At 58.0% G+C, this 55,867-nt stretch carries 56 protein-coding genes and 6 tRNA genes (2 of these 62 running past the window's edge); 21 read left to right on the plus strand and 41 right to left on the minus strand.

Translation table 11 applies throughout. The features are described from left to right. Together alr and C4S72_RS10345 are read right to left on the minus strand one after the other, a co-directional pair. Positions 1-108, minus strand: partial view of an alanine racemase gene (gene alr / locus C4S72_RS10340; RefSeq protein ID WP_104002921.1) — the beginning only. It extends 972 nt beyond the left edge of the window; only the first 108 of its 1,080 coding nucleotides appear in the window; the start codon lies at positions 106-108; its stop codon lies beyond the left edge, outside the window. Positions 109-131: 23 nt separating this feature from the next. Beyond that, positions 132-521 (minus strand): RidA family protein, encoded by a 390-nt coding sequence (locus C4S72_RS10345; RefSeq protein ID WP_104002922.1) that lies wholly within the window; start codon positions 519-521, stop codon positions 132-134. Between the two features lie 309 nt (positions 522-830). Between C4S72_RS10345 and C4S72_RS10350 the strand changes: the two genes are divergently transcribed. From C4S72_RS10350 to C4S72_RS10365, 4 genes are all read left to right on the plus strand, one after another. Further along, positions 831-1,331, plus strand: a complete 501-nt coding sequence (locus tag C4S72_RS10350; RefSeq protein ID WP_104002923.1) for an Lrp/AsnC ligand binding domain-containing protein — start codon at positions 831-833, stop codon at positions 1,329-1,331. Between the two features lie 148 nt (positions 1,332-1,479). Then, complete coding sequence (locus C4S72_RS10355; protein WP_104002924.1) at positions 1,480-2,829, plus strand: alanine/glycine:cation symporter family protein; 1,350 nt, start codon at positions 1,480-1,482, stop codon at positions 2,827-2,829. Positions 2,830-2,964: 135 nt separating this feature from the next. Continuing rightward, a complete protein-coding gene (locus C4S72_RS10360) occupies positions 2,965-3,726 on the plus strand; it encodes a TlyA family RNA methyltransferase (protein WP_104002925.1) in 762 nt (253 codons plus the stop codon). Further along, complete coding sequence (locus tag C4S72_RS10365; protein ID WP_104002926.1) at positions 3,723-4,640, plus strand: RluA family pseudouridine synthase; 918 nt, start codon at positions 3,723-3,725, stop codon at positions 4,638-4,640. Before C4S72_RS10360 ends, C4S72_RS10365 begins: the two co-directional genes overlap by 4 nt. A 68-nt stretch (positions 4,641-4,708) precedes the next feature. Here the strand turns inward: C4S72_RS10365 and ftsZ are convergent, their stop codons facing one another. Together ftsZ and ftsA are read right to left on the minus strand one after the other, a co-directional pair. Beyond that, positions 4,709-5,908, minus strand: coding sequence for a cell division protein FtsZ (ftsZ, locus tag C4S72_RS10370; RefSeq protein ID WP_104002927.1), 1,200 nt, complete (start codon positions 5,906-5,908; stop codon positions 4,709-4,711). Positions 5,909-6,038: 130 nt separating this feature from the next. Next, positions 6,039-7,301 carry a cell division protein FtsA gene (gene ftsA, locus C4S72_RS10375; protein WP_104002928.1) on the minus strand — a complete coding sequence of 421 codons (1,263 nt, stop codon included), beginning with the start codon at positions 7,299-7,301 and terminating at the stop codon, positions 6,039-6,041. A gap of 510 nt (positions 7,302-7,811) precedes the next feature. Here ftsA and C4S72_RS10380 point away from each other — a divergent pair. Continuing rightward, entirely contained in the window at positions 7,812-9,506 is a 1,695-nt protein-coding gene (locus C4S72_RS10380) for a phosphoethanolamine transferase (RefSeq protein WP_104002929.1), read from the plus strand. Positions 9,507-9,518: 12 nt separating this feature from the next. Here C4S72_RS10380 and C4S72_RS10385 read toward each other — a convergent pair whose 3' ends face one another. Genes C4S72_RS10385 through C4S72_RS10405 form a run of 5 tightly spaced genes read right to left on the minus strand, consistent with a single transcriptional unit; the run spans position 9,519 to position 13,220 of the window. Continuing rightward, positions 9,519-10,727 (minus strand): sensor histidine kinase, encoded by a 1,209-nt coding sequence (locus C4S72_RS10385; RefSeq protein ID WP_104002930.1) that lies wholly within the window; start codon positions 10,725-10,727, stop codon positions 9,519-9,521. Then, positions 10,724-11,416, minus strand: a complete 693-nt coding sequence (locus C4S72_RS10390) for a response regulator transcription factor (RefSeq protein ID WP_235009086.1) — start codon at positions 11,414-11,416, stop codon at positions 10,724-10,726. Before C4S72_RS10390 ends, C4S72_RS10385 begins: the two co-directional genes overlap by 4 nt. Continuing rightward, positions 11,379-12,164, minus strand: a complete 786-nt coding sequence (locus tag C4S72_RS10395; protein ID WP_104002931.1) for a phosphatase PAP2 family protein — start codon at positions 12,162-12,164, stop codon at positions 11,379-11,381. Before C4S72_RS10395 ends, C4S72_RS10390 begins: the two co-directional genes overlap by 38 nt. A 33-nt stretch (positions 12,165-12,197) precedes the next feature. After that, positions 12,198-12,851, minus strand: coding sequence for a gamma-glutamylcyclotransferase (locus C4S72_RS10400; RefSeq protein WP_104002932.1), 654 nt, complete (start codon positions 12,849-12,851; stop codon positions 12,198-12,200). 15 nt (positions 12,852-12,866) lie between these two features. Continuing rightward, on the minus strand, positions 12,867-13,220 hold the full coding sequence (locus C4S72_RS10405) for a hypothetical protein (protein ID WP_104002933.1): 354 nt from the start codon (positions 13,218-13,220) through the stop codon (positions 12,867-12,869). A 143-nt stretch (positions 13,221-13,363) separates the two neighbouring features. On the opposite strand from C4S72_RS10405, the gene C4S72_RS10410 reads away from it, so the two are divergent. The 5 genes from C4S72_RS10410 to C4S72_RS10430 all read left to right on the plus strand — a co-directional run bounded on the left by C4S72_RS10410 (position 13,364) and on the right by C4S72_RS10430 (position 18,196). After that, positions 13,364-14,005: an O-methyltransferase gene (locus C4S72_RS10410; protein WP_104002934.1), complete on the plus strand. Its 642-nt coding sequence runs from the start codon at positions 13,364-13,366 to the stop codon at positions 14,003-14,005. 48 nt (positions 14,006-14,053) lie between these two features. Then, entirely contained in the window at positions 14,054-16,414 is a 2,361-nt protein-coding gene (locus C4S72_RS10415; protein WP_104002935.1) for an intermembrane phospholipid transport protein YdbH family protein, read from the plus strand. Positions 16,415-16,504: 90 nt separating this feature from the next. Further along, complete coding sequence (locus tag C4S72_RS10420; protein ID WP_104002936.1) at positions 16,505-16,714, plus strand: YnbE family lipoprotein; 210 nt, start codon at positions 16,505-16,507, stop codon at positions 16,712-16,714. Between the two features lie 13 nt (positions 16,715-16,727). Next, complete coding sequence (locus C4S72_RS10425) at positions 16,728-17,099, plus strand: YdbL family protein (RefSeq protein WP_235009087.1); 372 nt, start codon at positions 16,728-16,730, stop codon at positions 17,097-17,099. 2 nt (positions 17,100-17,101) lie between these two features. Further along, a complete protein-coding gene (locus C4S72_RS10430; RefSeq protein ID WP_104002937.1) occupies positions 17,102-18,196 on the plus strand; it encodes a lipid A deacylase LpxR family protein in 1,095 nt (364 codons plus the stop codon). A 469-nt stretch (positions 18,197-18,665) separates the two neighbouring features. On the opposite strand, the gene C4S72_RS10435 is transcribed toward C4S72_RS10430, so the two are convergent. Together C4S72_RS10435 and C4S72_RS10440 are read right to left on the minus strand one after the other, a co-directional pair. Beyond that, entirely contained in the window at positions 18,666-19,013 is a 348-nt protein-coding gene (locus C4S72_RS10435; protein WP_104002938.1) for a hypothetical protein, read from the minus strand. Positions 19,014-19,251: 238 nt separating this feature from the next. Continuing rightward, positions 19,252-20,436, minus strand: coding sequence for a DUF5610 domain-containing protein (locus C4S72_RS10440; protein WP_104002939.1), 1,185 nt, complete (start codon positions 20,434-20,436; stop codon positions 19,252-19,254). A 197-nt stretch (positions 20,437-20,633) separates the two neighbouring features. Here C4S72_RS10440 and C4S72_RS10445 point away from each other — a divergent pair, with 197 nt between their 5' ends. Continuing rightward, positions 20,634-21,137, plus strand: coding sequence for a GNAT family N-acetyltransferase (locus C4S72_RS10445; protein ID WP_104002940.1), 504 nt, complete (start codon positions 20,634-20,636; stop codon positions 21,135-21,137). A 5-nt stretch (positions 21,138-21,142) separates the two neighbouring features. On the opposite strand, the gene C4S72_RS10450 is transcribed toward C4S72_RS10445, so the two are convergent. Continuing rightward, positions 21,143-21,688, minus strand: coding sequence for a YaeQ family protein (locus C4S72_RS10450; RefSeq protein WP_104002941.1), 546 nt, complete (start codon positions 21,686-21,688; stop codon positions 21,143-21,145). Positions 21,689-21,762: 74 nt separating this feature from the next. Between C4S72_RS10450 and C4S72_RS10455 the strand changes: the two genes are divergently transcribed. Both C4S72_RS10455 and C4S72_RS10460 read left to right on the plus strand, forming a co-directional pair. After that, positions 21,763-22,380: a DUF2238 domain-containing protein gene (locus tag C4S72_RS10455; RefSeq protein WP_104002942.1), complete on the plus strand. Its 618-nt coding sequence runs from the start codon at positions 21,763-21,765 to the stop codon at positions 22,378-22,380. Further along, a complete protein-coding gene (locus C4S72_RS10460; RefSeq protein WP_104002943.1) occupies positions 22,380-23,717 on the plus strand; it encodes a magnesium transporter in 1,338 nt (445 codons plus the stop codon). Before C4S72_RS10455 ends, C4S72_RS10460 begins: the two co-directional genes overlap by 1 nt. Here the strand turns inward: C4S72_RS10460 and C4S72_RS10465 are convergent. Next, positions 23,703-24,845, minus strand: a complete 1,143-nt coding sequence (locus C4S72_RS10465) for a GGDEF domain-containing protein (RefSeq protein ID WP_104002944.1) — start codon at positions 24,843-24,845, stop codon at positions 23,703-23,705. The genes C4S72_RS10460 and C4S72_RS10465 overlap by 15 nt on opposite strands. A 354-nt stretch (positions 24,846-25,199) precedes the next feature. Here C4S72_RS10465 and C4S72_RS10470 point away from each other — a divergent pair, with 354 nt between their 5' ends. Further along, a complete protein-coding gene (locus C4S72_RS10470) occupies positions 25,200-26,156 on the plus strand; it encodes a methylenetetrahydrofolate reductase (RefSeq protein WP_104002945.1) in 957 nt (318 codons plus the stop codon). On the opposite strand, the gene C4S72_RS10475 is transcribed toward C4S72_RS10470, so the two are convergent. From C4S72_RS10475 to C4S72_RS10510, 8 genes are read right to left on the minus strand one after another with little or no spacing between them, the layout of a single operon-like run. Next, the gene (locus C4S72_RS10475; RefSeq protein ID WP_104002946.1) at positions 26,153-26,896 is read right to left on the minus strand and encodes a retropepsin-like aspartic protease family protein; all 744 of its coding nucleotides are present in this window, start codon (positions 26,894-26,896) and stop codon (positions 26,153-26,155) included. The genes C4S72_RS10470 and C4S72_RS10475 overlap by 4 nt on opposite strands. 60 nt (positions 26,897-26,956) lie before the next feature. After that, positions 26,957-27,331, minus strand: a complete 375-nt coding sequence (locus C4S72_RS10480) for a translation initiation factor Sui1 (RefSeq protein ID WP_104002947.1) — start codon at positions 27,329-27,331, stop codon at positions 26,957-26,959. A 27-nt stretch (positions 27,332-27,358) separates the two neighbouring features. Continuing rightward, a complete protein-coding gene (locus C4S72_RS10485; RefSeq protein ID WP_104002948.1) occupies positions 27,359-28,684 on the minus strand; it encodes a deoxyguanosinetriphosphate triphosphohydrolase in 1,326 nt (441 codons plus the stop codon). Between the two features lie 37 nt (positions 28,685-28,721). Then, positions 28,722-29,339 (minus strand): YigZ family protein, encoded by a 618-nt coding sequence (locus C4S72_RS10490; RefSeq protein ID WP_104002949.1) that lies wholly within the window; start codon positions 29,337-29,339, stop codon positions 28,722-28,724. 48 nt (positions 29,340-29,387) lie between these two features. Continuing rightward, the gene (locus tag C4S72_RS10495) at positions 29,388-30,785 is read right to left on the minus strand and encodes a cryptochrome/photolyase family protein (RefSeq protein WP_160115495.1); all 1,398 of its coding nucleotides are present in this window, start codon (positions 30,783-30,785) and stop codon (positions 29,388-29,390) included. A 44-nt stretch (positions 30,786-30,829) separates the two neighbouring features. Continuing rightward, on the minus strand, positions 30,830-31,801 hold the full coding sequence (locus C4S72_RS10500; RefSeq protein ID WP_104002951.1) for a YbgA family protein: 972 nt from the start codon (positions 31,799-31,801) through the stop codon (positions 30,830-30,832). Positions 31,802-31,837: 36 nt separating this feature from the next. After that, complete coding sequence (locus tag C4S72_RS10505; protein WP_235009089.1) at positions 31,838-32,497, minus strand: ChrR family anti-sigma-E factor; 660 nt, start codon at positions 32,495-32,497, stop codon at positions 31,838-31,840. Next, entirely contained in the window at positions 32,494-33,096 is a 603-nt protein-coding gene (locus C4S72_RS10510) for a sigma-70 family RNA polymerase sigma factor (RefSeq protein ID WP_104002952.1), read from the minus strand. The genes C4S72_RS10505 and C4S72_RS10510 overlap by 4 nt, the downstream gene beginning before the upstream one ends. A 156-nt stretch (positions 33,097-33,252) precedes the next feature. On the opposite strand from C4S72_RS10510, the gene C4S72_RS10515 reads away from it, so the two are divergent. The 3 genes from C4S72_RS10515 to C4S72_RS10525 all read left to right on the plus strand — a co-directional run bounded on the left by C4S72_RS10515 (position 33,253) and on the right by C4S72_RS10525 (position 36,633). Next, a complete protein-coding gene (locus C4S72_RS10515; protein WP_104002953.1) occupies positions 33,253-34,614 on the plus strand; it encodes an NAD(P)/FAD-dependent oxidoreductase in 1,362 nt (453 codons plus the stop codon). Positions 34,615-34,712: 98 nt separating this feature from the next. Then, positions 34,713-35,411 carry a DUF1365 domain-containing protein gene (locus C4S72_RS10520; RefSeq protein ID WP_268807697.1) on the plus strand — a complete coding sequence of 233 codons (699 nt, stop codon included), beginning with the start codon at positions 34,713-34,715 and terminating at the stop codon, positions 35,409-35,411. After that, complete coding sequence (locus tag C4S72_RS10525; RefSeq protein WP_104002954.1) at positions 35,398-36,633, plus strand: SAM-dependent methyltransferase; 1,236 nt, start codon at positions 35,398-35,400, stop codon at positions 36,631-36,633. Before C4S72_RS10520 ends, C4S72_RS10525 begins: the two co-directional genes overlap by 14 nt. 53 nt (positions 36,634-36,686) lie before the next feature. Here the strand turns inward: C4S72_RS10525 and C4S72_RS10530 are convergent, their stop codons facing one another. From C4S72_RS10530 to C4S72_RS10540, 3 genes are read right to left on the minus strand one after another with little or no spacing between them, the layout of a single operon-like run. Continuing rightward, positions 36,687-37,118 carry a nuclear transport factor 2 family protein gene (locus tag C4S72_RS10530; RefSeq protein ID WP_104002955.1) on the minus strand — a complete coding sequence of 144 codons (432 nt, stop codon included), beginning with the start codon at positions 37,116-37,118 and terminating at the stop codon, positions 36,687-36,689. After that, positions 37,115-37,888: an SDR family NAD(P)-dependent oxidoreductase gene (locus C4S72_RS10535; protein WP_104002956.1), complete on the minus strand. Its 774-nt coding sequence runs from the start codon at positions 37,886-37,888 to the stop codon at positions 37,115-37,117. Before C4S72_RS10535 ends, C4S72_RS10530 begins: the two co-directional genes overlap by 4 nt. Before the next feature lie 45 nt (positions 37,889-37,933). Next, complete coding sequence (locus C4S72_RS10540) at positions 37,934-39,604, minus strand: methyl-accepting chemotaxis protein (RefSeq protein WP_235009091.1); 1,671 nt, start codon at positions 39,602-39,604, stop codon at positions 37,934-37,936. A 238-nt stretch (positions 39,605-39,842) separates the two neighbouring features. On the opposite strand from C4S72_RS10540, the gene C4S72_RS10545 reads away from it, so the two are divergent. Beyond that, positions 39,843-40,403 carry a peptidylprolyl isomerase gene (locus C4S72_RS10545; RefSeq protein WP_104002957.1) on the plus strand — a complete coding sequence of 187 codons (561 nt, stop codon included), beginning with the start codon at positions 39,843-39,845 and terminating at the stop codon, positions 40,401-40,403. 139 nt (positions 40,404-40,542) lie between these two features. Here C4S72_RS10545 and C4S72_RS10550 read toward each other — a convergent pair whose 3' ends face one another. The 5 genes from C4S72_RS10550 to C4S72_RS10570 are packed head-to-tail and all read right to left on the minus strand — an operon-like array spanning position 40,543 to position 44,131. Further along, positions 40,543-41,013, minus strand: coding sequence for a YiiD C-terminal domain-containing protein (locus C4S72_RS10550; protein ID WP_235009092.1), 471 nt, complete (start codon positions 41,011-41,013; stop codon positions 40,543-40,545). Then, on the minus strand, positions 41,006-41,569 hold the full coding sequence (locus tag C4S72_RS10555; RefSeq protein WP_104002958.1) for a nitroreductase family protein: 564 nt from the start codon (positions 41,567-41,569) through the stop codon (positions 41,006-41,008). Before C4S72_RS10555 ends, C4S72_RS10550 begins: the two co-directional genes overlap by 8 nt. 37 nt (positions 41,570-41,606) lie before the next feature. Continuing rightward, the gene (queF, locus tag C4S72_RS10560; RefSeq protein WP_104002959.1) at positions 41,607-42,431 is read right to left on the minus strand and encodes an NADPH-dependent 7-cyano-7-deazaguanine reductase QueF; all 825 of its coding nucleotides are present in this window, start codon (positions 42,429-42,431) and stop codon (positions 41,607-41,609) included. Then, positions 42,431-43,204, minus strand: a complete 774-nt coding sequence (locus C4S72_RS10565; RefSeq protein ID WP_104002960.1) for an ABC transporter permease — start codon at positions 43,202-43,204, stop codon at positions 42,431-42,433. The genes queF and C4S72_RS10565 overlap by 1 nt, the downstream gene beginning before the upstream one ends. Positions 43,205-43,213: 9 nt before the next feature. Next, complete coding sequence (locus C4S72_RS10570) at positions 43,214-44,131, minus strand: ABC transporter ATP-binding protein (protein ID WP_104002961.1); 918 nt, start codon at positions 44,129-44,131, stop codon at positions 43,214-43,216. Positions 44,132-44,280: 149 nt separating this feature from the next. Between C4S72_RS10570 and C4S72_RS10575 the strand changes: the two genes are divergently transcribed. After that, the gene (locus C4S72_RS10575; protein ID WP_104002962.1) at positions 44,281-44,670 is read left to right on the plus strand and encodes a PA2817 family protein; all 390 of its coding nucleotides are present in this window, start codon (positions 44,281-44,283) and stop codon (positions 44,668-44,670) included. A 115-nt stretch (positions 44,671-44,785) separates the two neighbouring features. On the opposite strand, the gene C4S72_RS10580 is transcribed toward C4S72_RS10575, so the two are convergent. Continuing rightward, on the minus strand, positions 44,786-46,237 hold the full coding sequence (locus C4S72_RS10580) for a peptidoglycan DD-metalloendopeptidase family protein (protein WP_160115496.1): 1,452 nt from the start codon (positions 46,235-46,237) through the stop codon (positions 44,786-44,788). A gap of 579 nt (positions 46,238-46,816) precedes the next feature. On the opposite strand from C4S72_RS10580, the gene C4S72_RS10585 reads away from it, so the two are divergent. Beyond that, positions 46,817-47,998 (plus strand): MFS transporter, encoded by a 1,182-nt coding sequence (locus C4S72_RS10585; RefSeq protein ID WP_104002964.1) that lies wholly within the window; start codon positions 46,817-46,819, stop codon positions 47,996-47,998. Positions 47,999-48,072: 74 nt separating this feature from the next. Here the strand turns inward: C4S72_RS10585 and C4S72_RS10590 are convergent, their stop codons facing one another. From C4S72_RS10590 to C4S72_RS10620, 7 genes are all read right to left on the minus strand, one after another. Continuing rightward, positions 48,073-49,266 (minus strand): MFS transporter, encoded by a 1,194-nt coding sequence (locus C4S72_RS10590; RefSeq protein ID WP_104002965.1) that lies wholly within the window; start codon positions 49,264-49,266, stop codon positions 48,073-48,075. A gap of 583 nt (positions 49,267-49,849) precedes the next feature. Continuing rightward, positions 49,850-49,925 (minus strand) — tRNA-Gly (locus tag C4S72_RS10595). Positions 49,926-49,953: 28 nt separating this feature from the next. Beyond that, positions 49,954-50,029: transfer RNA gene (locus tag C4S72_RS10600), tRNA-Glu, on the minus strand. Between the two features lie 43 nt (positions 50,030-50,072). Beyond that, positions 50,073-50,148: transfer RNA gene (locus C4S72_RS10605), tRNA-Gly, on the minus strand. Between the two features lie 29 nt (positions 50,149-50,177). After that, positions 50,178-50,253 (minus strand) — tRNA-Glu (locus C4S72_RS10610). A gap of 815 nt (positions 50,254-51,068) precedes the next feature. Continuing rightward, positions 51,069-51,144 (minus strand) — tRNA-Gly (locus tag C4S72_RS10615). 31 nt (positions 51,145-51,175) lie between these two features. Further along, positions 51,176-51,251 (minus strand) — tRNA-Glu (locus tag C4S72_RS10620). A gap of 135 nt (positions 51,252-51,386) precedes the next feature. Here C4S72_RS10620 and C4S72_RS10625 point away from each other — a divergent pair. Then, positions 51,387-52,142 carry a hypothetical protein gene (locus C4S72_RS10625; RefSeq protein WP_104002966.1) on the plus strand — a complete coding sequence of 252 codons (756 nt, stop codon included), beginning with the start codon at positions 51,387-51,389 and terminating at the stop codon, positions 52,140-52,142. An 8-nt stretch (positions 52,143-52,150) separates the two neighbouring features. Here the strand turns inward: C4S72_RS10625 and C4S72_RS10630 are convergent, their stop codons facing one another. The 4 genes from C4S72_RS10630 to C4S72_RS10645 all read right to left on the minus strand — a co-directional run. Beyond that, the gene (locus C4S72_RS10630) at positions 52,151-53,212 is read right to left on the minus strand and encodes a PilT/PilU family type 4a pilus ATPase (RefSeq protein WP_104002967.1); all 1,062 of its coding nucleotides are present in this window, start codon (positions 53,210-53,212) and stop codon (positions 52,151-52,153) included. Positions 53,213-53,495: 283 nt separating this feature from the next. After that, entirely contained in the window at positions 53,496-54,359 is an 864-nt protein-coding gene (locus C4S72_RS10635; RefSeq protein ID WP_104002968.1) for a pirin family protein, read from the minus strand. Continuing rightward, positions 54,352-55,341, minus strand: coding sequence for a glutathione S-transferase family protein (locus tag C4S72_RS10640; protein WP_104002969.1), 990 nt, complete (start codon positions 55,339-55,341; stop codon positions 54,352-54,354). Before C4S72_RS10640 ends, C4S72_RS10635 begins: the two co-directional genes overlap by 8 nt. A 26-nt stretch (positions 55,342-55,367) precedes the next feature. Beyond that, positions 55,368-55,867: the 3' portion of an FMN-dependent NADH-azoreductase gene (locus C4S72_RS10645; RefSeq protein ID WP_104002970.1), read on the minus strand. Its footprint extends 103 nt past the window's final position; the window shows 500 of its 603 coding nt (coding positions 104-603); its start codon lies off the right edge, out of view — the gene reads right to left on this strand; the stop codon is at positions 55,368-55,370.

Consider the following 55,867-nt stretch of genomic DNA (forward strand, 5'->3'; position numbering starts at 1 on the left):
GGCCTTGACGATCGCTGCTGCCTGGGCCTTGGGCGCTTGCGCGCAGGCCAGGCTGTAGTTATGCCGGATCGCACTCAGATCCACATCGGCACGTACTTTACGACTCATTGATCCTCCTCCGTCGGCACCTGTTACTCGCCAGTAACCAGGATGCCCTCGATTTCTACATCTACGCCTTTCGGCAGCTGCTTAACGGCATAGGCCGCGCGTGCCGGGTACGGCTCAGTGAAATGACGGGTCATCACTTCGTTAACCGCGGCAAAATGATCCATATCGGAAAGAAGAATGGTCAGTTTGACGATATCGCCCAGGTTACCACCGGCAGCTTCAGCCACGGCGGACAGGTTCTGAAACACCTGCTCGGCCTGGGCTTCGAAAGATTCGGTAACCACTTCCATGGTCTCCGGCACCAGCGGAATCTGGCCGGAAAGATAAACGGTGTTACCAACCTTAATGGCCTGGGAGTAAGGGCCGATCGCAGCCGGGGCCTTATCGGTGGAAATAACGCTCTTGTTGGACATACTCTATCCTTTTATAAAGCTCTGATAGGGATCAAAAACGGAGGAGGATCCGAGGCGTTTATCTTCGCTCAATCGCCCTCTTCCTGTCAGCCCATATCCGTAACAGCAGAGTCAAATCACGTCACAACCGGGGCAGATGCAAGGGACCTGGTGATCTTGTAGCATTCAACTCAGGGTACTCATGCCATGAACGGCGCGGCGCAGAGCATTCATTCTAAGGGAAGAGTAAGAACATTTTTTTGTGAATTTACTAAGTACGCGCTAATATAAACTGGAATTAACCCAGGTTTCAGAGAATAAATCCAAAAAATGGCGCAAAATCAAAAAGCACGCAAGCTCGACAGGATCGATCGCAACATCCTCACCATCCTGCAACAGGAAGGACGCATCTCCTATACCGAGCTGGCTGACCGCGTGGGGCTGTCCACCACTCCCTGCATGGAAAGGGTCAAACGCCTGGAACGCGACGGCGTAATCACCGGCTATCATGCCCGCCTGAACCCGGACATGCTCGACTACAACCTGCTGGTGTTTGTTGAGATCGCCCTCTCCTACCAGTCACCTGATGCCTTCGAGAAATTCAACAGAGCGGTCGAAACCCTGCCCTATATTCTCGAGTGCCACCTGGTTTCCGGTGATGCAGACTACCTGCTGAAAGCCCGTCTGCATGATATGTCACAGTATCGTGAGCTGCTCGGCCAGATGCTGCTGACCCTGCCCGGCGTCAAGAACTCCAAGAGCTACATCGTGATGGAAGAGGTTAAAGAACACTCGACCCTTCCCACCTCCGCGGGTCTGCGGGAGGACTAATCCTCCCGCTCCACGTCAAATCCCTGCCCTGCCCATCTTGCCTTCCAGCCTTTAGACCACGAAAATGCCCGCCTTTCGAATGGCGCTCGCCTGAGCCCGCCATTTTCGTGCTATATAAAATAAACACCCACCCGCATGGAGAATATTCATGGAAGCTCTGGTATCGCTGATATCCAGCATTAACGGCGTTGTCTGGGGGCCGCTGATGCTGATCCTTATCCTGGGCGTTGGCTTTTTCCTCTCTCTCGGTCTGAAACTGATGCCTATTCTGAAAATAGGCACCGGTTTCCGACTGCTCTGGAGCGGCCGCAAGGCGTCCGCTGGTGATGAATCCCAGGGGGAGATTCCCCCGTTCCAGGCGCTGATGACCGCCCTGTCGGCTACCGTCGGCACCGGTAACATCGCTGGTGTTGCCACCGCCATCTTCCTCGGTGGCCCCGGTGCGCTGTTCTGGATGTGGATCACCGCCCTGATCGGTCTGGCCACCAAGTACTCCGAAGCGGTTCTGGCGGTTAAATACCGTGAAACAGATGAGCGCGGAAACCATGTCGGTGGCCCGATGTACTACATCCGCAACGGCCTGGGTAAAAACTGGGCCTGGATGGGTGTGGCCTTCGCCGTCTTCGGCGCCTGCGCCGGTTTCGGTATCGGTAACACCGTGCAGTCCAACTCGGTGGCTGACGTGCTGGAAGCCAACTTCAGCATCCCGACCTGGGTCAGCGGCCTGGTGATCATGGTACTCGTGGGTGCGGTTCTGCTCGGCGGTATCAAGCGTATCGGTCATGTCGCCGGTGCACTGGTGCCGTTCATGGCGATCTCCTACATCGTCGCCGGCCTGATCGTTCTGGCGATCAACGCTGCTGAACTGCCGCATGCTTTTGCACTGATCTTCAAACACGCTTTCTCTCCGGCTGCAGCCGAAGGTGGTTTCGCCGGTGCTGCTGTCTGGGCGGCTATCCGCTTTGGTGTGGCGCGTGGTGTATTCTCCAACGAGGCGGGCCTGGGTTCTGCGCCTATCGCCCACGCTGCAGCACAGACCAAAAACCCGGTGCGTCAGGGTCTGGTTGCGATGCTCGGCACCTTCATCGACACCCTGATTGTCTGCACCATCACCGGCCTGGTTATCGTCAGCTCCGGCGAGTGGACCAGCGGCGCCCAGGGCGCTTCGCTGACCAGCAACGCCTTTGCTCATGCCCTGCCGGCCTTTGGTAACTACCTGGTGGCGATCGCCCTGGCGATCTTCGCCTTTACCACCATTATCGGCTGGTCTTTCTACGGTGAGCGTTGCGTTGAGTTCCTGTTCGGCGTCAAGGCGATCGTGCCCTACCGTATCCTCTGGATCCTTGCGATCCCGGTGGGCGCCACCCTGAGCCTGGACTTCGTCTGGCTGGTAGCCGATACCCTCAACGCCATGATGGCGATCCCCAACCTGATCGCGCTGGCGCTGCTGAGCCCGGTGGTATTCAAGCTGACCCGCGAATACTTCGAAAAACACTGATCGGTTAAGCGATCCTCGCCGGGCGCCCCAACGGGGCCGCCCGGCCCATCCCGCCTTTTTCTCACCCTTGCCTCCTATTCCTCCCGCCTCGCCAAAACCGCTATACTTGCCCGCTTTCCAAGATTCGGATCGAGCATGCAACGCCTGGATATTCTGCTGGTTGAACGTGGCCTGGTGAACAGCCGCGCCCGCGCCCAACGCCTGATCAAAGAAGGCCGGGTCAAAGTAAACCTTAATCACTGGCAGGTGGCGCAAAAGCCCGGCCTGAAGCTGCCCCTAGATACCGAGATCGAGGTCGAAGAGGATGAGAGCGACCGCTACGTTTCCCGCGGTGCACTCAAGCTGATCCCCTCGCTGCAAAGCTTCGCGCCCAACCTTGACGGCCTGAGCGCCCTGGATGTGGGCCAATCCACCGGTGGCTTTACCGACTGCCTGCTGCAGCACGGTATCGGCCGTGTTGTCGGCATAGAGGTGGGGCACGATCAGTTGGCGCCAAACCTGCGGGAAGACTCCAGAGTCACCTGTATAGAGGGTTACAACGCCCGCAATCTGGATAGCGATCTGCTCAAATACAACGAGGGTAACCCCTTCGACCTGGCGGTCATGGATGTGTCATTTATCTCCCAGACACTGATTCTCGAAGGGCTAGCCAGCCTGATCAAACCCGAAGGCCTGCTGTTCAGCCTGGTCAAGCCGCAGTTTGAATTGGGACGCGAACATATAGGCAAGAACGGCCTGGTGCGTGATGAAAGCCTCTACCCCACCTTGAAAATCAGGATGGAAAAGCTGCTGAACGAACTCGGCTTTACCCTGCTCAACTATACCGACAGCCCCATCCGCGGCGGTGACGGTAACCGTGAATTCATGCTCGTAGCGCGCAAAAAGGACACCCGATGACCGGAAAACTGCACCTGGAGCTGAACATCGATCAGCAGCACAACGGCCGCAAAGCCTCCGATTATCTCGCCGAGGCCTCGGGACTGCCGAAACAGCGCATCAAAGACGCCATGACCAAGGGCGCCGTCTGGTTGCGCCGCGGGCGCAACCGCAAACGTCTGAGGAAGGCCACCGAAGCGCTCAAAAGCGGCGACAGCCTGATGCTCTTCTACGATGCCGACCTGCTCTCGCGCACTGCAGAACCGCCCGTCTGCCTGCACGATGCCAGAGGCTACTCGGTCTGGTTCAAACCGGCCGGTATTCTCTCCCAGGGCAACGATTACGGCGACCACCTGTCACTGCTGCGGCTGGCGGAACAGATCCTGGAACCCAAGCGCGCCGCATTTCCGGTCCACCGCCTGGATCGTGAAACTGCGGGCCTGGTGCTGGTGGCCCATAAAGCCGGCGTTGCAGCCCAGCTGTCGGCCCTGTTCCGTGATAACCAGGTTGATAAGACATACCTGGTGCGGGTACTCGGTAACACGCCGGAAAGCGGTACGATTGAAGCTCGACTGGATGGCAAGAATGCGCGTACGCATTACCTGCGCATGGATTACGATCCAGAGAGCGATATCGCTGAGTTGGAAGTGAAGATAGATACCGGGCGAACCCATCAGATTCGACGCCATCTGGCCGGTATAGGCCATCCAGTCATCGGGGATCCCCGTTACGGTCAGGGCAATAAGAACAAAGCAGGCCTGCAGCTCTGGGCCAAGGCGCTGGCCTTTACCTGCCCGCTGCGCCGACAGAGCGCCAGCTTTGAGCTGTCAACGGAGTTTCTTGCGAAAAACGCCCAGTATAAACCGCTAACCAGCCTGAACAGCTGCAGCGATGACGAGGCGAGCGCCCCCGGCCCAACGAAAAAACCCGCCTGATAAATGCAGAAATCAGGCGGGAAACCTGGACGGCCCTTGGGCCGCTTCAGTTAGGCTAAGGGTCGAACTCAGTCAGCCTGGCGTCGCAGGAACGCCGGGATATCCAGAAAATCCATATCATCAGTACCGGTGCGCTTCATCTCGCCCTGGTGTTCCGGTTCTGGCGCCGCCTTGGGCTTGGCTCGCTCTTCGCTCTGGCGGTTGCGCATCACGGTGGGCAGCTCCATCTGGGAGAAGTCCGTGGTGATGCTCTTGGTGGAACGGGCGTGCGTGCGGGTATCGCCATTCACGACCCGGGCCTCAGCGCCCTGAGCCTTGGCAAGGCCGGTGGCGACAACGGTCACCTTCAGCTCTTCGGTCATATCTGGATCGATGACGGTACCGACCACAATGGTGGCGTTTTCAGAGGCGTACTCTTCGACCAGATCACCGATCTCGGAGAACTCGCCCAGCCCCAGATCCATGCCGGCGGTGATGTTAACCAGGATGCCGCTGGCACCTTTGAGATCCACATCTTCCAGCAGCGGGCTGTTGATGGCGGCCAGGGTTGCTTCCTCGGCACGGCCGTCGCCACGTGCCTTACCTGTACCCATCATCGCCATGCCCATCTCGGACATCACGGTACGCACGTCGGCAAAGTCGACGTTGATCATACCCGGACGGATGATCAGGTCGGCGATCCCCTGCACAGCGCCCTTGAGAACGTCGTTGGCGGTGCTGAACGCCTGCAGCAGGCTGCAGTTTTTGCCCAGTACCGGCAGCAGTTTTTCGTTCGGGATAATAATCAGGGAGTCGACGCTCTCCTGCAGTTCGCGGATCCCCTGGTCGGCAATCTTCATCCGCTTACGGCCTTCGAACGGGAACGGACGGGTGACCACAGCGACGGTAAGAATCCCCATTTCACGTGCCACTTCGGCCACGATTGGCGCGGCACCGGTACCGGTACCACCGCCCATGCCGGCCGTGATGAACACCATATCGGCGCCGGAGAGAGCCTCGGCGATACGGTCACGATCTTCCATGGCGGCGGAGCGGCCTACCTCCGGATTGGCACCCGCTCCGAGACCCTTGGTCAGCTCTCCACCAATATGCAACACGGTGCGCGCCGCCATCTTGCTCAGCGCCTGGGCGTCGGTGTTCGCACAGATGAACTCCACCCCTTCAACTTCTGAAGTCACCATATGATCAACGGCATTACCGCCGCCACCACCGACGCCCACTACCTTGATAACCGCACTCTGCGGTACGCTATCAACCAGTTCAAACATATCTGCATCTCCTTCCAGGTTTTTCCATTCCCGATTCTGCGTCGGGTTACTGCACTATTTAAAAGGTCGCGACCAGTCGGTCTTTAACAGTCGCTGTCGATCAGCATCCACCGCTCTTATGGCGGTTTACTCAGAAGTTACCCTGCAGCCAGGCTTTCATGCGCCCGAACATACCGGGAAACTCAAATCGGCTGGAGGAATCCAGCTCTTCCGGTGTACGCGCCGCCAGCGGCGTCGTCTCCACCGAACCCACCGAACCGCGGGCATAATGTAGTAGCCCTATGGCGGTGGCATAAATCGGGTTGCGCAGCAGCTCTTCCATGCCACGCACGCCCTGCGGACGCGCCAGGCGTACCGGCATATGGAAAATCTCTTCCGCCAGTTCAACTGCGCCTTCCATTTTCGATGTGCCGCCAGTCAGCACGATGCCGCCCGCGATCAGGTCTTCAAAACCCGAGCGCCGCAGCTCTGCCTGCACCAGCTTGAACAGCTCCTCGTAACGCGGCTCCACCACCTCGGCAAGGGCCTGACGCGACAGGTCTCGCGCCGGACGGTCGCCAACGCTGGGCACCTTGATCACCTCATCGGCGCGGGTCAGCTGCGCCAGCGCACAGGCGTACTTGATCTTCAACTGCTCGGCATTGATCGTCGGCGTACGCAGGGCCATGGCGATATCGTTGGTCACCTGGTCGCCGGCAATGGGAATCACCGCCGTATGCCGAATCGCGCCGTGGGTGTAAACGGCGATATCGGTGGTACCGCCGCCGATATCCACCATGCATACGCCCAGATCCATCTCGTCATCGGTGAGCACCGCCTGGCTCGAAGCCAGCTGTTCCAGCACCACTGCGTCCACTTCCAGACCGCAGCGACGAATAGATTTTTCAATATTCTGAATCGAGTTGATCGATCCGCTGACCAGATGAACCTTGGCTTCCAGGCGCACGCCGGACATACCCAGAGGTTCACGAATCCCCTCCTGGTTATCGATCAAGTATTCCTGCGGCAGGATATGCAGGATCTTCTGATCTGCCGGAATAGCAACAGCCCGGGCCGCGTCGATCACCCGCTCCAGGTCATAATCGTTCACTTCACGGTCGCGCACAGCGACGATGCCGTGGGAGTTCATACTGCTGATATGGCTGCCGGCGATCCCCACGGTCACCGAGTGAATCTTGCAGCCGGCCATCAGCTCGGCCTCTTCCACCGCGCGCTGAATAGAAGCAACGGTGGACTCAATATTGACGACGACGCCACGCTTCAGCCCCTGAGATGGCTGGGAGCTGAAACCAACGATTTCGATATCGCCGCCCGGTGTGATCTCACCCACCAGACACACCACTTTGGATGTGCCGATATCGAGCGCCACTATCATGTTATTTGCGATCGTCATTTTTGTCCGTGTCCGGATATCTGATATTACGTTGGGAATCCGACCTTATGGATTTTCTAGCAATTTACAGGCCAGCCCGAAAAACCGGTTCCCCGATAGACTTCGAGAGCAAGTATTGCGCACCGGTGGTCAAAAAATCAACAGAGGCATATTCCACCATATCGGCAGCTTTTTGCCGTTCTAAAGGGCAAAACCGTTGTATTTCAAAAAAATAGAATTGCCGCAGGTGAAAACTTTTGCCGCTTATCAATTGGCCGGTCAAAAAACTTTCATGTCGCTTTCTAAATATAAAATCAATATTTAATTTTGAATAATAAACGAATAATCAAAACTAAATCTTGATGTTTTTCTAAATATTCAATATTTAATTTTGATTATTCAGGCTAATTTCAAAATTCATTCTTGATTTTAACCTCGGATTTAAGCGGCCTGTATGGCGCTTTCACGTTCCGCTCACACAGCTATCTCTACTCTAGGTATCACCATCGTTATCAATCTCAGGTTTCGAAGATGACCCGATTCAGGCTTTCCGCCCTGCCTGCACTAAGCCCGCTGACCTACTCAGCGCTACTGACCCTGACCCTGGCCCTGCTGTACAACGGGCCCTTGTGGCAACTTATACTCGACCAGAGCTACCCCAGCGACCTGAAACGCTGGGGTTTTACGCTCGCCTTTTTCAGCTTTATCTATGCCGTATTGCAGCTGTTTATGGGCACGCTGAGCTGGCGCCAGATAATCAAGCCGCTGGCGATCTTTCTTATTCTCAGCTCCAGCTCCATCAGCTATTTAATGCAGAGTTACGGCATCGTCATCGACAAGGGGATGGTGCAGAACCTGTTTCAGACCGATGTGGCCGAGGCAGGTGAACTGCTCAGCTCCGGGCTGATACTTCACTTTCTGCTGACCGGCCTGGCGCCCGCGCTGGTGTTCACGCTGATTCCTATTAAAAAGGTCACGCCGGTGCGGATGCTGGCGCTGCAGTCCGCCAACCTGTTCGCCTGCCTGGCACTGATCGGCCTTAATGCCGGGCTGTTGTACAAGGACTATTCATCGCTGTTCCGTAATCACCGCGAAGTGCGCAACCTGGCCGTGCCTTCCAACTTTCTCTATTACGGCGGCCGCTATCTTGCTGGCGCCTATGATCCGGAAGATCGCACGTTCGAGGTACTGGGCTCGGATGCCCGCCATATTTCCAGTCCATTGCTTCAGGTTGGTACTACACCCAAATCCGATCTGATGGTGGTGGTGGTGGGCGAAACCGCCCGCGCGGACCATTTCTCGCTCAACGGCTACAGCCGCGATACCAACCCAGAGCTGGAACAGCGCAACGTCATCAGCTTCACTCAGGTCGAGTCCTGCGGGACCGCCACGGCCGTATCCCTGCCCTGCATGTTCTCTTTCCTGGGCCGGGACAGGTTCGACGACAGCAAGGCGCTGTTCCAAAGCAATGTGCTCGACGTGATGAGCAGCGCGAAAATCGATGCGCTATGGCGCGATAACAACTCAGGTTGCAAGGGCGTTTGTGAGCGTATCCCCAGCGAAGAGCCGAAGCAGTTCGTGACCGCTGCCGACTGTAAGGGTGATGAGTGCTTCGATCAGGCGATGCTGAACAATCTGGACCAGTTCCTGGCCAGCGGTAACGGCCCGAAAATACTGCTGCTACACCAGAAAGGCAGCCACGGCCCTGCCTATTACAAGCGTGTGCCGGACAGTTTCCAGCGCTATACACCGGTGTGCGAAAGCAGCGAGCTGCAGACCTGCAGCGCAGACGACATAGTCAACGCCTATGACAACACCATTCTCTACACCGACCACTTTCTTGCCAGCGTGATCGACTACCTGAAGACCAAGCAGGCGAACTACAACACCGCCATGCTCTATATGTCTGATCACGGCGAATCCCTGGGCGAAAATAACGTCTATCTGCACGGCATGCCCTGGCTGCTGGCGCCGGACGCCCAGAAGCATGTACCGATGGTGTTCTGGTCATCCGAGGGTTTCCGCAGCAGCCGCGGTATCGACCAGACTTGTCTGCAGAACCTGAAAGACAAGGCGGTGAGCCAGGATAACCTGCCCCACTCGCTGCTGGGCCTGATGCAGGTATCCACCAGCGTCTACCAGCCGGAACTGGATCTGTTTGCCAGCTGCCGCCAGAGCGAGAGCCAGCTGGCACTGCAGCCGGTGAGCGCCGATCAGGCGGGTTAAGCGACGATCCTGCTACTGATCCAGAGACAGGCGGGCCCGGTAAATACCGGCGTCCGCCTGACGCTCACAGCGACAACCCGCCTTTTCACACAGCAGATCCACTATCTGTAAACCGTAACCGAAATGGCTCTGCTCTTTCTGCTCCTGCGCAGCGATGCGGTTGAAGATCTCGATGCCAGCTTCGCTCAACGCCAGCTCTATGTTGCCCTCACCGTGGTCCAGCGCATTGCGCAGCAGGTTATCGAGGATCACCGACAGTACAAAAGGATCGACCGGCCATTGGGGTGTCACACTGCCACTGACCTCTAGCCTTTCATCAAGCCCCGGGGTCAGATTACGCAGCTGGCCGATCAGCTCATTAAATTCGGCTGCATTCAGATTTTGCTGCTCATCGCGTTTCTCACGGCTGAGCCAGAGAAACGCATCCACAAGCTTTAACATCCGCTGCAACGCCACATCGATACGCGCCACCGCCCGCTGTTGCAGGCGATTGCCTGCCGTGGTTTCGCGTAGCAGATCGGCAGAGCTGCGGATCGCCATCAGCGGCGACCTCAACTCATGGCTGGCAAAACGGGTGAAATTACGTTCGCGGTCGATAAAACCGGAGATGCGCTTCAGTAGATCGGCGATTTTCTGTGACATCCGCCCCAGATCATCGTCACGCTGCAGGGGTTCAAGCTCCGGCCGGGCCGGGTCGACGGCGGCCACAGCGCGGGTCAGCTGACGCACAGGCCGGGTCTGATACCAGATCAGGCTCAGCGTCAGTCCCATGGTGCCCAGGGTAAACAGCAGGATTCCACCCAGCACCAGCGCCGCCTCGGCAAACTCCGAATCCTCCGGCGCCAGCAGCCCCTGCACATCATGCAGGTAAACGAAATAGGTCTGCCCGCTGGATGCCGCCTGGCGCACCAGCAGAATTTCACTGTCGGACAGGTCGAAGTTGCCCGTTTGCGCCGGATCCGCGTACGGCTTTAATTCAGCCGGCAGTTCATCGGCACTTTTGTACAGCGTCGCCAGGTCCGAAAAGCCCGCTGATTCATGGGAAGCACTGCCATCCGTTACCGGCGCAAAGTGATCGGCGAGATAATCCAACACACGGGCTTCATGATTTCCCTCCAGCCCCTCGACATAATGCCAGCCGATCAAAAAGTAGAGGCTGGTGAGCACCAGCGTCGAGGTACCGATGGTCCAGATAAGGCGGGCGGTGAAATTGAGCTTCAAGACTGTGGCTCCGGTTCGAGCAGGCACACGCCCTGCCCCCTGCGGGTCTGCAACATGGGGTGTGCAAACGGCTTGTCGAGCTTCTGTCGCAGCTGATAGAGAAGTGAGCGCAGCGCATCGCTTTCCGGCGGCTCTTCGCCCCAGAGCGCCTGTTCCAGTTCGGTACGGGAAATGACTCGCGGCGATTGCGCCACCAGGTAATGCAACAGCTGGAACATCTGCGGTGTCAGCGGCAGCTCCTGCCCCTCGCGGCTGGCCTGCTGGCTGTCCAGGTGCAGCTCCAGAGAGCCCACCGACAGGCGTCGCACCTGCTGCCGGGATACACGCTGACTCAGGGCACGGATGCGATAAAGCAGCTCCGCCATGGCGAAAGGTTTGACCAGGTAATCATCGGCGCCGGCCTCAAACCCGAGAATTTTATCCTCCAGGGTATCGAGAGCGGTCAAAAAGAGTACCGGCGTGGCGCTGCCTTCCTGACGCAACGCCTGGCAAAGACTGCGCCCATCCATGCGCGGCATCATCACATCCAGTACCAGCACATCGTAGCGATTGCTGTGGCAGAGGTTCAGCGCCTGCTCGCCGGTGCGGGCGCAATCCACGAGAATCTCGTGAAATTCGAGGTAATCTACCAATCCTTCCAGAATCTGGGGGTCATCGTCGGCCACCAGGATTTTTATCTGCTTCGACAAAGCTGAGTCCGCTTAGGTTGTTCATCCGGGGGGTTACCGGGCTACGCTGCTTCACCAGCATCAACCGGGCAATCACTGCCGCGGTGCACCAGCACAGCGTCAGGCTCCAGAGATCATGCGACAGGAAGTGCGCTCCACGCAATTGCTGACACACCCCGAACATCAGCCCCAGCCCCAGTGCCATGGTGAGCAGACGCCACTTTAACCGGGGACAGGCCACCGCGGCGGCGAAATAGACCGCCACCCAGGCATAGCCGGCACTGGCATGACCGGCCGGAAAGCAGACGCCCTCACCGGAACCATTCACCAGCGCTGACAGCAGCGGCACATAGGGAAGATCACCGCCATAGGGCGCCAGATCCCAGGGGCAATCGATGCCGGTGGCCTGCTTGAGGCTCGATACCAGCAGCGTCGCACAGAGCGGCGCCAGCGTAAGGTAGCCCAGCACACGCTTGTAGGGCTTGAGCCAGGAAACGAAAAAGCTGGTGATCAGCGTCGCGAACACCAGCAGTAACAGCAGGATACTGAACTGACGCCCACCGCTGTGCAGCAGGTCGGAGAAAAACCAGTGATCCTTGAACAACCACTGGTTACCTTCAAGCGAATACAGCAGATCGGCCAGGGCAGGGTCGAGCTGGAAAGCACTGATCAGCAGCTGCACACAAAGTGCCGCCAGCAACGGCAGAAGAATCGGCGTGCGCAGAGGCTTCTGGCGCGCTTCGTACAGGGGAACATCAACGATCAACATGGGCTAAACACCTGGACTGGTTCAGCCCGGAGTTTAGTTGCCGCTCTGTGAGCCCTGCGTGAATGCCGGCCGCTCCCGCAGCGATGAGGGTATCAGGTCGCTGCGCTCTACCAGGTATTTGCGAATCGAAGTCTCGCCATCGGCCAGGAAGCTGGTATCGACAAAGTTCTCCAGCACCGCATCGCCATGGAACGCTGCAGAGACCAGGCAAAACTTCAGGTAACGCGGAAACGGCAGAATATCGTCGCGCCAGATCCGGCCTGAGTAGTGACGACCAACCCGGTCGTGATACTCCTCGTCGGTAACGCACTTGTTGAGACGGTATTCCAGATCGGTGTAGCCGGTGCACATACGCGCAGGCTCTTGAATCACACCATCAAGACCCCGGGCTTCAACCTGAATCCAGCGATAACGGTGTTCGCGCTCATAGAGTTCGCCGAACTGATCCACCGGGCAGTCAAACTGGGCAACGATGATCGACACCCCTTCGGAGGGTTCGGTGGAGCAGGAGGAAACCTCCAGGCTCTCCGGCGCCTGACCATGACCGGCGATAAACAGAATGCCGACCTTGTTGAAGATACGGCGATAACCATCGACGCGCACCAGGCGGTAATTTTGCAGTCCGGGCACCGTATCCCGCGCGGAGCGCTCGGACAGCAGCGAACCGAACCCGACAACAGAAATCATTTCGTTCCCCGTCGGTTACCAGTAGTAGTAAAGCGATACTGCCGCAATCACCACCAGCGGCATCATCAGCACCAGGGTTTTGAAGTCTCCCAGCAGGCGCTGGAACAGCAGAATATGCACCACCGGAAAACTGATGAACATGCAGGAGAGCGGAATCGACCAGTGCAGTTTCAAAAAGCCAAACGCCATGGCGCCCAGCAGGGTAATCGCACCCAGGTTACCGGCCATTACCACGGCGATCTGGCCATTGGGCTTCTGCATAAACGCAGGCTTCTGCTCCGGCGCCAGCTTGTTCAGCGCACCGGCGCTCAGTGCCAGTGACATGGACACTGCGCCTGCGAAAAGAAAGATATACAGTGGTTCTACCATAACGCCTCCAGCTTCGATGAGGGGCAATTGTAGCGACAAAGGAAAGCTATTTCCTCATACCATCGGGCACCGGCCTGAAAAGTGTTAAACTCCGCCTTTCTCGCTGAACAGCTCCATCCAAACCAATTTTATCGACACCTCCTATGCCTGAATTTCTCGTTGACGAAGCGATCGAAGATTACGCCTTTGTACAGACCAGTGCCGAACCGCCCCTGCTGCAGGAGCTGATCGACCAGACCAACATCAACATGGGCTGGCCGCAGAAGCTTTCCGGCCGTTTGGTAGGCCGCACACTGAAGCTGCTTGCCGCCATGGTTCAGCCCAAGCAGGCGCTGGAGATCGGCATGTTCACCGGTTACTCCGCGCTGTCTATCGCCGAAGGGATGCCGAAAGACGGCCGCCTGGTCTGCTGTGAGACCAACCCACGCGCCATCGAGTTTGCACAGGGATTTTTCGATCGCAGCGAACATGGCCACAAGATCGAAGTCATTTTCGGTCGCGCCCTGGACACCCTCGAGAAACTGGACATGCAGCTCGATTTCACCTTTATCGATGCCGACAAGCGCAACTACCTGAACTACTACGAACGCGTGAAAGAGATGACCCGCCCCGGTGGCCTGATCGTGCTCGACAACGTACTCTGGTCAGGCAAGGTGCTGCAGCCGGAGTCCGAGATCGACGATATTCTCGTCGAAACCAACCGTCGTATCGCCACCGACCCGGACATGGAAAACGTGTTTCTTACCGTTCGTGACGGCCTCAACGTGGTGCGCAAAAAGGACTAAGCGCCGCGGCCTGCGCGAATAGAGGGATAAGGAGTAAAGGAGAGAGGCATGCGCAAACTGCTCTGGGTACTGATCCCTCTCATCCTGCTCTCCTCCATTGGCTATGCCGCCCTGCCCTACCTGGCGCGCAATCTGATCGAGGAGTGGCTGGCCGAACAGGGTTTTACCGATCCCAAGGTGCAGCTTTCCCATCCCGGCTGGGATCGGCTGGAGATCCCCAGCCTGTCCCTGACCCAACAGGGCGATGAGCGCCGCATCGATCTGCACAGCGCCAATATCAGTATCTACTTCGATCCCATCGAACTGGCGTTCGAGCGCCAGATCAAAGAGATTCGCATCCCCGAGCTCAATATCGATATCCGCGCCGAGCGCAGCCTGGAAAAGCGTATCGAAAGCAGCGGCGAAGCGAGCTTCGACCTCAACCGCTACCCGCCCTCGCTGCTGTTCCATTTCGCACCGTCCAATCGCCTGGTCATCGGCCAGGTCAATGTGGACTACCGCGCGCCAGAGCAGCCACGACTGCAGGCCACCGGCAACCTGGATCTTACCCCCGAACAGTTTCTCAGCTGGGCCCGCATCCTGGTAGCAGACGAATCCGGTACCGCCCTGGTCGCGCCCGTCTATATGGATCTGCGCTTTAACCAGGAGCAGGAGATAGAACTGAACCTGTTCAGCGAGCGTCGCCGTCTGCTGGCAAACCGCGGAACACTCGCTACAGGCACAACCGACTGGGGCCTCAAGCTCGATAGCGAGCTGAACCTTGAACATCTTTACAACTGGAGCTGTGCGCTACTGCCGGAACTGCCGCTACAGCCAGAGACAGGACGGCTTAACAGCCAACTTGAGCTGCGCTGGCCGGCCCGGATTCCGCTGGATACTGCGGCGCTGCTTACAGCCATCGACGCGTCTTCAACCTTTGACCTGGAAGCTCAGGCACGACACTTTAAAGTCCGCCCTGATATTGCCGCCGACCAAATTTCCCTCAACGCCCAGGGCCGTGTGAGGCTGAAGCAGGCAGTGGCTGGCCTGCAACTCGATAAGGGCAGCAGCCTGAGCGCAACACAGCTGCTCGCTCCGCAGCTGAAAGCGGGGGCTGTGAAGATCGCGCTGCAGCAGACATTCAATGCCAGCCATAGCCTGCTGGACGACGCTGCCGCCCCCAGAACCCAACTGGATAGTCTTCAGGTATCGATCACGCCTGAGACTCTCGACAGCGAGCTGCTGGACAGCCTGGAGCTCGCGCCTATCGCACTGAAACTGGGCTACGAGCCCGACTCGGCAGCGATCGACTACACAGTGCAGACCGACCGCATCGCGACAACCCTTGACGGCAAGGCGCTGCCAGCCTTCAGCGCCAGCCTCAATGGCGGCACCGCCAGCGATGGCCAGCGTGGGAGGCTCTCTATCGTCAGCGATAGTCCGTCTCTTCGAGTGAATGCGTTCTGGCTGCTGGGTCCGCAGCAGTTTCGCGCCGACTGGACCAGCCAGCCGCTTGATATCCCCTCCGCCCAACCGGTGCTGAGACGATGGATTCCCGGCTGGCCTATCGACCTGGCCTTTACCCATGGCAACCTGACATCAAAAGGCTATATCCAGGGCCCCACTCCCGGTGACAGTGCCGTTAACGCAGAGCTCAAGATCAATAACCTGGCGTTCGCCTGGGATACTCACGTGGAGACCGACAACCTGAACGCCAGCCTGAATCTGGGGCTCGATCGCAGCGGCCGGCTCTCCTCCAGCGGAACACTCAGCAGCGACCTGATCCGAACCGGTGTCGACCTGCACGATACCACTCTCAGCTACCGCTACACCCAGCCTGGCGTTGATAAAGCGCCGACACTGACCCTGGCCCCATTCAGCCAGCCGCTGTTCGGCGGCCTGGTCAGCCTGCCGGAGTTCTCCTTCAACCCGCTGGCACCGGACTTCACCGTTAACGCCCAGCTAGAGGGAATCGAACTGAGCGAGCTGCTAGCGCTTTACCAGCAACCCGGCCTGAGCGGTGATACGCCTCTTAGCGGCACACTGCCCATCCGCGTTCAGGGCAGCGAGATCAGCGTCAGCGGCGGCGAGATACACAGCGCTTCCGAAGGCTGGCTGCGCTACGAACCGAGCAGCGCACTCAGCTCAACCGCACAGGGCAACCCGGCGCTGCAGCTCGCTCTGTCTGCGCTGACCGATCTGCAGATTAAGGCGCTGGACCTGAAGGTCAGCTACGCGCCGGACGGCAGCCTGGAACTCAACAGCCGGCTTCAGGGTCATAACCCCGACTGGCAGCAGGGGCGCCCTATAGACCTGTCACTGAATGTGGAAGAGAATCTGCTGGCGCTGCTCAACTCCCTGCAGCTTTCAGAAAAGATCGGCGACTCTCTACGCAAGAATCTGGAAAACAAGGCAGCGCCCCCTCAATAAGCGCATAGTAAGACCCGGTTCAGCTGAGCGGTTTTATCGTTGCAGTGAGAGGCTGGGAATCAAGGACAACCAACCGGAGGTGTTCCGACAATGCTGAAACCTAATGTGCGCTGGCTCGGCCTGCCATTTGCGCTGCCGTTTGCGCTACTTTCTCTTGCGGCCTGCACCCCCACGGTTCAGCTGGCTGCGCCATCGGATCCGATCACCATCAACCTGAATGTCAAGGTTGAACATGAAGTATTGGTCAAGGTAGACCGCCAGATCGACACCCTGCTGGAAGAGAACAGTGACCTATTCTGACGGAGAAACCGGGATGAAGACCCTCATGAAGCCCTTTGTGAAGGCTCTGATGAAGAGCAGTAAACCACGTACCCTGGTCGCCGCACTGATGCTGTCACTGTCGCTGCCCGCCTTTGCCCTCAGCCTGGATGAGGCCAAGCAGCAGGGCCTGATCGGTGAGCAGAGCAGCGGTTACCTCGGTATTGTCAGCAACAACGCCAGCGCAGAGGTCAAATCGCTGGTGCAGGATATCAACAGCCAGCGCAAGGCGCTCTATGGCGAAAAAGCCAAGAAAGCAGGTGTAGAGATACAGATTATGGAGCTGCGCACCGGCGAGCGTCTGCTCGACCGCGCGGCACCTGGCGAATATGTACGTACACCTGATGGCCGCTGGGTGCGCAAATAACGATGAAAAACGCGATCTGTACGCCGGCCCGGAAAACCGCCCTCTCGCTGCTGCTCTATCTGTCGGCCAGCCCACTGCTTGCCGCAGAACGGCTGACCGATGAGCTGCTGACGCCGGCGGAAAAGCCCAGCGACGCCTGGACGCTGAATCTGTACCTGGAAAATGACCTGTTCACCGACACCGACGAACAGTACACCAACGGCGTGCGCGCCTCCTGGGTCTCACCGGAAGTGGGTAACTTCATCGATGATCCGCAGATTCCACAATGGGTGCGCGATGCCAACCGCTGGCTGACCCGGCTGGACCCGGAGCCGGCACCGTTCGAAAACGATCCGCGCCATCACCTAATCGTGACCCTCGGGCAGGAGATGTACACGCCTAAGGACAAGGAGCGCACCAGCGTTGACCCGGACGACCGTCCCTATGCTGGCTGGCTCTACCTGGGCTTTGGCTACCATACCCAGACCCGCCATAAGCTGAAGTCCTTCCAGGTCAACCTGGGCATGATCGGCCCCTGGTCACTGGCGGAAGAGAGCCAGAACTTTATCCATGACCTGCGTGGCTTTGATCGTTTTGAGGGCTGGGACAACCAACTCCATAACGAGCCCGGCATCCAACTGCTTTACGAGCGCAAGCAGCGCCTGTTCCAGGGCGGCATCATCGACAACATCCAGCATGACTTTATCGGCCATATCGGAGGTAGCCTGGGTAACGTGGCCACCTATGTGAACACCGGTGCCGAATACCGTATCGGCTACCAGTTGCCGCAGGATTTCGGCACCTCCGCCCTGCGTCCCGGCGGCGATAACAGCACTCCGGGCAGCGGTGACCCCCGCTTCCACGATCAGTGGGGTGTGCATGCGTTTGTCTCTATCGATGGCCGCTGGGTGCTGCGCGACATCTTCCTCGACGGCAACACCTTCAGGGACAGCCACTCGGTGGATAAGCGCCCCTTCGTGGCAGATGCAGCCTGGGGTGTCGCAGCCACCTACGACCGCTGGAAACTGTCACTGGCGCGCTACTACCGTACCCAGCAGTTCGACAAACAGGACGGCGGCCACAAGTTCGGCTCCATCGCCCTGTCCTACTCGTTCTAACGGCAGACTCTCTTCGCGCATACTCTCTACACGCATAGCCTCAAACCTCTCACACAGAACCGGGCCTGTATCCGCACCTCAGCGCCAGACCCGGTTCAGACCTGCGCATCAGCGCATCCGGCATCCCGTGAACCGACAACCGTCAGCGCTCCTGCCTTTGACACATACCCGCCACGCGCTGGCAGCGCGCGATGCCCGATGAACAACGCATCTTGAAAACATCTCTGGGAAATAACTCTGGAAATTAGCTCTTGAAAGTAGCTCTTGAAAGTAGCTCTGAATTGATGATGTTGGAGCTGCGTGGGAAAGCTGACTGGATGCCGCCTGTGAAGGCAGAGTTGGGCCGAGGGGGATGCTATTGATTGATCGGAAGATTGAATAAGCCAAAGTTGCCAGTCCTTTGGCAACAATAGCGATAAATTTTTAACAGCGAGCGCCGCGAAGGGGACGACGTGCCGTTCACTTCGGCTTAACAGCGGCCTTTTTTCGCCTGCCCCGGCGGACAGAAGCTGGAGCGATTGCGGCGACCATCATCGTAGTAATGATGTACTTCACGATACTCGCGGCGGTCACGATACTTTCTGTCATCGTATCGCCGACCGTCATCGTGATCCCGGGTATTAACCGCTGTGCCGACAGCGGCACCTATACCTGAGCCGGCGATAGCGCCATCACGGCCACCGAACTCAGCACCCAGAACACCACCCAGAGCACCACCTATGGCACCGCCCACGGCGGAATCCACACGCAGGTCATCGGCCATGGCGAAGGTCGGCAAGAAAGCCAGAACTGCTGTTGCGATCGTTGTTTTTTTCACATTTCCTCCTTTCCTTTCGCACCGGTTAGATGCGTTCAGCATCGGCTAATCCACCCTCGCTGATAAGCGATTGCAGTTTTTAACCGAGTCCCTTTTCAAGACCGGAGGCTAAATCTAAAGTTCCCGAAAAATATCAGGAAAAGCACCAGCAGAGCTGGCTAGAAAACGGGGAAAAGCGAGCAGGAATGGGCCTCTCAGGAGGATATTACTTCCATCCCGAGAGGCTAATAAAAGCAGATTAGCTTTCGCTTGAAGTGTCTGTCTGGGGCTGGTTATCGGCGACTTCAACCTCTTCAGCCGGAAGCACGGCATCAAGCAGCGCCAGCAGGTTGTTGTCGTAGATATCCTGCTGCGCTTCCGGTGCTTCAGAATAGCGAGCGTCCTGGTTGACCAGGCCCTCCATCAGGCTGCGGCCAAGCTGCCCAGGCGACGTCAGGAAGCCCAGCGACGGCGCATTGAAGCTTTCGGCCATTCCCTTCATCAGATGACCCAAACGACGTCCCGGCTTATCTCCGGCCTGGTCAATCTGACCCACCTGTTCATAGCTGGAAGCCGCCGCATACTGCCGGCTGTAGCTCATATCCAGGCTCATGGAGGCGAGCTCGCTGGTATCGAAACTCAGCGACTTGCTCTGCTCGAACGCCTTCTGCACATCGCCATCGAAGAACTCGTCCGCCAGGCTGGAGACATCCTTGATCAGGCTTTGCAGCGCTTCGGCTTCATCCACATCCAGGTCACCGGAGACCGAGAAGCTATATTCGCTGTACTCGGAACGGCTCAGGCTGAACACCGATGCAGAGTTGCCCTTACCATCGCTGGCAGAGGCGTAGGCACTCTCGTAACTCTGGTTTCGGGAGAAGGTGATACGCACCTCATCGCCATCACGTGTGGTGACGTTCAGCTCCATATCCTCGGCGTTCTGGAACCGCTCGATGATGCTTTTGCGCGTCGCCATGGCGCCGCTGACCTCATCGGTCCCCGGCGCAAGCGCATCCAGGGCTTCAAAAGTCAGAGTTTCGGTCTGCTTCACCTGCTCTGCCAGCTCGCCATCAAGCAGCTGCAGGTTGTCGAGAATTTCCCGCGCGTCCTCGAAGCCTTTCTTAACGCCGCTGACCGCCGCCTCGTACATCGACTGCAGGCGCTCTTCGCTGGCGCCGCGGGCTCGCGCAGCTTCCAGCCCTGAAGCAACAAAACCGCTGATTCTGTCAGCGACCTTTTCAGGGGTGAAATCTTCGGCTTTCAATGAACGCAGGCCATCCGCGTCCATACCGGGAATATTTTCCGCCAGCTTGTTTAGCAGCGTATCGGTCGGCGCTGCCGCCGCTGAGTTTGAGCCCTGCGGGTTGCTGGTCAGCGTCGTTGCCGACGAACGGCCAAAACCGGACGTGGAGTAAGAGTCTGATGAGGGATAGATATTGATCACGATCCGCTCCGGGGTTTCTGTATTAGTAGACTCCGCAAATGCTAAAAACGGAGGGAATAGGCTGTATATCGACTGAAATGACCATAACTTTAACCCTGTGCCGATTCAAATCGACCAGGAGTTGATTTCGTCCCTTGTAAGCGACTGATCGCCCCGGTAAGTTAACCCACCGGTCAGTTTATTGGAGCAGTCAGTTCATGCCAGCGCCCAGCAATATCGAAATTATAGAAGCGGATCTCGGCCTTGCCGAGCAGGCGGACGCCTTTCGCCAGATGATGCAGGCCTATGCCTGCGATCCAATGGGAGGCGGCTCGACTCTGGATGCTGAAATCCTGGAAAGACTGCCGCTGGCACTGGCACTGCGCCAGGACGCTTACACCCTGCTGGCGTTCTGTAATGGCAAGCCTGCGGGGCTGCTCAACGCGTTCGAGGGGTTCTCCACCTTCAAGTGCGCGCCCCTGCTGAATATTCATGATGTGATCGTCGGCAGTGAATACCGCGGACTCGGGCTTGCCGACCAGTTACTGGAAGCGGCAGAGGGGATCGCCCGGCGCAATGGCTGCTGCAAGCTGACCCTGGAAGTGCTTGAAGGCAACAGCCGCGCCCAGGCGGTTTATCGCCGCAACGGCTACGCCGGTTACGAGCTGGACCCAGAAACCGGCAAGGCGATGTTCTGGCAGAAGCCGCTCAGCGATCTCTGAACCGATCAGACGATCTCTACCGGCCGGGGAACCACCGACGCACTGGCGCTCTCCCCGGTCAGCCAGATCTCTCCATCCTGAATCGTGCACTGCAGACGCATCTGACGCTCGGCCAGCGCTGTCAGCCCCTCGCAATCATTCTCATTGATCCGGAGAATTTTCAGATTATCCAGCCGCATCAGCGCCTTGCGGGCGCCCTGAAACCAGGGATCAAACTGCTGATCGGTACCGTACGCCAGCAATACCACCTCTTTCGCCCGCCCAGATGCCTTACGCAGACGCTTGTCACTGGGCAGCCCCACCTCGATCCAGCGCTCAATTTCACCGCTGGGAGCGTGCTGCCAGAGATCCGGTTCATCATCGACACACAGGCCACGGGTAAAACTCAGCGCTTCGTCTGCATAGATCGCGAACGCCAGCAGGCGGATCATCATCCGGGTTTCCGTTTCGGACGGGTGCAGTGCCAGCGTCAGCGGATACTCGGCGTAGTGCTGGCGGTCCAGATCGGAGATATTCAGGGTTGCTTTATAAATCGTTGATTTGAGGGCCATTCGGTATTGATCCACGCAGCCGTCGCGACGACTATATTGATAAGGGTACTGTTAAGCCGCTGAAGGATAGCGCCGTGTTCCGCCTCTGGATACTGATATTTGTGCTTGTGTTGATCTGGTCGGGCATCTCCCCTACGGATCGTCTGACCTGGTGGCTGGAAGTAGCGCCGGCGTTGGCGGCCCTGGCCATCCTCGGTGCAACCCGGCAGCATTTCCCGCTGACGCCGCTCTGTCTCTGGCTGATACTGGTTCACTGCATCATCCTGATGGTTGGTGGTCACTACACCTACGCCCAGGTGCCATTGTTCGACTGGCTGGCCGAATGGCTGGGCCAGAGCCGCAACAACTACGACAAACTCGGCCACCTGGCGCAGGGGTTCGTACCGGCAATCATCGCCCGTGAACTGCTGCTTAGGCTGAAGGTGGTCAACGGTAAGCACTGGTGTGCGTTTCTGGTGGTCTGTTTCTGCCTGGCGCTGAGCGCCTTCTACGAACTGATCGAATGGTGGGTGGCGCTGATCAGCGGCACCGACGCCGAGGCGTTTCTGGGTACCCAGGGTTATGTCTGGGATACCCAGTCCGATATGTTGATGGCGCTGGTTGGGGCGGTCCTCGCACTTGCCAGCCTGCACCGCTATCATGACGCACAAATGGCCCGGCTTAACTTTTTCCGACAGAACGGCGACGAGTAATGAGCGAAGATATCAGCCAGCGTATAGAACAACTGATCCGTAGCGACGAGGAACTGGACGCCGCACGCTACGCCGAGGTTGCCGAGGATCTGGAGCCGGACCAGGTCGCCCTCCTGCTTGAATCCCTGCCTCGCGACGAACGTCAGGAATGCTGGGAACAGGTTCCCGAAGAGCAGCGGGTCGACGTGCTGGTGGAGATGCGTGCCGAAGCGCGTGCCCCGCTGGTCAAGGAGTTGGATAGCAGGACACTGGACCAGCTGATCTCCGGTCTGGATGCGGAAACCCTGATCGAACTTGGCGAGTCGCTGCCGGACGATGTGGTCGATATCGCTTTGGCGCGCATGGACGAGCGCCAGCGGGCCCACTACGAGCGTTCTGCCCAGTACGACGAAGATGCCATCGGCCGTTACGTGGACCATGATCTGCTGATCCTGCCGCAGAACAGCCGGGTCCGCGATGCCGAGCGTCTGCTGCGCCGTGAGGTACCGGAATACACCACCCACCTCTGGCTCGTGGATCGCACCGGCCGCTATACCGGCGCTGTTCCCACACTCTCACTGTTCGGCAAACCGGACCATCTTCCCCTGGTCGACCTGATCGACGATGAGATAGAGCCACTCTCAGCCTTGCGTTCTTTGAAGGAAGCCACCGAAGCGTTCGAGCATGCCGAGATATCGGCACTCCCCGTGGTGGATGAGAACGGTCTGCTGCTGGGAAGAATGTCGATGCGGCTGGCGCTGGAACTGCTGCACGAGCAGTACGAATCACAGATGATGGCCAGCGCCGGTCTCGATGAAGAGGAGGACCTGTTCGCACCGGTGATGCGCTCCTCCCGCCGCCGCGCCACCTGGCTGGGGATCAACCTGCTTACCGCATTCCTCGCGTCCTGGGCGATCGGCCTGTTTGAAGGCACCCTGCAGCAGGTGGTGGCATTGGCCGTATTAATGCCGGTGGTTGCCTCAATGGGCGGCATCGCCGGCAGTCAGACGCTCACCCTGATGATCCGTGGCCTGGCACTGGGCCAGATCACGGCGGCCAACATGATGCCACTGCTGCGCAAGGAGCTCAGCGTCGGCGGCCTCAACGGCGTGCTCTGGGCGGTGGTGATCGGGATAGTCGCGTCCTGGTGGTTTTCCAGCTTTGCCATCGGCGTGGTCATCGCCCTGGCGATCGTGGTCAATATCGCCGTGGCGGCGCTCTCCGGCGTGCTGATTCCTATATTGCTGGACAAGCTGAAGATCGACCCGGCGCTTTCCGGCTCGGTCATTCTGACCACGGTCACTGACGTGGTCGGCTTTGTGGTCTTCCTCGGCCTGGGCTCGCTATTTCTGCTTTAACAGCGGCTTGGCAGCGGCTAAATCCGCTTCCAGCTCCGGCAGCGCCTCTCCCCCCTCAAGTGACGGGCAGGACTTGAACTCAGCCTTGCTCTGATACATGGCGCTATCGGCCTGGGCGATCAGCGCCGTGGCCGAAGCGTAGCTGTCGGGCCCGGTCTGGGCGATTCCGATACTGAGCACCACATCCTTTTCCACCTTATCCAGCTCTTCCACCAGGCGGTCACAATAAGTTGTCTTGGCCTGCTGGCGGTCGCAGTTGGGCAGGATAATGCAGAACTCGTCGCCTCCGTAGCGGAAGCAGCCATCCTCCGCCCGGCTCACCTGGCGGATCACGCTGCCCACTGCACGCAGGATTTCGTCACCACGCTGGTGTCCCTGGTTGTCGTTGAACTCCTTGAAGTCGTTCACATCGATATAGACCAGGCTGACCGGCTCCAGGCGCCTCTCGGCGGAGCGCAGATAGCGGGTCAGGCTTTCATCCAGGTAACGCACACTGAACAGGCCTGTGAGCGGATCGGTACGCGCCATCTGCTCCAGCTGCCGGGTACGGTCCTTGACCTTCTCCTCCAGCGAACTGGCATACTGCTCGGACTTCTTGCGCGAGGTCTCTATCTCGGAAAGCAGGCTGCGGATGTAGGTCTCAAAGACCAGGGTGATATCAAACAGGAAAACCTTTTCCAGCGCCGCCAGGGTCTTGGCGCGCCGGTTAAGATCGGCGATCTGCGCGGAGAGTAGATCGCTCAGCAACGCCTTGAGGATATACACCGCCGACAGGTAGAGCGTGGTATCCACCCCTATGCGCTTGTGCACCAGGCCGATGCGCAGACGGTTGTTCACATAATCGATATCGTAAACGCCACTGAACAGATCGGAGATATAACGCTTCTGTGCGTTGCGCAGGCGCCCCAGGGTTTCTGCATCGCCAATCAGCAGAGCGATTTCCGGCACACTGGTCTGCAGATCGTAAAAACGATCAACCAGTGCATCCAGCCCAGCCTCGATAATGGAACGCGCCTCAACGATCAGGCGTACATCCTCATCACTGATCATGAACAGGCGTTGACGGTTTTCGATTTCAAACTCGGTAATTCGAAGCTGCTCCAGCAGCGTGAGATCTGTCTGCTTCATACCTGTGCCATCCAGGTTTTTTATCCTTGTTAGCAGAAAGGCTGAAATCCTGTAGCTACAACAGATCCGTTGCCTCTCTCGAATATCCCTATACTAGTTTAGCGATGTTGCGACGGATAGCAGGTAACTGTACAGAGCGAACCAGAGGCTCTGTATTCAACAGGCTAAGCCAGGGATTAAACCAACGTGGAAACCCGCCGACAGGTTGATCACCTATGAGATGGCGGTAAAGACAGGTCTTTATGAGGCCGGCTCACATCAACCACAAAACATTTCATCATATAACCAAAAGATCTGAATCTCTTTCACGTTTATAATGCACGCCAGCTTTTAATGAACGAGTGGACCTACACCATGAACCAGACCCTGCGCGACAAGTTTGCTGACCCGACTCGAGGCGTGTACTTCATCGGCACCACCCCGCCCCGCGAGAGCACCAGCGACGAGCAGATGCAGGAGATCGCCGAAAAACTCCTCGGACGTCTGGCGGCTCTGGAGTATGACGGTCTGATCGTTTACGACATTCAGGATGAAAGTTCACGTATCGATACGCCGCGCCCCTTCCCGTTCAAGCGCACCCGTGATCCACGCGAATACTCCCGCCTGATCTCCGGCTTGTCTGACCGCGAAACGATCACCTACAAGAGTGTGGCGCAGCGTGACCGTGCCGACTTTGAAAACTGGCTTGAAGAAACCTGGAACGAATACAAGCTGCAGAACGTGGTACTGGTGGGCAGCCCCTCGTCAGAGGGCGATATCCGCCTGCCGCTGCCGGAAGCCTACAAAGCGATTGGAGCCAACGCCCACCCCTTCCACCTGGGCGGCGTCACCATCGCCGAGCGCCATGCGATCAAGGGCAACGAGCACGAGCGTATTCTGGGCAAGCAGGAAAACGGCGTGGAGTTCTTCGTCTCCCAGGCGGTTTACAACCCCCAGGCGACCATCGACCTGCTGGCCAGCTATGCACGTACCTGCCGCGAACGCGGCATTGAGCCGAAACGCATCGTGCTGACCTTCTCACCCTGCGGTAGCGCAAAAACTCTGGAGTTCATGGAGTGGCTGGGCATTTCCATCCCGCATGCCACACGCTGGCGTATTCTGGATGCAGAGAACCCGCTGCTGGAGTCGATCCGTATCTGCCAGAACAGCCTGGACCAGATTATCGAAGCCTGCCTACCGCTGGGACTGCCGCTGGGTCTGAATATTGAGAGTTTGACCAACCGCAAGGAAGAGATCGACGCGGCGGTCCAGCTGTACCGCCTGCTCAAGGCTACGCTGGACCTGCAACTGGCGGAACAGCAGCTGGGCTAATCGGCGGATTCTTTAGAGTCTGAAAGCGATGCACGCAGCTCATCGGCGTCCATCGCTTTTTTCTTTTCCAGATCGGCGCGCTGCTCCTCAAGCTCACGCAGCCGATCCGGCATCCACAAGATACGCTGGTTATCGAAGTCGATGCGATAATCCACCTGGCGCAGAAAATCCATACCGAGCAGACCATCATGGCTGGCCCCGCTGACCGGGTCGATCACCATGGCCCTCGTGGTGCCGATCTTGAACGGGCCGATCTCCACCCGGTCCAGGTTGATCCCCTGCACCTCGATCATTTCCCCGCTGGCCACCCGCGCCTGACCGGCGCTGTAGGTGGCGCCGTTAAGGTCTTTCAGTGCCGAGCGGTGGAACACTGTGCCGGAAGCCCCGGTATCCAGCAGCATGCGGGTGTTTACCGAACGGTTACCGTAGACGGCACGCACCGGCACGATCACCTGGTTACCCAGCACCTTGACCGGTGTCACCAGATCGTCGATCGCCTCGTCCAGCTTGTTCAGGCTGGTATTGAGCTCATGTCGGAACGCGGACAACTGCGGATCCACCGGTGCGGGCTGTCCACCGTTCTTCTCAGCCCGGGTTTCCACCCGTTCACGATACTGGTGCGGAATCTGGCTTTCGCGGTTAACGTAAACCTTGCGCCCCTTGTCATCGATATAATGGAAGATCTCCGCCGAGGCAGAGCCAGAAAGGCCGACCAGTATCGCCAGTATTAACGCTCGCATACCTTATCTCCCGGAAGGTCCGGCATCCTGCCTGCCTCCCTCACCGACGCTGAAACCGGTTCAGCCGCCGGCCAGTTTGACCTTGAAGCCCTCGGCCTCAAGTACCTGCTTGATCGTATCCCGGTGGTCACCCTGAATCTCCAGGATGCCGTCCTTAAGCGCGCCACCGGTGCCACAACGCTGTTTGAGTTTTTTCAGCAGCGCTTTCAACTCTTTCTCCGCCAGCGGCACACCGCTGATGGTGATCACCCCTTTGCCCTTGCGGCCCGAGGTTTCACGGCGGATACGCACGATGCCATCCAGCCCCGCGATCCGCTCTTTGTCCGCCAGCTCATCACAGATGCAAGCGCTGAGCTCCTCGCCGCATCCGGGGCAGAGACGCCCCTTCTCTGTAGAATAAACCAGCTTGCCGAGCTGATCCTGCAGTGAAGCCATAAATCTTTTTCCTGTATCTAATTCAAATCAGAGCCCGATGCCGCCGCCGATCTGGCGCGCCAGGTAGGTGGCATAGGTATCGGTCATACCGCCGATAAAATCCAGCGCCCGCATATAGCGCTGGTAGAGCGACATTTCGCCGGTGGGCGCGTGAATCCCCATCAGGTTAAGGATCTTCTGGCTACGGTACCCCAGCTCCTCACCACCCTGATGATGCACCTCCCAGACCGCCTCGATAAACGCATCGAGCAGCACGCCCAGGGTGGTGTAAGCACCCACTTCCAGTTCCGCCTTGCGGGTGTCGGGGAACACCCGTTCACGAGCGATCCGCTTGGCCCGGGCGATACCGTCACGCACCATGGGATCGCCATCGCTGAGCAGCTCGCCGCTGTATTCACCGCGCAGAATGGCGTCCTCGTTGGCCATGAAAGCAGACACCACCGAGTTCACCATGTTTTCCATCGCCTTGCCGCGAAGGGCCGATATTTTGCGCCGTGCGGAAGCCTGGGTCGAGAAAATCTCGTCATCAAACTCCAGGTCACCGCAGAGCTCCAGCAGGATCGGCTTGACCTCGTCAAAGCTCAGCAGGTGCAGTTCGATAGCGTCTTCAAGATCCAGTATGGCGTAACAGATATCGTCCGCCGCCTCCATCAGGTAAGCCAGCGGGTGGCGGCTCCAGCGGTTTTCGCCCTGGGGGATCATACCCAGCTCACGCCCCAGGGCGTTGAGGATCTCGGCTTCGGCCAGAAAACTGCTGAACTTGCCCTTTTTACCGCCATATTCCGCGGTCCAGGGATATTTCAGCAGCGTTCCGAGCGTCGGATAGGTCAGGCGCAGGCCGCCATCGAACAGGTTGTTTTCAATCCGGGTTACTACGCGAAAACCCTGGGCGTTGCCCTCGAAGGTCTGCAGATCGCGGCGTTCACCCTCGGTCAGTTCGGCAAAACGACTATCGTCGGCACGGCGACGGAACCAGTCACGGATGGCGTATTCGCCGGCGTGGCCAAAGGGAGGATTGCCGATATCGTGGGCAAGGCAGGCCGCCTGCACAATCACGCCGAGATCGTGGGCCGAAGCCCAGGGCGGCAGCTGGTCGGCGATTAGTTCCCCCACCCGAATACCCAGGCTGCGGCCCAGGCTACCCACCTCCATGGAGTGGGTCAGCCGGGTATGGATATGGTCGTTGAGCGCCATGGGGTGGACCTGGGTCTTGCGCCCCAGGCGGCGGAAGGCACTGGAGAAGATGATACGGTCATGATCCTTGTGGAAGTGGCTGCGACCCGCTTCCTGGTCCACTTCCCGCTCGTGGCTATAGCGTTTGGTCGTCAACAGATCGGACCACTGCATCCGCATATTCCGTGCCTCTTGCTTAAGTTATGAGTTATCCGCTTTATGAATGATCCACTTGGTACGTCACGCCGAGATGAGCCCGCTCATCCAGGGCGCTGCTCAGTGCATCGATATTACGCTGCGGCAGGGTCAGAGTCAGGCTCACATCGGCACCGTAGTCGCTGCCTGCCACTGTTGCTTCAAAGCGCCCGATCATAGAGTCGATGATCCCCTGCTGGTCATAGGGAAAGGTCAGCATAAGCGCCGCCATCGGCTCGCGGGATTCCAACGGCCATTCCGCTAGCAACTCTTTGACCGATGCGCCGTAGGCGCGCACCAGACCACCGGCACCCAGCTTGATACCGCCAAAGAAGCGGGTTACTACCACGCAGACATCGCCCACATCCTGGCCCATCAAGACATTGAGCATCGGTTTGCCGGCGGTGCCTGAAGGTTCCCCATCGTCGTCGCTACCGGCAGCGCGGGGTTTGTCCGGAGGGCCAATCACGTAGGCGGAACAGTGATGGTTGGCGGAGGGGAAGCGCCGCCGTTGCGACTCGATAAAGGCACGCATCTCCGGTTCCGAGTTCACCGGCACGCCGGTGGCGATAAAGCGGCTTTTCTTGATCTCGATTTCGACCTCGAATTCGCTAACTGGAACCCGGTACTGCTCGTCCACACCTTACTCCCACAACTGTTCTGTGAGCCTATGTTACGGGAAGAGCGCTTAATTCTGATAGTCGTCGAGGCTGGCGGCACGGGCCTTTTTATAGTCGATCACCGGTTCTGGCCGGCCCAGCGCCGCACCGGCCCCCGGGATCTGGCGTGACTTGCCGGGCTTTACCGACTCCAATTGCGGCAACCAGCGAGCGACAAAGCGGCCTTCTGCATCGAACTTCTCGCCCTGGGCCTGGGGATTGAAGATACGGAAATAGGGAGCGGCATCTGCACCCACGGAGCTGCTCCACTGCCAGCCGCCCAGGTTGGAGGCGAAGTCCGCATCGATCAGATGACGCATAAAGAAATCGGCGCCCAGTCGCCAGTCCACTCGCAAAAGCTTGGTCAGGAACGAAGCCACCACCATGCGCAGGCGGTTGTGCATCCAGCCGGTTTCCAGCAGCTGCTTCATCGCCGCATCGACGATGGGAAACCCTGTTTCACCTCTGCACCAGGCCTCGAACGCGGCATCGTTTTTCAGCCAGCTGATCTTCTCCTCGACCTCAGGCCGGAACGGTTCCAGCCGCGACAGCCCCGGGAAAGCAACCAGCAGATGACGATAGAATTCGCGCCAGATGATCTCGTTAAGCCAACTCGACTCCAGCCAGTCTCGCGAGCCCGCCGCCGCCCTCAGCGACGCCATGCACTGGCGCGGTGAGATAGCGCCGATGGTGAGATAGGGCGAGAGCGCAGAGGTGGCTGGCAGCGCGGGGAAATCCCTTTTATCGGCATAGTCCGGCTCGCGTTCATCGATAAAGCAGTTGAGGCGTTCACTGACCGCCTCTTCGCCGACCTGCCAAAGGTCTTCACGGTACTGAAGCGGCTTATAGTCCAGGTCATCGGGCACTGGATCCGAATCGAGCCCCGTTGTCTGCTGCGCCTCTGGCACCGGCAGCACCGACCGGTCGAAATCGGCCAGACGACGGCGCCAGGCTCGGCTGAACGGGGTGTAGACCTTGAACGGCCCCCCCTGCCCCGTAAGCACCTGCCCCGGCGGAATAATCAGCTCGCCATGAAAACCACGCACCTCAACACCGACAGATTCCAGCGCCTTGCACACGGTCTGATCGCGGTTGCGCTCATTCAGCGGATACTCGTAGTTGAAAGCCAAAGCTCCGGTGTTAAGCTCCCGCACCAGATCGGTCAATGCCGGCGCACAGTCATCGAATGAATCGAGGCGCAACACACGCAAAGGAATATTCAATTCTTGCAGATGCTCCGCCACCGAGCGCAACTGATCGCGCCAGAGCCCCATGCGCGCCGCGGACTCACCGTGGGACTCCCAGCTTTGCGGCGTCAGGGTGACCACCGCCAGGGTTTTCTTCGCCTGTTTACAGGCCCAGGTCAGGGCCGGGTTATCGGCCAGGCGCAGGTCGTTACGCAGCCAGATCAGTGACAGTTCAGCCATCGAATGCGTATCCATCGATTGTGTATCCGTATGCCGGGGAAGAGTTAGATGTAGTTACGTAATCCCAACTGATGGGGATAGGGATTGAGATAGGTCTGCTCGCAGATATAGTCGCCGCCGTACCGCTTAAGGTAGTGCTTGAGCAGCACCAGCGGCGCTACCAGCGGCACGGTGCCGAGGCGGTACTCCTCGATATTGGCCAGCAGCTCCTGTTTGGTTTCGGTATCCAGGGACTTTTTCATATAACCGAGCATATGCATCAGCACATTGGTGTGGGTCTTGCGCGTCGCCCTGTGCGTCATATGCCGCATAAAACCGAGGATATACTCGCTCATCGCCTGTTCCAGCGGCAGCTCGTGAGACTCCGCCAGGAAACGCCCCAGCTCCCGGTAGCCCTGGTAGTGGTGCGCCATCAGCAGGTACTTCTGCCGGCTGTGGAACTGAATCAGATTATGGTAGCTGGGGTCGGCCTCAACGCTGTTTTTCCAGTCATCGTAGGCAAACACCCGGGCGATAAAGTTATCGCGCAGCACGGCGTCGTTAAGCCGGGCCTCCTCCTCCATCGGCAGCGCCGGGTTGGCCTCGCGCAGGGCGCGCACGAAAATGCCGGAATCGGAGGTATTGGGCATGCCATTGGGGTGATAAACCTTGACCCGCTCCATGCCGCAACTGGGCGAGCCCTTCATCAGGATGTAACCACGCAGATGCGAGCGCTTACTCGCCAGATTATAGCCCGACTGCAGCAGAGGTTCCGTCACATCGATACTGGAGTCCACCGTACCCAGGGCACGGGGCTTTTCGTCGGCCTCGCCGACCAGACGAATCGGCTCACGCGGTACGCCGAGCCCTATGGCCATCTCCGGGCAGAAGGGCTCGAACTCGAAACAATCCGCCAGCACATCCTGGCAGTAACGGGAACGCTTGTGACCACCGTTGTAACGCACCTCCTGCCCGAGCAGGCAGCTGCTGATCCCGACGGGAATCTTGCGTTCCATTTCGATTTTAGTGCTGGCCATGATAATTCCTTAACCGCAATGCCCTTACCAATACTCTTACAAACCGATAAACGGCTGAGCCAGGCGGCCCATCAGGCCGGTAAACTTCAGCGGTGCATCGGTAGCGATCAGGCAGATGCACTCTTCGTCGGTATCGACGATCGGCTGATGCTTCACCTCGGTATCCACATCAGCCACATCGCCAACACAGAAGCGACCCAGCTCATCGCTGTAGGAGCCACGAAGAATCAGCGTCAGCTCGTTGCCACGGTGAGTGTGATGCGGCACCGAGACACCCGGCGCAATACGCAGCAAACGCGTAGCCCCCGGCCCTTCCAGCTTCAGATCATACTGCTGCACGCCATAACCGATACGGCGCCATTCCAGCTGATCCAGCGGCTTACCCAGCATCGACGCTAAAGGCAGCGGCAGCCCGGTGCGGGCGGAATCGAGACGTTCGGTCGACAGGCTGCGCAGTTTCGGCTCCGGCTCATCGAGCATCGCCATGATCGAGGCGAGCGCATCAGGCTCCATCGCCACGGGTTCAATCGCCTCGAGCAATTCACCGCCGATGCGGTCGGCCTGACTGGCGCGCTCACGGCACTCCTCGCACCAATGCAGGTGTGAACCAACCAGCACAGCCATGCCTTGCGGCAGAGAGCCGCTGCTGTAGGCAATCAGAGTGGCATCATCAAAGTGGTGGCGGATTTTCATCATTGCGCCTCCCAATGGGTCTTGAGTTTGTCGAATGCGAGCCTGAGCCTCGATTTGACACTCCCCAGAGGAATACCTAACTGCTCCGCGATTTCGGAGTGACTCTTTCCTTCATAGTATGAAAGAAACAAAACCTGAGCCTGAGCTTCAGGCAGAGTGCCCAGAGCCGTTTTCATACGCTGTTCCAGAATGGCATGTTCCCCGTCGTGTCGGGGGGATGGATCAACTTCATCTTCGGGGAGCTCATACTCCACCGCTTTCTCTTTACGCATACGGTCGATGCAGAGGTTTCGCGCCAGGGTATAGATCCAGGTGCTCGCACTGGCCTTGCTGGCGTTAAACATGTGCGCCTTGCGCCAGACTGATAGCATCGCCTCCTGGGTCACCTCTTCGGCACTGGCCGCGGGGAGCCCCAACCGGATGATGTAGGCTTTGATACGGGGACCAAAATGGCCGAAAAGTTCGGCGAAGAGTCGCTTGTCCCGCGTCTCGGCGAGCGAAGCCAACACTTTGGTCCAGGTTTCCCGCTCCCGCTTCTGTCGGTCGCGGGTGAGATCGGCCGCTGCGGTCACGTTCTTACCCTCGCTATCGTCTTCCTGCATTTTGTCTCCTGTGTACGCGCGATCCCCGGGCACGGATCAGCGCGTGAGAATTATTCTTTGTGATCCATCATCCATCCCGGCATCGTAAGCGATTGCGAACAAGAATTCCCATCGAGGGAGCTATTTTTATGAGCCTGCTGCTATGAGCCTGCTTCTATGAACATCAGCATCATGCGACCACTTAATATCGCCGTTATCGGCTCCGGCATCGCCGGAATGTCCTGTGCCTGGTTACTGAATCAGCATCACCGGGTAACGCTGTTCGAGAAGGACGACCGCATCGGCGGACACTCAAACACCGCCACCCTGGGGCTGGATAACCGCACCGTTCAGGTCGACACCGGGTTTATCGTTTATAACCCGGTGAACTACCCCAACCTGGTACGACTGTTTGATCACTTGGGCGTCCCCAACACCGAAACCGACATGTCTTTTGCGGTCTCCAGTCGCGGCGGTCAACTTGAGTATAGCGGCTGCGGGCTTGGCGGATTTTTCGCCCAGCGCTCCAACCTTTTGCGCCCCGGACACTGGGGGCTGATGCGGGAGATTCTGCGCTTCTACCGAGACGCTCCCCGGCTGATGCAGGAGGCTGAAACCAGCGGCGAGACACTGGGAAAGATGCTTGAGCGCGGCCGTTACAGTCGCTCGTTTATCGAAGACCACCTGGTCCCCATGGGAGCTGCGATCTGGTCGACACCTGCGGACCAGATGCTGCAGTATCCGGCGCTGACCTTTCTTCGCTTCTGTCAGAACCACGGTCTGGTGCAGCTGAAGGATCGGCCTCAATGGCGTACCGTCGAGGGTGGCAGCCGCGAATACGTCAGCCGGCTGACGGCTCCGCTGGAAGGCCGGATCAAACTGAACAGCCGCATCCACCGCATCCATCGCGAAGGCGGCCGGATAGTCGTCGAACATCTGCACGGCAAGCGGGAAACCTTCGACCACGTTGTACTGGCCTGCCATGCCGACCAGGCGCTGGAGCTGCTGGCGGCACCGAGCGACGAAGAGCACCGCCTGCTGAGCTGCTTCCCTTACCAGCGTAATCGCGCCATTCTGCACAGCGACCCTGCGCTGATGCCGGAGCGACGTCGCGCCTGGGCCAGCTGGAACTACCTGTCAGAGCCCGATGCCGAGGAGTCTCCGCTGTCGGTCACATACTGGATGAACAGGCTGCAGCCGTTGAACACGGACCAAAACCTGTTCGTCACCCTGAACCCGATCCGGGAGCCAGCCACCGAGTTGATCCACCGCAGCTACCTTTACGATCACCCTCAGTTCTCACTGCAGTCGATCGAGGCTCAGGGAGAACTCTGGAGCCTGCAGGGCCAGCAGAACACCTGGTTCTGCGGTGCCTGGTTTGGCTACGGTTTCCATGAAGACGGACTGCAGTCAGGCCTGGCCGTGGCTGAGGCCCTGGGCGGCGTAAAACGCCCCTGGGATCTGAAAGAGCCCAATAGCCGCATCCAGGTTCATGCGCAGAAACGCCCGGTGAAAAGCGTTGCGGAGGCGGTAGCATGACTCTCTCCAGCTGCCTCTACGCCGGGCATGTGATGCACCATCGCTTTCGGCCCAAGCAGCACCGCTTCATCTATCGGGTGGTCTCCTGACTGATCGATCTGGATGAACTGCAAACACTGAATCGCTCCCTGCGCCTGTTTTCAGTGAACCGCTTCAACCTGTTTTCGTTCCGCGAAAGCGATCACGGCGATGGCTCGGGTCGGCCGCTAAAGCAGCAGATCGATGAACTGCTGCAACAGAGCGGCATCGATACGGCGGGCGGCCCGGTGCGCCTGCTCTGCTACCCCCGTATCCTCGGCTACGTGTTCAACCCGCTCAGTGTCTATTACTGCTACGACCGGCAGGAAAACCTGAAAGCGGTGCTGTACGAGGTCAGCAACACCTTTGGCCAGCGCCACAGCTACCTGATAGAAGCCGATGGAGAAACGCTGCCCGAGCAGATCCGCCAATCCTGCGACAAGGCGTTCTATGTCTCACCCTTCATGCCGATGGATGCGCCCTACCGCTTCCGTCTGCGTGCGCCGGACACCGCTGTCGCCGTCTGCATCCGTCAGAGCGACAACGACGGCAGCCTGCTGCATGCCACCTTTACCGGCAAACGGCAGGCGCTCAGTAATCGCTCGCTGCTGCGTACCTTTTTGCGCTACCCGCTGATGACGCTGAAGGTGATGGCCGGCATCCACTGGGAAGCGCTGAAGCTCTGGCGCAAGAAAATCCCGATCCAACCCCGCCCGGAAGCCCCACGCGAAGCCATTACGCTGATCAGAACCAGGAGGCTGGAACATGAAACCCGCTGAGTACTCGCAAATGGACCCTACTGCCCTGGCGCCGCAGGCGAGCTGGTTTAACCGCCGCTGCCTTGATGCAGTGTTGAAACATCTGCCGCATCTGGACCGGGGCCAGCTTGACCTGGTTCTTCCCGATGGACGTCAGCTCAAGTTCGGCCGCGCCGATGTCAACGAACCGCGCGCCAGTGTGCATCTGAAAAGCTATAAACCGCTGCGTCGCCTGCTTCGCGGCGGGCTGATGGGGTGGGCTGAAAGCTACATGGAAGGCGAGTGGGACTCGCCGGATCTGACTTCACTGATTCGCTGGGCAGTGCGCAACCAGCAGGCGATGGCCAGCTTTATGGACGGTCACCGCCTGATCAAGCTGCTCAACCGACTGTTCCACCTGAGCCGCAACAATTCGCGTCGTGGCAGCCGCCGCAACATCGCCTACCACTACGACCTGGGCAATGAGTTCTATAAGCTTTGGCTGGATCGCACCATGACCTACTCCGCGGCACTGTTTGAGGAACAGGATTCCCTGGAAGCCGCACAGCTGAACAAATACCGCCGCATCTGTGAAATGCTGAAGCTGAAACCGGGCCAGGAAGTGCTTGAGATCGGCTGCGGCTGGGGCGGATTCGCCGAGGTGGCTGCCACCGAATTCGGTGTCAAAGTGCACGGCATCACCCTGTCGCAGGAACAGCTGGATTTCGCCCGGCAGCGGATAGAGAAAGCGGGCCTTAACGCACAGTGCAGTTTCAGCCTGACCGACTACCGTGACCTGGACCAGCAGTATGACCATATCGTCTCAATAGAGATGTTCGAGGCGGTGGGGGAAAGCCACTGGGCCGGCTATTTCGACAAGGTGAAAGCCTGCCTCAAACCTGGCGGCGAAGCGGTGCTTCAGGTGATCAGCATCGCCGAGGAGCGATTTGAGGGCTACCGCCGCAGCGCTGACTTCATCCAGCGCTATATTTTCCCGGGTGGCATGCTGCCGAGCCCCTCGGTGATGAAGCGCTGCATCGATGAACAGGGATTGTCACTGCAGGAGGAGCTGCTGTTCGGCCAGGATTACGCGCGCACGCTGGAGATCTGGCAACGCGACTTCAACGAACACTGGCCGGAGATCCGCAACCAGGGCTTTGACGAACGCTTCCGCCGCATGTGGAACTACTACCTTTCCTATTGCGCCGGTGGCTTTTACGAAGACACCATCGATGTGGGACTGTACCGGATCAAACCGGCCTGATGGCCGGTTCTCAAAGGTTGATAGCAAAAACCTCAGAACTCAGAAATCAGAAATCAGGCGCCGGCGCTGATCCGCTTTTTCACCCGGCGCAGTAACCAGCCTACCAGCGGCAGCCTGAGATAGAGCGGGCTGCTGTCCCAGTAATCCAGGTGCTCGGTGATGCGCCCGCCGGCCTCGAAGCTCAGGCGGCTGACACCATCGATATAGAACTCTCCGAGCAGCGGAATCTTAGCGGTGAAAATCCAGCGCAGATAGGCGTGCTGATCATCAGCCAGACGTTCGGTAATGGTGAAGCGCGGATTCTCGCAATGCTCGAACATATCCACCAGCACCGCCCGCATAGCGCCCCAGCCATTCACATCGTTGAACGGATCGCGGAAGTGAACATCCGGGCTCACCAGTGTTTCCAACCGGTCGATATTCTGCGGCGCCAGCTGTTCAAACGCCTGACAGTAAAGGTTGAGGGTTTGCTGCGCATCGCTCATAAGCCGGTCTTCCGTTTTATCAGGCTGAAATAGAGTCGGTACGGCAACAGCCGCATCAGTTTCATGATCATCGCAAAGCGGGTCGGAAAACAGATCTCAAACCCGCTACCTTTAAGTCCTTTAATGATCGCCTCGGCGGCCTCTTCCGGCTCGATCAGGCAGGGCATCTCGAATTCGTTGCGATCGGTCAGCGGGGTGCGCACAAAGCCGGGGTTGATCAGGCGCAGATCGATGCCGGTTCCGTTTAACTCACAGGCCAGCGACTCCGCCAGGTTGATCACCGCCGCCTTGCTGCCGCCATAGGCGCCAGCGGTCGGCAGTCCACGATAGCCCGCCACCGAAGACACCAGTGCCAGCGTGCCGAGACCTCGCTTACGCATCGCCGGCAGCACCACTTCAAGCACATTCAGGATACCGAAATAGTTAACCTCCATCAGCGCCCGACAGGCCTCCACGGAGAGCTCCCTGGCCGGCATCGGCTGATGGTTACCGGCGCTTAGCATCACCAGGTCGGGCACACCCTCGCGGCAGCACAGCTCTTCAAACGCGCGCTGCGTGTCTGTGCTGTCGGTCACATCGAATGCCAGGGTGCCGAGCGTATCACCCAGTCCTTGCTGTCGAGCCTTATCACAGACCGCCTGCAGGGGTTCAAGACGCCTCCCGCTAACCACCACCCGGTGGCCCAGTGCCGCAAACGCAAGAGCGGTGGCCCGACCTATGCCGGTGCCACCGCCCGTTATCCAGATAAGCTGTTTCGAATCTGTCAGCATGGCGTACCTCCTTTACCGGAAGTACGCCGTTTAAAGCGAACCGGTTCAGACCTTGAAACGATTCACCAGGGTCGCCAGACGCTGTTCGATCTGAGCCATGGTGGCGGACATATCGGCCACTGCCACGGCGTTGCGGGTTGAGCGCTCGGAGATATCAGCGATCTCCTGCACGCTGCGGCTGACTTCGTCCGCGACGGCGGTCTGCTCTTCGGCCGCACTGGCGATCTGGGTATTCATCTCGGTAATCAGGCCAACAGAATGAGCGATGCGATTGAGCGACTCGCTGGCCAGCTCGGCGGTATCCACCGTTTCGCGGCTCTGCGACTGCCCCGCTTCCATCACTTTAACCGCCTCCTGCGCACCCTTCTGCAGACGCTCGATCATGCGATGGATCTCTTCGGTGCTCTGCTGGGTACGCGCCGACAGGGAACGCACCTCATCGGCCACCACCGCAAAACCGCGGCCATGATCGCCCGCCCGCGCCGCCTCGATGGCGGCGTTGAGCGCCAGCAGGTTGGTCTGCTCGGCAATGCCCTGGATCACGCTGACGATGCTGCCGATCTCGTTGCTGTCTTCATCGAGACGCCGAATTACCTCGGCGGCGCGATTCACATCATCGGCCAACTCATTGATAGAACTGATCGATTTCTCAACCACCGCCTGACCATCACCGGATTCACGGTCCGCTTCCTGGGCCGCTTCCGCTGCCTGAGCCGCACTGCCAGACACCTGCAGCACCGCAGCCGCCATCTCGTGGATCGCCGCTGCTACCTGATCGGTTTCCTGCTTCTGCTGTTCCGCATCGCTACGCGTCTGGCCGGCAACACCATCAAGCTGCTCGGTAGACTGGGTCAGAGAAGCGACAGCGCCCTTCACCTCTGCGATGACGCCCTGGATATTGGCTGCAAAACCGTTGAAACCGCGGGCCAGATCACCCACTTCGTCCTGACTGCTGTCGGGCAGGCGCTGGGTCAGATCACCCTCGCCCTGGCTGATCTCTGCCAGTGCAGCCGCCACCTTGCGTATCGGATTAACGATCAGGTTAGCGACGAACCAGGAGAGCAGCGACACGACCAGCAGCAGCACCACCGAAATGCCGATAATGGTCCACATGGTGTCCGCGATGTTTTTGCTGATCGCCTGCTGTCGCTCGGCCACTGCCGCATCGATATCATCGATATAGACACCGGTGCCAACCATCCAGCCCCACTCGCGAATCTGGTCCGCGTAGCTAAGTTTGGGCATTACTGCATTGACGCTGGGCTTCATCCAGCCGTACGGCAGAAAGCCGCCGCCACTGCGGGCTTTATCGATCAGCTCTTTGACCACCCTGACACCGTCGGGGTCCACCACGCCGGAACGATCGGTCCCTTCCGATGACGGATCGGGGTGGTAGGCTACCGTGATGCCGTTGAAGTCATAAACGAACAGGTAGCCGTCTTCGCCAAAGGTCATCGAGCGCAGCACGTCTTTAGCCCGCTCTTTAGCATCCGGCGCCTGGCTCGCCACAATCGGCGCTACCGCGGTTAACGCCAGATCGATATAGGCTTTTAGCTCCTCTTTCTGCTTCGCAATCAACTCCTCCCTGACAGCCTCAACCTCGCGCTCACCCACACTTTTCATCTGAAAGTTAACCACCAGCATTACCACCAGGGTCACCAGCAGCATCGGCAACAGCGCGAATAAAAGAATTTTTCCTTTTAGACGAATACGCATGATCATGGATTCCTTACGACATATTCAGGCTGGCGGGCAAAAGGCACCGAGCAATATTTACTTTCAGGGAGGTCGCAACGCCCAGGACAGGTTATGCTCTCTACCCGAACCAATTATATCGGCCGACGTCACTATTAGATGAGCTTTCACCTAAGTATTTGATCCTTAGGTAGCATTAATCGACACAAACCCTAACCGGGATCATCTTTTTGTACCGACACCAACAAGGAAATGCAGAATGAAAACCAAAACCAGGCTGCTGGCTCTGCTGCCACTGATGCTTGCCCCGCTGGTTCAGGCAGACGACCGGGTCAGCCTCGAGACATCCATGGGCAATATCGAAATCGAGCTTTACGCCGACCAGGCGCCAAAGACTGTGGCTAATTTCCTCGAGTATGTGGACAGCGGCTACTACGACGGTCTGATCTTTCACCGGGTCATTCCCGGCTTCATGATCCAGGGCGGTGGCATGAACGCCTCAATGCAGGCCAAGCCAAACCGTCCCCCGGTTGAAAATGAATCGGACAATGGCCTGAGCAACGAGCGCGGCACCCTGGCCATGGCCCGTACCCGCGACCCGGACAGCGCCAACAGCCAGTTCTTTATCAATACCGTGAACAACAGTCGCCTCGACGGCATGCCGGGCAAACCGGGTTACACAGTTTTTGCCAAGGTCGTTTCAGGTATGGATGTTGTCGACAAGATAGGCGCTGTGGAAACCACCACCCGCGCGCCCTTCCGGGACGTACCGGTCACGCCGGTCGTGATCGAGAAGGCGGCGGTCATTTCCACGCCTTAAGAAACAAGCCTGGCGGCTCAACAGCGCTGCTCCAGAACTCGCCACGGGTTTCTGCTGGCAGCGCTGTTCATGGCCACCCCTTGGCTGGCCCAACGCAAGATTATCTGCGCCTTGAACTCATTCAGGGATCACCGCGGACCTATCGCTGGATCGCCACGTAGCGCCCCTGCATGACGAAGGCCACCTCAGCATCACAGAGTACGTCGATCTGCAGATCCAGGCGGCCACGGCCACGTTCGTCGATTCGGTTGAGGAGATGATCAGTGTCTTCCTTGGAGGAGAGGCGCACCCGGGCGAAAAAAGCGCCCTTGATCGGCGCCTTGTAACTCTGATGGGCGTCGGCGATAACAACATCGCAATCCAGCCCCTTTCCACGCAGATACAAAGTGGTGAGGCACCAGCCCGCCAGTGTGGCCAGCGCTGAGATAGAACCGCCAAAGCCGGTGCCCTTGTCATTGACGTTGGGTGCCAGCGGCACGTGCAGCTCAAGTGCCTGGCCATCAAACTCCAGGCGCTCAATCTGCATCGCGCTGGTCAGCGGGATGCTGAGATAAAGCCAGCTGAGAAACTCGGCCGGATCGGTGGTGAGATTAGCGCCGGAATCAGCCACGGGAAGGCCAGTCGGAAACCAGTGATGAGGTATCGACCGCCGGCACCGGTTTCTCTTTCACGGCGGTGCCTAGATATACGAAGCCGATAATCTCTTCGTTATTGGCAAGCCCAAGCCCCTCCGCAACGCGCGGATTGAACGCCAGATCGCCGGAGCGCCACATGGCGCCGACGCCCTGGGCGCTGGCTGCCTGAATTACCGCCTGGGCGGCACAGCCGGCCGTGATGATCTGTTCGCTCTTCGGCACCTTGGGGTGTTCCTGGGTGACCGCAATGGCAACCAGGATCATCGGTGCCCGCAACGGCATGTTACGCAGCTTGTTGATCTGTGCTTCCGCAAGATCCGCGTTTTCCGCCAGGGATACCGACAGGAACAGCTCCCCAAGTTCATTAAGACCTTCGCCTTCGATCTTGAGGAACCGATAAGGACGCAGCGAGCCATGATCCGGCGCCCGCGCGGCCGCCTTCAGCATCAGCTCAAGCTGCGCGTCGGTGGGCGCCGGCGCCTGCAACATCGGGCTTGATGTACGGTTAACCAGCAGTTCCAGTGCTTCCATGGGCGTCTCCTTTTCTCGCTTTCAGCCTGCAACCAGACTACTGACGGGACAAGCGTGTGTTAACCGGCTCATCCTGGATACTCGAGCGGTACGGGTTGATATCCAGCCCGCCACGACGCACATAGCGCGCATATACGCTGAGCTTCTGCGGACGGCAGTGACGCCAGATATCCATAAAGATATTTTCAACGCACTGCTCATGAAAATCGCCATGCTCGCGGTATGAGACGATGTAAGCCAGTAGTCCTTTACGATCGATTTTGCCGCCACGATAGCGGATCTGCACGCTGCCCCAGTCCGGCTGGCCAGTCACCGGACAGTTGGATTTCAGCAGGTGTGTGGTCAGCGTTTCCGTCACCGTTTCGCTGCTGCACTTCAGCAGCGACGGCGCGGGAGTGTAATGCTCCACGTCGATTTCCAGATCGTCAATGCAGACCCCTTCCAGCTGGCCGATGGTTCCCGGCGCGTCCGGTCGGATCAGGCGCACCGATACCTGGCCACCCGCGGCCTGGGACAGATCCTGCTGCAGATGTGAGCGGACCTCATCCTCACTGCCAAAGCGGGTCAGGTTGTAAGAGTTCAAATAAAGCTTGAACGACTTGGACTCGATGATGCTTTCCGAGCTGGCCGGGATGCGAAACTCGGCGAGACGCACCACCGGCTTGCCACGGCTGTCGAGCCAGGACAGTTCGTAGGCGTTCCAGATATCCACACCACGAAACGGCAGCTTGGTGCGATCGACACCCTGAGCCTGCCAGTTGATATCCCGGGCGATGGGATAGAGCAGCGAGGGGTCGTAACGATTAACGTAGCGCGTCCCCTGTCCCAGCGGTGACTGTTTTACCGATTCATGTTCACTCATCAGTTGCGAATGCCTTTACCTATATTAAGAAGGTGCAGCGAGAAACCGGCCAGTGCGACGATAAATACAAAAATCATCGTAAAGGCAAAACCGACATTGATATCGCTGACTCCCAGTATGCCGTAACGGAAGGTGTTTACCATATACAGAATAGGGTTCAACTGGGAGACGCCCTGCCAGAACTCCGGCAGCAGTTCGATACTGTAGAACACGCCACCCAGATAGGTCAGCGGTGTCAGCACAAAGGTCGGGATGATCGAAATATCATCAAAGGTGGTGGCAAACACGGCGTTAATAAAACCACCCAGGGCGAACACGATCGAGGTCAGCAGCACGATACCGACGGTAACGCCGAGATGGTGGATCTGCAGATCGGTGAAGAACATAGACAGCACCGTTACGATCAGGCCGACCGCCAGACCGCGAGCCATACCACCAATGACATAGCCGCTGAGGATGATCCAGTTCGGCACCGGTGCCACCAGCAGCTCCTCGATATTGTGCTGGAACTTGGTGCCAAAGAACGAGGACACCACGTTGCCATAGGAGTTGGTAATCACCGACATCATGATCAGGCCGGGAACGATGTACTCCATGTAATCGAAGCCGCCCATCTCGCCGATACGCGAGCCGATCAGGTTACCGAAAATAATGAAGTAGAGCGTCATGGTGATCGCCGGCGGCAGCAGAGTCTGCGGCCAGATCCGGGTAAAGCGACGAACCTCCTTGACCACGATGGTCCAGAAGGCGGTAAACAGCAGCTGGCTGGGCATAGATATTCCTTACAGATTCTTGTCGACGAGCGAAACGAACAGTTCTTCCAGGCGGTTGGCCTTGTTACGCATACTGGCCACGGCTACGCCCTGCTCGGACAGCTGGCTGAATACTGCGTTCAGGCCCTGGGATTTCTGCACCTCTACCTCCAGCGTATGGCTGTCGGTGAGCGAGACCCTGTAGCCTTCGATCTGCGGCACTGACTCCAGGTCGCCGTCCAGATCGAGAATGAAGGTTTCCATGTTCAGCTTCGCCAACAGCGCCTTCATCGAGCTGTTCTGGATAATCTGACCGTGGTCGATAATTGCGATATTGCGGCAGAGGCTCTCCGCCTCTTCCAGGTAATGCGTGGTCAGAATGATGGTCGTACCTGCGGCATTGATCTCACGCAGAAACTCCCACATAGAGCGGCGCAGCTCGATATCGACCCCGGCGGTGGGTTCGTCGAGAATAAGCACCTTCGGATCATGGACCAGAGCACGGGCAATCATCAGACGACGCTTCATACCGCCAGACAGCATGCGGGCGCGCTCGTTGCGCTTGTCCCAGAGGCCCAGCTTTTTCAGATAAAACTCGGCGCGCTCACGGGCCCGCGCAGCGGGAATACCGTAATAGCCGGCCTGGGTAATGACGATATCAACCACTTTTTCGAACGGGTTGAAATTGAACTCCTGAGGCACTACGCCCAGGCTGAGCTTTGCCTTGGCCAGATCCTTATCGATGCTGTGGCCAAACACGGAAACCGTACCATCACTCTTGTTAACCAGAGAGGAGACAATTCCCAGGGTGGTGGATTTACCGGCGCCGTTGGGGCCGAGCAAAGCGAAGAAATCGCCCTCCTTAACCTCCAGGGATATACCCTTCAGGGCCTCGAATCCATTACCATAAGTCTTGCGCAGATTTTCAATCTTCAGCGCTGAAGTCATAAACCGCCTTCTTTAAACTATATTTTGCATTGCATAACGGACCACTAATGTGGGGTCGTTAACGGAAAAATCAACTCTCCCCCCTTGTGTTCGGCCAGCGACGGCTCCATCCAACGAGGGGTAAATACTCTGTAAGACCTGGAGCAAGCGTGACCGATTTCTACACCTACCACCTCAACCTGATGAAGCTGGCGTATAACAACCTGATCAAGCAGCCGCCATTCAATGATCCAGCGATCAGCGCCGACGATGCCGAGTTTCTCGAGCAGTTCGAGGCGCTGACAAAAGGGTTCGAGAAAAATGAAACCTGGGCCTATGAAGAGGGACAACTGATTCTGTCCCGTCTTGTACGCGCCTACCCGCACCTGGTTCACCTGGTAGCGCGGGATCTGTTCTGGTTGTTTGGTGGAGACTGCCTGCACCACATGGCCGATGAGGAGCTGGAACGCTTTGCCGAACTGGATGAAGCCCGCGCTGAAGCCGAGCGTAAGGGCGAGCCGTTCGACTACCTGAGCGAGCGCACGCGCAGGTTCAACTAAACCGGCTCAGGCTGCTTTCAGCCTGCCGCCCCGGCTGGCCTCAAAAGCAAAAAACGGAACCGCCCGACCTCTTGCGAAGCCTGAGCGGTTCCGTTTTAACCCGGGAGTTTCTCGCTTACAGCGACCGGGCGCTCTTGTTCGTATTTTCTGAACGCTGCGACACCATCACACCGTCCGCCGGACGAGCTTCATCCATGCGCGTTAGGTACTGACCCAGCAGAGAATCAAACTCCTTGCGGCTCTTGCCCTCCAGGTGTTTGGCAATAGGAATCTCCGCCGTCATCGCATTCACCGGTCGACCGGCGATACGGAATTCGTAGTGCAGATGTGGTCCTGTTACCCGGCCGCTGGAACCTGACAGGGCAATCTTCTGTCCACGGCTGACACGCTGCCCCTTATGTACCAGCGCCTTGCTCAGATGCAGGTATCGGGTGGTGTAGCGTTCACTGTGCTTAACCTCCACATAGAGCCCGGCGTACTTGTGGTTGACCACACGGGTAACGACACCGTCACCGGCGGCCAGAATGCCCGTTCCGGTGCGCATGGCGAAATCGGTGCCGTTATGCGGACGCGAAAGACCGGTGACCGGATGGTGACGATTGGGGTTAAAGTTTGAGGATACGCGGTGCTTGCCATTAAACGGGTAGCGCATAAACGCCTTGCTTAGGCTACGCCCCTTCTCGTCATAATAGGTGCCGTCGTAATAGAAGATCGCAACCGGTGAGCGGTTCGCCATCAGCCGCACCGCTTCAACCTGGGTCTCGCCGGTCGGTTCGTCATCGATAAACTGACGTGACACCAGCACCTCAAAGGAGTCACCTTTGCGGATATCGCGGCTGAAGTTGATCTTTTCCTTCAGCAGGCGGGTAATCTGGTAGGCGTCACGCACGTCCAGCCCCTGCGCCTCGGCATCGACCGAGAAGCTGCGGCCGATCTCTCCGGTAATCGCATACTGCTTCCACTCACCCGGCAGACGGGTTTCCGCAAACTCGAAGCCGGCGTCCTGTTTACGCTTGTAAGTCACCTTGTGCGCAGGAGAAAACTTGAGCTCCAGCGCCTGCAGCTGCTCGTTGTCCACATCGATCAGCAGCTTTACGCCCGGCTTGATATTATCCAGCGCCAGCACAGCTTCATCCGCTTCCAGCACCTGGTAAAGATCGCTCAACGGCAGATTCAGCTTTTGGAACACCCCGGTAAGCGTGTCGCCCGACTGAATCTCGTAGGCCCACATACGCGATTCGTCCGCGGCGGCATCGCCTTTTACATCAGCCTTTTCATCAGCTCTTACGTCAGCCGCTGCAGCACCGTCAATCGGCGTATCAACCAGGATGCCGTCATCTTCCGGCTCCGGCAGTTCCAGCGGGATCACAACGCGATCACCTTCGATCACCGGCTCTCCGGCTGCCAGCCCCTTACCAGAGACGATGGTGGCGCGAGATTCTTCACCGGGATAAACCAGGAGTATCAGAAGAGAGAAAGAGATAATGGGGAGCACCGCACGGTAGGCGATGGGGAGTTGCTTGATAAAACCGATACCACGACGAGAAAGAGAAGATACTATTTTCAAGATAACACCACCTGGAATTAGACACAGGTAAAACAGAGATAACAATAGCCGCCCAGTATCCTTTAATTTGAGCAACATTTCGAGCAGTATATTAAATAAACAGCTGCATACAATGGGAAATATCTGTTTCACTCAATTTTTTTCAATCCCGCCCTGCTTTCAGCACCAAAAGAGTAGCCGCAACGGTACAGCCAGCCGGAAATTAATGCGCCTGGCCGATATCAGCTATCGGATTACCACTATTAATCCCCCGCCGCGCTTTCCCTAACATAGACAAGCCGACACCTGCGCCAACCACCAACAACTAATTAACCGAGTGCTTATATCGGCGCCGACAAAGCAGCACCAACTAAAGCCCAGTAAAGCACTCAGCTAATCAGTTTAAGGCGCCCATCTCCAACCTTGCGCAGCGACCACGAAAGGTCGGCTGTAATGCCAACAACTATTTAGACAAGACGCCCTCCCCCGGTCACAGAGAACAGCGGCAGCCATCCCTGGTAGCTATCCATGAATCTCTGCACTGGTAGCACCAGGAACAGCACCTGGCTGCGGCAGGAGTCCGGTCTTAGAAAGGAAAAAATGACAACAGAAAACAAAGCAGACAAGGCCAACGCCACGCTCTTCGCCCTGACAGCCGGCACATTCAGCATCGGCACCACCGAGTTCGCCCCTATGGGCCTGCTACCTATCATCGCTGATGGTGTCGATGTATCCATCCCTGCTGCGGGAACCCTGGTCACCGCCTATGCCATCGGCGTTATGCTGAGCGGACCGGTTATTACCCTGCTGCTAAGCCAGATCAGCAAGCGCGCCGCTCTGCTGGCACTGATGTCCATATTTATTTTGGGCAACCTTATTTCTGCACTGGCACCGGATTATCTCTGGCTGATGGTTGGCCGCGTTATCACCAGCCTGTGCCAGGGTGGCTTCTTCGGTTTTGGTGCGGTGGTCGCGACACAGTCAGTCGTCAAAGAAAAACAGGCCAGCGCCGTTGCCACCATGTTTATGGGAGCCAGTATCGCCAATATAGGTGGCGTCCCCCTGGCCAGCTGGCTGGGCCAGCAATATGGCTGGCGCACGGTATTTATCGGCACCGCACTACTTGGCGTATTGGCCATGTTGGCGCTTTTCAAAGCATTACCACGCGGAGAGAAGGGATATAAACCGGACATGCTTTCGGAGCTTAAATCACTTATGCACCGGGAAATGCTGACCGCCGTCTCCCTGACCGTACTGTTCGCCAGCGCCTTTTTCGCGCTTTACACCTACGTAGCGCCGCTACTGCAAGAGGTCACGGGAGCCTCCGGCGGATTTATTACCGGGATGCTATTGCTGATCGGCCTGAGCCTGACCGCCGGTAACTGGATCGGAGGCCGCCTGGCTGACTGGTCACTGGATGGCGCGACGGCGATCGGCAAGGCATTACTCTGCATCTCGCTGCTGCTCGCGCCACTATTCCTCACAAGCCACACCGGCGCTGCGCTGACGCTGTCGGTATGGGCTGTTGCCGCCTTTATTATCGTGCCGCCACTGCAACTACGAGCGATGCATGCCACGGCAGAAGCTCCCAGCCTCGGTTCTGCGCTGAACATGTCGGCGTTCAATTTCGGTAATGCCATTGGCGCCATGGTCGGCGGCGGAGCCCTTCAGCTTGGGTTCGGTTACAGCGCGATCCCGGTTGCTGGTGGGCTGATCGCCGCAGCGGGACTGCTATTGCTCTGGATCGCCAGACGAACTCGAACCACCACAGCTGCAGCCTGATCACAGCCACAGACATAAAAAATCCCTGCTCGTTATGGCAGGGTTTTTTCATTCGGTCACCAAGCCCTAATAACTCAACTCGCTTCGGCCTGGGCTTTAGTCGCAGTGCGTACCGATACCAGAATGGCAAGACAACCCACTGCCGCCATCACCCCATAGGCACTGACGACCTGCACAAGGCTGTAGCTCTCCGAAAACTGCCCGGCAATCAATGTCGGTATGGCCGCCCCGGTGTAGGAGGTTGCATAGATAAGCCCCAGCACATTCGCGCGCTCTTCCAGCGTTACCTTAGCCACTATCGAATTGATACTGCTGCTCAGCACCGCCCCCTGAGCGATACCGGCACAGACACTGGCAACCAGGAAAGGCACCAGCAACCCGTTTTTCAGCGTAAAAATCAGCGCCCCTATGGCAAGTACAAAGGTCACCATCCCGATGCGCTGAGCGTTAGCCACACTGACCCGCCCTGCCAACGATGCGCCAATGGGGCTGGGCGCCATTATGGACGCAAACACCAAAGCTGCGGCCAGCGCGCTGGAGGAATGCAGCTGCTCCATCGCCATGGCCGGACCAAAGGCCTGAAAAAAGCCACCCAACGCCCAGGTAGGAACAAAGATAAACACACCGATGCGGAACGCCCGGCGCGCCGAAGGCGGCAGCCCCAGCTGCGGCTTAAGGGATGATAGAGCGCCCGGTTTGCGGGTTACAGTTTCCATACTGTTAAAACAGAGCAGCACACAGATAGCCAACACCGCCAGAATCACCATATAAGGCAGTAGCCTTGGCTCACTACCGTAATCCACCAGCGTCCCCGACAGGATGCCTCCCAGCGTCAACCCGCTCATCGGCCCACAACTGAGCACGGCGGGTGCCAGCCAGGCAGGCTTTTCCGGAGCCGTATCCACTACCCAGGCCGCCAGCGCTGTCGAAGCAAGCCCACAGGAAACACCCTGCAAAAAACGACCGATCAACAGCGGCGTGGCGCTATGCACATTCAGGAAAGAGAAGGCCGCCCCTGCCATTAACACCAGGGTGAGCAAAGCCGATAAACGGCGACCAAAATGGTTGGACAGTCGCCCGAAAAACAGCAGCGAAGAGACCGCGCCGACAAAGTAAACCACGGCGCTCAACGAGAGATCAGTGTAACTCAACCCATCTGCGCTGCGGTACAGCCCATACAACGGGATCGGCGTAGCCGAAGCCGCATAGGTTGCAATCAACGACAGACTGGCCGTGGCAAAGGCCCCTTTTCTACCAAAACGCTTCAACTCCACACCCCTTAAAAATCCAAACTCACCTAGCCCTGCTCAACTCAACCGTCACAACAGACAGGAGCAAACACCTCAGACCAACGGGCATCACTCAAAAGAAAACAGCGGAACAGGCAGCCCAGGAGACGAAAAACGGCAAAGAACCCGGCAGGGCACCGGTGATTAACAGCTAATTTAGAGGTGAAGAAGTATGACGGAGAAAGGATCCATTGATAATCACCGGATACTTAAAACGAGTCATGAGCAGAATTCATAAGAAACGAGGAGTACCCACTTCGCTCCAGCAACGACAGCAGAAGGTATCAACCACCACGAACAGAACAGGAAACAGGCACGCGGCCAGAGGCCAGCAAGCAGGCAATAGGACCAATAAAATCTAGCGAAGCGGCTTCGGTGCACTGCATCGAAGGCAAACTTTCAACGTAAGAAAAAATTAGAGTGAAAAACGTGACTCATCCGGCCGGCGCTCCGGTGGCCTGCATTCCGGCGGTCGGCGCTCCGATCGCGAACCCGACAAATAAAAAGCGGGGGTCGCCCCGGCTACGGAGTCATAAACAAGAAACACTTGGAGAAGAAAATTTGGAGCGGGAAACGAGACTCGAACTCGCGACCCCGACCTTGGCAAGGTCGTGCTCTACCAACTGAGCTATTCCCGCTTTTTCTCTGCAAAGACTGCAAAGAGAATGGCGTCCCATAGGGGGTTCGAACCCCTGTTACCGCCGTGAAAGGGCGGTGTCCTAGACCACTAGACGAATGGGACGCAACTTCGAAAACAGTACCGATCAAACTTTCCAGACAAAATCTGGAGCGGGAAACGAGACTCGAACTCGCGACCCCGACCTTGGCAAGGTCGTGCTCTACCAACTGAGCTATTCCCGCATTTTCTCTTCTCTATACAGAGTAGAGAGTGGCGTCCCATAGGGGGTTCGAACCCCTGTTACCGCCGTGAAAGGGCGGTGTCCTAGGCCACTAGACGAATGGGACGTGACCGTTACGCTTTCGCGTTCCTCGTTGAGGAGGCGCAAATAATACGTATGGCCTTACCCTGCGTCAACACCTATTTGTAACTTTTTTATAAAAATTCCAGAGACCGCTCTTTGGCTAACTTGTTGATCTGCAATCCGAATAAAATTTAACCAGCTTCGATTCTCCAGCCCCTTGGCACTGATCACCAAGCATACAAATCGGCGCGAGGCGCGCCTCCTACAAAGTACGAAAGGTCTGCCTGGGAGAACGCCAGGGCACCATTCGGCGAAGCGAATACCTCAGGAAATGATGGAAAGAGCGAGTCTGACGCAGGAAAGGTGAAACATCCGCTCAGCATTCCGGCGGTCGACGCTTAGATCGCGGCCCCGACCAATAAAAAGCAGGGTCGCTCCAGCTACGGAGTCGAAAATAATGATTACATTGGGAAGAAAATCTGGAGCGGGAAACGTAACTCATCCGGCCGGCGCTCCGGTGGCCGGCACCCCAGTCGCGTACCCGACAAATAAAAAGCGGGGTCGCTCCGGCTACGGAGTCAAAAATAAAAATCACATTGAGGAGAAAATTTGGAGCGGGAAACGAGACCCATCCGGCCGGCGCTCCGGTGGCCGGCATTCCGGTCGAGAGCCCGACAGATAAAAAGCGGGGGCGCCCCGGCTACGGGGTCAGAAATAAAAATCACGTGGAGAAGAAATTTTTTGGAGCGGGAAACGTGACTGAACCGGCCGGCGTTCCGGTCGAGAGCCCGACATATAAATAGCAGGGGCCGCCCTGGCTACGGAGTTCAAAACAAAATCACATTGAGGAAGAAAATTTGGAGCGGGAAACGAGACTCGAACTCGCGACCCCGACCTTGGCAAGGTCGTGCTCTACCAACTGAGCTATTCCCGCTTTTGATCTCTTCTCTATATAGAGCAGAGATTGGCGTCCCATAGGGGGTTCGAACCCCTGTTACCGCCGTGAAAGGGCGGTGTCCTAGGCCACTAGACGAATGGGACGCTTAGGACGCTTCCCACAGCAGTGGGAGCGGCGTGAATATTAATGAGGTGACGGGGGTCGGTCAAGGGTTTTTTACGTCTTTTTGCTATAGAATCAACTGCTTCAGCGAAACCGAACCGTCCACAGGGGATAGCATGGGCCCGACACAGATAGGCATACTGATTCTCGGCGGCATACTGGTGCTGGCCGTTACCGCCTATATCGTGCAGACAATTGAAACGCAGCGCCGGGAGAAGCGTATGCGCCTGCTTGCCCTGCGCGATCAGATACGTCGCGCCGACCACCTGCTGACCAACCTGCCCGCGTTCTATATTTCACCGGATATCCGCTCGGTGTTGATCAAGTATATGGATCTGCGCTGGCACCAGATGATCGAACTCGAGCGCAGCCCGAACTATCGCCAGGAGCTGGAAAAGCTAGCGCAACGCGCCTCAGAACCTTTTGAGCCAGGCAACTATCCCTCCGGCTCGCTGACCCATTCACCCGACCGGAATACCGCCCGCAGCACCCGTGCCCTGTTGCGTGAACTGGCCCAGTTTCTCACCGACCTGCAGAAGCAGAACCTGTTCAGCAAAGGAGCTCTGCACGCGATGCTGCGTCATATAAAGCAGAGCTACACCCGCCTGACGATCGAGCTGGAGATTATGGACGCGCAGCAGACCGAGCAGGTCGCCGGTCCTCAGGTAGCCCTGCACACTTACCGCAGCGCCCTGACCCGACTGCAGAGCTTCAACGATGCCTACCAGATCGACGTACAGATTTTTGCGCTGTCGAAAAAACTGGAAGAGTGCCAGAACATCGCCGACGAGCAGCGTGCGAAAGAGGAAGATGAGCTGCGCCGGCGCGACGCAGCAGAAAGAGAGCGGGAAGAGCGCCAGCGCTACCGCTGAGCGGGCAATCAGCCCAGCAGTTTCATCTTCAGCGTGACATTATTGCGGGAGTCGGCGTTGTGCAGCACCTCCTCTTCTGAAATTTTGCCGGCGCTGTAAAGCTCCAGCAGGTTTTCATCGAAGGTATGGGTGTGAGTATCGCTGCTCTGCTCCATCGACTCACGGATCTCCTTGAAATCCCCCCGTCCGATAAGCTCCGACACATAAGGCGTATTGATCAGCACCTCGGTCGCCGGCAGATAGCGTTTGTTCACATCGCGGATCAGACGCTGGGAAACGATAGCCCTCAGGTTCTGTGATAGATCCTGGCTGATCTTTTTCAGCTCGGTATCGAGGAAGAAGTTGGCGATATGCTCGATCGCCTGCACCGTGTTGTTGGCATGCAGCGTCGACAGGCAGAGATGGCCGGTTTCCGAGTAACGGATCGCCTGCTCCATGGTCTGACGGTCACGGATCTCACCAATCAGGATCACGTCCGGCGCTTCACGCAGCCCGTTCATCAGCGCATTTTCATAGCTGAGAGTATCCACCCCCACCTCACGCTGATTGATCAGCGAGCGTTTGTTGGTGTGCATGAATTCGATCGGATCTTCCACCGTCAGGATATGTCCGGTAGCGCGCTGGTTTCGGTATTCGATCATCGACGCCAGCGAGGTGGACTTACCGGCACCGGTGGCGCCGACAATCAGCACCAGGCCGCTGCGCAGCATCACCAGGTCCTGCAGGGAATCCGGCAGGTTCAACTCCTGCAGGGAGGGAATTTTGTTGCGAACGTAGCGGATAACCAGCGCCACGTCACCGCGCTGGCGATAGACATTGACACGGAATCGGCCGATGCCTTCGGGGTTGTGGGAGAAGTTCATCTCCATATCTTCAGCAAAGATCTGGCGCTGCTTCTCCGTCATCAGAGAGTCGGCCAGCTCCTCGGTGACACCCGCCTCCAGCGGTTTATCGCCGATCGGCCTGAGCACCCCCTCGATCTTGATCTGGACAGGAGATTCGCTACTGAAGAAAAGGTCCGATGCCTGCTTCTCGACCATCAGCCGAAGATACTTGTTCAGATCGAGCATTACCCCTCCTGGACCGCGCGCTGGCGTTTTTATTCGATTATTGCTGCTGGTTATCCCATAGGGAACGTTTCACATCAAGCGCGTGATCACAGGATTTGGTTGAAAACAGCACAACAATGACAACCATCACCAACACAATAAGCTTGCCCATCACGCCCCCTAAATGCCTGTAAGTTAAGCGGCAGTATAGGCCCGGGTTATTCAGGAAGGGAAAAAAAAGGCGTGCAAAGCTTCCTCTGCACACCCTTAAAAAGGAAATTATTGCGGTGAATCAAGCGCTGAATCAACCAGTCAGCGTACCGGCACGGTAATCGCGGATCGCCTGTTCGATCTCGTCCTGGGTGTTCATCACGAACGGTCCATACTGAGCCACGGGCTCACCAATGGGGCGGGCCGCCACCAACAGGAAGCGCGCGCCCTGCTCTCCGGCGCTCAGGCTGACGCTGTCACCCTCGCCAAGCTCGGTGGCGGCGTTCGGTGCCAGGGTGGCACCGTCGAGAGACGCGCGGCCCTCGAACAGGTAGATAAAGCCAGCAAGCGCTGCCGGCACCGGCAGCTCAACCTTACCATTGGCGCCAAGGCTGATATCGACAAACAGCGGCTGACGGCTGATGCCGCGCACCGGGCCTTCCAGCGTCTGACCGCCAAACTCCAGACTGCCCGCCACCAGACGGATACGGTTGCCCTGCTCATCTTCCGCCTCGGGCACCTCTTCCGGCTCGATATTCTGATACGCGGCAGGCTTCATTTTCTCATCCGCCGGCAGGTTTACCCAGAGCTGAAAACCGCGCATCAGCCCCTCTTCCTGCTGCGGCATCTCCTCATGGATAACACCACGACCGGCAGTCATCCACTGCACACCGCCGGATCTGAGCAGACCTTCATTACCCAGGTGGTCCCGATGCAGCATGCGACCGTCGAGCATGTAGGTCACCGTTTCAAACCCGCGGTGAGGATGGGCCGGGAAGCCGGCGATGTAGTCATCCGCCTTGTCCGACGAGAAGTTATCCAGCATCAGAAAGGGGTCGATCCTCAGATTCTGGCGCTGGCCGATGCTGCGCTTGAGGCGCACACCGGCGCCATCGGAGCTGTCCATACCGCGAATAACACGGTTCATGGGTCGGCTATGAGTAGTGCGATTAGTCATGATCCAGCACCTCCCGATGATGGGGCGCCTCCAGGTCGAATTCGGGTCCTACGGGGATGATCCCCGTCGGGTTGATGCCTGGATGGCTGCGATAGTAATGGTTACGAATATGCTCGAAGTTGGTCGTCGAGCGGAACGCCGGTCGCTGATACAGATCGCGCAGGTAATTGGACAGCGCGGGATAATCGGCGATTCTGCGTTTATCACATTTAAAGTGGCTGACATACACAGGGTCGAATCGCACCAGCGTGGTATATAGACGGATATCCGCTTCGGTCAGCTGACCGCCCACCAGGAAGCGCTCTTTCGACAGGTGTTCATCCAGCCGATCCAGCGTCTCGAACAGCGCTGCCACCGCCTCATCGTAAGCACCCTGAGAGGTGGCAAAGCCCGCCTTATAGACGCCGTTATTAACGCGGTCATAGATCAACGCGTTCCAGCGGTCGATCTCTTCACGCAGTTCTGCGGGATAGTAATCCCCCACCGCTGCCCCCTGGGCATCGAAGGCGCTGTTGAACATGCGGATGATCTCAGCGGACTCGTTGCTGACGATCTGTTCCTGCTGTTTATCCCAAACCACCGGCACGGTCACCCTGCCACTGGTATCGGGTTTGCTGCGAGTATAGATCTGATGCATAAACTCGCTGCCGTAAAGACTGTCCCCCGTGGCCGCGGGGAAATCGGTGTTAAACGTCCAGCCGTTTTCCAGCATCAGCGGATGCACCGCATCCACACCGATCATCTCGTCCAGTCCCTTGAGCGCCCGCATAATCAACGTACGATGCGCCCAGGGACAGGCCAGTGAAACATACAGATGGTAGCGGCCAGGCTCGGCGGCATAACCGCCCTCCCCGCTTGGGCCCGCCTCGCCGCCGGGGGTAATCCAGTTGCGAAATTTCGCTGTATCGCGTTCGAAGCGCCCGCCGCTTGACTCCGTGTCATACCACTTGTCTTGCCAACGTCCTTCTACCAGCAGTCCCATGATTACCTCCCAAATCTGTGTTTCGTTTACTGCAGCTGTTCGCCCAGCGCCTGCTTGGCTGCGGTCAGCGCCTGCTGCGCCAGCTCGTCACCCATGGCCAGACCTTCCACGTAGATCACGCGGGTATCGTTCAAGCCAACAAAGCCCAGGAACTGGGTCAGGAACGGAATCTGGAAATCCGCACCGGCGTCCTTGTACTGGCCACCGCGGGTTGCCAGCAGCAGTACCGGCTTGTCTTCCAGCAGACCGACTGAACCGCTCTCGGTGTACTTGAAGGTCACACCGGCGCGGGCCAGGTGATCGATCCAGGCTTTCATCTGAGACGGAACGCCGAAGTTGTACATCGGTACACCGATCACCAGCATATCGGCCTGACGGATCTCTTCGATCAGCTGATCGGAGAAATCAACAATCGCCTGCTGCTCGCCTGTACGCTCGTCCGGGGAGCTGATCAGCGCACCGAAGCGTTCGGCATCCAGATGCGGGATCGCATCGGCGAACAGGTCGCGGGTAACGACTTCGCCCT

Origin of the sequence: Marinobacterium lutimaris, from assembly GCF_900108065.1 — a bacterium.
GTDB lineage: Bacteria > Pseudomonadota > Gammaproteobacteria > Pseudomonadales > Balneatricaceae > Marinobacterium_D > Marinobacterium_D lutimaris.

Bases quoted from the DNA above. Each gene is read 5' to 3' on its own strand.
- C4S72_RS10630 (WP_104002967.1), bottom strand. From the start codon at position 53,212: ATGCTCGATCTGAACAAGTATCTTCGGCTGATGGTCGAGAAGCAGGCA.
- C4S72_RS10445 (WP_104002940.1), top strand. From the start codon at position 20,634: ATGCCAGCGCCCAGCAATATCGAAATTATAGAAGCGGATCTCGGCCTT.
- C4S72_RS10355 (WP_104002924.1), top strand. From the start codon at position 1,480: ATGGAAGCTCTGGTATCGCTGATATCCAGCATTAACGGCGTTGTCTGG.
- C4S72_RS10535 (WP_104002956.1), bottom strand. From the start codon at position 37,888: ATGCTGACAGATTCGAAACAGCTTATCTGGATAACGGGCGGTGGCACC.
- C4S72_RS10345 (WP_104002922.1), bottom strand. From the start codon at position 521: ATGTCCAACAAGAGCGTTATTTCCACCGATAAGGCCCCGGCTGCGATC.
- C4S72_RS10500 (WP_104002951.1), bottom strand. From the start codon at position 31,801: ATGGCCAGCACTAAAATCGAAATGGAACGCAAGATTCCCGTCGGGATC.
- C4S72_RS10480 (WP_104002947.1), bottom strand. From the start codon at position 27,331: ATGGCTTCACTGCAGGATCAGCTCGGCAAGCTGGTTTATTCTACAGAG.
- C4S72_RS10495 (WP_160115495.1), bottom strand. From the start codon at position 30,785: ATGGCTGAACTGTCACTGATCTGGCTGCGTAACGACCTGCGCCTGGCC.
- C4S72_RS10585 (WP_104002964.1), top strand. From the start codon at position 46,817: ATGACAACAGAAAACAAAGCAGACAAGGCCAACGCCACGCTCTTCGCC.
- C4S72_RS10420 (WP_104002936.1), top strand. From the start codon at position 16,505: ATGCTGAAACCTAATGTGCGCTGGCTCGGCCTGCCATTTGCGCTGCCG.
- C4S72_RS10530 (WP_104002955.1), bottom strand. From the start codon at position 37,118: ATGAGCGATGCGCAGCAAACCCTCAACCTTTACTGTCAGGCGTTTGAA.
- C4S72_RS10380 (WP_104002929.1), top strand. From the start codon at position 7,812: ATGACCCGATTCAGGCTTTCCGCCCTGCCTGCACTAAGCCCGCTGACC.
- C4S72_RS10395 (WP_104002931.1), bottom strand. From the start codon at position 12,164: ATGTTGATCGTTGATGTTCCCCTGTACGAAGCGCGCCAGAAGCCTCTG.
- C4S72_RS10475 (WP_104002946.1), bottom strand. From the start codon at position 26,896: ATGCGAGCGTTAATACTGGCGATACTGGTCGGCCTTTCTGGCTCTGCC.
- C4S72_RS10510 (WP_104002952.1), bottom strand. From the start codon at position 33,096: ATGCAGGAAGACGATAGCGAGGGTAAGAACGTGACCGCAGCGGCCGAT.
- C4S72_RS10540 (WP_235009091.1), bottom strand. From the start codon at position 39,604: ATGCGTATTCGTCTAAAAGGAAAAATTCTTTTATTCGCGCTGTTGCCG.
- C4S72_RS10565 (WP_104002960.1), bottom strand. From the start codon at position 43,204: ATGCCCAGCCAGCTGCTGTTTACCGCCTTCTGGACCATCGTGGTCAAG.
- C4S72_RS10360 (WP_104002925.1), top strand. From the start codon at position 2,965: ATGCAACGCCTGGATATTCTGCTGGTTGAACGTGGCCTGGTGAACAGC.
- C4S72_RS10545 (WP_104002957.1), top strand. From the start codon at position 39,843: ATGAAAACCAAAACCAGGCTGCTGGCTCTGCTGCCACTGATGCTTGCC.
- C4S72_RS10485 (WP_104002948.1), bottom strand. From the start codon at position 28,684: ATGCGGATGCAGTGGTCCGATCTGTTGACGACCAAACGCTATAGCCAC.
- C4S72_RS10450 (WP_104002941.1), bottom strand. From the start codon at position 21,688: ATGGCCCTCAAATCAACGATTTATAAAGCAACCCTGAATATCTCCGAT.
- ftsA (WP_104002928.1), bottom strand. From the start codon at position 7,301: ATGACGATCGCAAATAACATGATAGTGGCGCTCGATATCGGCACATCC.
- C4S72_RS10350 (WP_104002923.1), top strand. From the start codon at position 831: ATGGCGCAAAATCAAAAAGCACGCAAGCTCGACAGGATCGATCGCAAC.
- C4S72_RS10635 (WP_104002968.1), bottom strand. From the start codon at position 54,359: ATGACTAATCGCACTACTCATAGCCGACCCATGAACCGTGTTATTCGC.
- C4S72_RS10640 (WP_104002969.1), bottom strand. From the start codon at position 55,341: ATGGGACTGCTGGTAGAAGGACGTTGGCAAGACAAGTGGTATGACACG.
- ftsZ (WP_104002927.1), bottom strand. From the start codon at position 5,908: ATGTTTGAACTGGTTGATAGCGTACCGCAGAGTGCGGTTATCAAGGTA.
- queF (WP_104002959.1), bottom strand. From the start codon at position 42,431: ATGAGTGAACATGAATCGGTAAAACAGTCACCGCTGGGACAGGGGACG.
- C4S72_RS10365 (WP_104002926.1), top strand. From the start codon at position 3,723: ATGACCGGAAAACTGCACCTGGAGCTGAACATCGATCAGCAGCACAAC.
- C4S72_RS10465 (WP_104002944.1), bottom strand. From the start codon at position 24,845: ATGAAGCAGACAGATCTCACGCTGCTGGAGCAGCTTCGAATTACCGAG.
- C4S72_RS10425 (WP_235009087.1), top strand. From the start codon at position 16,728: ATGAAGACCCTCATGAAGCCCTTTGTGAAGGCTCTGATGAAGAGCAGT.
- C4S72_RS10410 (WP_104002934.1), top strand. From the start codon at position 13,364: ATGCCTGAATTTCTCGTTGACGAAGCGATCGAAGATTACGCCTTTGTA.
- C4S72_RS10470 (WP_104002945.1), top strand. From the start codon at position 25,200: ATGAACCAGACCCTGCGCGACAAGTTTGCTGACCCGACTCGAGGCGTG.
- C4S72_RS10415 (WP_104002935.1), top strand. From the start codon at position 14,054: ATGCGCAAACTGCTCTGGGTACTGATCCCTCTCATCCTGCTCTCCTCC.
- C4S72_RS10525 (WP_104002954.1), top strand. From the start codon at position 35,398: ATGAAACCCGCTGAGTACTCGCAAATGGACCCTACTGCCCTGGCGCCG.
- C4S72_RS10400 (WP_104002932.1), bottom strand. From the start codon at position 12,851: ATGATTTCTGTTGTCGGGTTCGGTTCGCTGCTGTCCGAGCGCTCCGCG.
- C4S72_RS10460 (WP_104002943.1), top strand. From the start codon at position 22,380: ATGAGCGAAGATATCAGCCAGCGTATAGAACAACTGATCCGTAGCGAC.
- C4S72_RS10515 (WP_104002953.1), top strand. From the start codon at position 33,253: ATGAACATCAGCATCATGCGACCACTTAATATCGCCGTTATCGGCTCC.
- C4S72_RS10430 (WP_104002937.1), top strand. From the start codon at position 17,102: ATGAAAAACGCGATCTGTACGCCGGCCCGGAAAACCGCCCTCTCGCTG.
- C4S72_RS10625 (WP_104002966.1), top strand. From the start codon at position 51,387: ATGGGCCCGACACAGATAGGCATACTGATTCTCGGCGGCATACTGGTG.
- C4S72_RS10555 (WP_104002958.1), bottom strand. From the start codon at position 41,569: ATGGAAGCACTGGAACTGCTGGTTAACCGTACATCAAGCCCGATGTTG.
- C4S72_RS10570 (WP_104002961.1), bottom strand. From the start codon at position 44,131: ATGACTTCAGCGCTGAAGATTGAAAATCTGCGCAAGACTTATGGTAAT.
- C4S72_RS10505 (WP_235009089.1), bottom strand. From the start codon at position 32,497: ATGATGAAAATCCGCCACCACTTTGATGATGCCACTCTGATTGCCTAC.
- C4S72_RS10405 (WP_104002933.1), bottom strand. From the start codon at position 13,220: ATGGTAGAACCACTGTATATCTTTCTTTTCGCAGGCGCAGTGTCCATG.